Annotated in this window: 48 protein-coding genes and 3 pseudogenes (1 of these 51 running past the window's edge); 21 read left to right on the top strand and 30 right to left on the bottom strand. The window is 69.5% G+C overall.

The genetic code is table 11. The annotated features are described in order from the left end of the window. From EDC29_RS12430 to EDC29_RS17520, 3 genes and pseudogenes are all read left to right on the top strand, one after another. A partial coding sequence (locus EDC29_RS12430) for a transposase (RefSeq protein ID WP_165913513.1) occupies positions 1–209 on the top strand: 209 nt, incomplete at its 5' end. A 130-nt stretch (positions 210–339) separates the two neighbouring features. After that, positions 340–546, top strand: a pseudogene (locus EDC29_RS12435) (transposase); the annotation flags it as partial. 20 nt (positions 547–566) lie between these two features. After that, positions 567–737: pseudogene (locus EDC29_RS17520) on the top strand (IS481 family transposase); the annotation flags it as partial. A gap of 22 nt (positions 738–759) precedes the next feature. Here the strand turns inward: EDC29_RS17520 and EDC29_RS17305 are convergent. Continuing rightward, positions 760–1,068, bottom strand: coding sequence for a CU044_2847 family protein (locus EDC29_RS17305; protein WP_242466007.1), 309 nt, complete (start codon positions 1,066–1,068; stop codon positions 760–762). Between the two features lie 120 nt (positions 1,069–1,188). Between EDC29_RS17305 and EDC29_RS12445 the strand changes: the two are divergent. Beyond that, positions 1,189–1,950: pseudogene (locus tag EDC29_RS12445) on the top strand (IS5 family transposase); the annotation flags it as partial. A gap of 211 nt (positions 1,951–2,161) precedes the next feature. Here the strand turns inward: EDC29_RS12445 and EDC29_RS12450 are convergent. The 9 genes from EDC29_RS12450 to EDC29_RS12490 all read right to left on the bottom strand — a co-directional run bounded on the left by EDC29_RS12450 (position 2,162) and on the right by EDC29_RS12490 (position 12,723). Next, complete coding sequence (locus EDC29_RS12450) at positions 2,162–2,917, bottom strand: enoyl-CoA hydratase-related protein (protein WP_132230139.1); 756 nt, start codon at positions 2,915–2,917, stop codon at positions 2,162–2,164. Between the two features lie 60 nt (positions 2,918–2,977). Continuing rightward, positions 2,978–3,787, bottom strand: coding sequence for a universal stress protein (locus EDC29_RS12455; protein ID WP_005224226.1), 810 nt, complete (start codon positions 3,785–3,787; stop codon positions 2,978–2,980). Between the two features lie 23 nt (positions 3,788–3,810). Next, positions 3,811–4,644 (bottom strand): ABC transporter ATP-binding protein, encoded by an 834-nt coding sequence (locus tag EDC29_RS12460; RefSeq protein ID WP_132230141.1) that lies wholly within the window; start codon positions 4,642–4,644, stop codon positions 3,811–3,813. Between the two features lie 124 nt (positions 4,645–4,768). Next, positions 4,769–6,016 carry an ABC transporter substrate-binding protein gene (locus EDC29_RS12465; RefSeq protein ID WP_123140520.1) on the bottom strand — a complete coding sequence of 416 codons (1,248 nt, stop codon included), beginning with the start codon at positions 6,014–6,016 and terminating at the stop codon, positions 4,769–4,771. A gap of 41 nt (positions 6,017–6,057) precedes the next feature. Further along, a complete protein-coding gene (locus EDC29_RS12470; protein WP_132230143.1) occupies positions 6,058–7,131 on the bottom strand; it encodes a branched-chain amino acid ABC transporter permease in 1,074 nt (357 codons plus the stop codon). 4 nt (positions 7,132–7,135) lie between these two features. Next, positions 7,136–8,023, bottom strand: a complete 888-nt coding sequence (locus EDC29_RS12475) for a branched-chain amino acid ABC transporter permease (RefSeq protein WP_005224230.1) — start codon at positions 8,021–8,023, stop codon at positions 7,136–7,138. Positions 8,024–8,025: 2 nt separating this feature from the next. Then, positions 8,026–10,005: an AMP-dependent synthetase/ligase gene (locus EDC29_RS12480; RefSeq protein WP_132230145.1), complete on the bottom strand. Its 1,980-nt coding sequence runs from the start codon at positions 10,003–10,005 to the stop codon at positions 8,026–8,028. Beyond that, the gene (locus EDC29_RS12485) at positions 9,995–10,801 is read right to left on the bottom strand and encodes an ABC transporter ATP-binding protein (RefSeq protein WP_165913515.1); all 807 of its coding nucleotides are present in this window, start codon (positions 10,799–10,801) and stop codon (positions 9,995–9,997) included. The genes EDC29_RS12480 and EDC29_RS12485 overlap by 11 nt, the downstream gene beginning before the upstream one ends. 233 nt (positions 10,802–11,034) lie before the next feature. Beyond that, positions 11,035–12,723, bottom strand: coding sequence for an AMP-binding protein (locus tag EDC29_RS12490; RefSeq protein WP_132230147.1), 1,689 nt, complete (start codon positions 12,721–12,723; stop codon positions 11,035–11,037). 286 nt (positions 12,724–13,009) lie between these two features. Between EDC29_RS12490 and EDC29_RS12495 the strand changes: the two genes are divergently transcribed. From EDC29_RS12495 to EDC29_RS12530, 7 genes are all read left to right on the top strand, one after another. Beyond that, complete coding sequence (locus EDC29_RS12495) at positions 13,010–13,459, top strand: MerR family transcriptional regulator (RefSeq protein WP_123140516.1); 450 nt, start codon at positions 13,010–13,012, stop codon at positions 13,457–13,459. A gap of 992 nt (positions 13,460–14,451) precedes the next feature. Beyond that, on the top strand, positions 14,452–15,615 hold the full coding sequence (locus EDC29_RS12505) for an isovaleryl-CoA dehydrogenase (RefSeq protein WP_200189317.1): 1,164 nt from the start codon (positions 14,452–14,454) through the stop codon (positions 15,613–15,615). Positions 15,616–15,700: 85 nt separating this feature from the next. After that, entirely contained in the window at positions 15,701–17,308 is a 1,608-nt protein-coding gene (locus EDC29_RS12510; protein WP_132230151.1) for a carboxyl transferase domain-containing protein, read from the top strand. A gap of 25 nt (positions 17,309–17,333) precedes the next feature. After that, positions 17,334–18,134: an enoyl-CoA hydratase-related protein gene (locus EDC29_RS12515; protein WP_123140513.1), complete on the top strand. Its 801-nt coding sequence runs from the start codon at positions 17,334–17,336 to the stop codon at positions 18,132–18,134. A 30-nt stretch (positions 18,135–18,164) separates the two neighbouring features. After that, positions 18,165–20,177, top strand: coding sequence for an acetyl-CoA carboxylase biotin carboxylase subunit (locus EDC29_RS12520; RefSeq protein WP_132230153.1), 2,013 nt, complete (start codon positions 18,165–18,167; stop codon positions 20,175–20,177). A gap of 64 nt (positions 20,178–20,241) precedes the next feature. Continuing rightward, positions 20,242–20,715 (top strand): MaoC family dehydratase, encoded by a 474-nt coding sequence (locus EDC29_RS12525; RefSeq protein WP_123140511.1) that lies wholly within the window; start codon positions 20,242–20,244, stop codon positions 20,713–20,715. Further along, positions 20,712–21,602, top strand: coding sequence for a hydroxymethylglutaryl-CoA lyase (locus tag EDC29_RS12530; RefSeq protein WP_132230155.1), 891 nt, complete (start codon positions 20,712–20,714; stop codon positions 21,600–21,602). The genes EDC29_RS12525 and EDC29_RS12530 overlap by 4 nt, the downstream gene beginning before the upstream one ends. Positions 21,603–21,615: 13 nt before the next feature. Here the strand turns inward: EDC29_RS12530 and EDC29_RS12535 are convergent, their stop codons facing one another. Continuing rightward, a complete protein-coding gene (locus tag EDC29_RS12535; RefSeq protein WP_132230157.1) occupies positions 21,616–22,455 on the bottom strand; it encodes a class I SAM-dependent methyltransferase in 840 nt (279 codons plus the stop codon). A gap of 84 nt (positions 22,456–22,539) precedes the next feature. After that, on the bottom strand, positions 22,540–23,802 hold the full coding sequence (locus EDC29_RS12540) for a hypothetical protein (RefSeq protein WP_132230159.1): 1,263 nt from the start codon (positions 23,800–23,802) through the stop codon (positions 22,540–22,542). Between the two features lie 163 nt (positions 23,803–23,965). Between EDC29_RS12540 and EDC29_RS12545 the strand changes: the two genes are divergently transcribed. The 7 genes from EDC29_RS12545 to EDC29_RS12580 all read left to right on the top strand — a co-directional run bounded on the left by EDC29_RS12545 (position 23,966) and on the right by EDC29_RS12580 (position 33,470). Further along, complete coding sequence (locus EDC29_RS12545; RefSeq protein ID WP_132230161.1) at positions 23,966–25,975, top strand: acetoacetate--CoA ligase; 2,010 nt, start codon at positions 23,966–23,968, stop codon at positions 25,973–25,975. Between the two features lie 406 nt (positions 25,976–26,381). Next, positions 26,382–29,906: an ATP-binding protein gene (locus EDC29_RS12550; protein ID WP_132230163.1), complete on the top strand. Its 3,525-nt coding sequence runs from the start codon at positions 26,382–26,384 to the stop codon at positions 29,904–29,906. A 68-nt stretch (positions 29,907–29,974) separates the two neighbouring features. After that, positions 29,975–30,328: a metalloregulator ArsR/SmtB family transcription factor gene (locus EDC29_RS12555; protein ID WP_132230165.1), complete on the top strand. Its 354-nt coding sequence runs from the start codon at positions 29,975–29,977 to the stop codon at positions 30,326–30,328. 196 nt (positions 30,329–30,524) lie between these two features. After that, complete coding sequence (locus tag EDC29_RS12560) at positions 30,525–30,962, top strand: arsenate reductase ArsC (protein ID WP_132230167.1); 438 nt, start codon at positions 30,525–30,527, stop codon at positions 30,960–30,962. Between the two features lie 3 nt (positions 30,963–30,965). Next, positions 30,966–32,048 (top strand): ACR3 family arsenite efflux transporter, encoded by a 1,083-nt coding sequence (gene arsB / locus EDC29_RS12565; RefSeq protein ID WP_132230181.1) that lies wholly within the window; start codon positions 30,966–30,968, stop codon positions 32,046–32,048. Positions 32,049–32,269: 221 nt separating this feature from the next. Further along, the gene (locus EDC29_RS12575) at positions 32,270–33,223 is read left to right on the top strand and encodes a permease (protein WP_132230184.1); all 954 of its coding nucleotides are present in this window, start codon (positions 32,270–32,272) and stop codon (positions 33,221–33,223) included. Positions 33,224–33,233: 10 nt separating this feature from the next. After that, on the top strand, positions 33,234–33,470 hold the full coding sequence (locus EDC29_RS12580) for a thioredoxin family protein (RefSeq protein ID WP_132230185.1): 237 nt from the start codon (positions 33,234–33,236) through the stop codon (positions 33,468–33,470). Here EDC29_RS12580 and EDC29_RS12585 read toward each other — a convergent pair. The 16 genes from EDC29_RS12585 to EDC29_RS12660 form a co-directional block, all read right to left on the bottom strand. Then, on the bottom strand, positions 33,443–35,137 hold the full coding sequence (locus EDC29_RS12585) for a GGDEF domain-containing protein (protein WP_165913516.1): 1,695 nt from the start codon (positions 35,135–35,137) through the stop codon (positions 33,443–33,445). The two genes, EDC29_RS12580 and EDC29_RS12585, sit on opposite strands and share 28 nt — an antisense overlap. 10 nt (positions 35,138–35,147) lie before the next feature. Then, positions 35,148–36,740 (bottom strand): sensor domain-containing diguanylate cyclase, encoded by a 1,593-nt coding sequence (locus EDC29_RS12590; protein WP_132230187.1) that lies wholly within the window; start codon positions 36,738–36,740, stop codon positions 35,148–35,150. Between the two features lie 318 nt (positions 36,741–37,058). After that, the gene (locus EDC29_RS12595) at positions 37,059–37,469 is read right to left on the bottom strand and encodes a DUF1523 family protein (protein ID WP_123140500.1); all 411 of its coding nucleotides are present in this window, start codon (positions 37,467–37,469) and stop codon (positions 37,059–37,061) included. Between the two features lie 406 nt (positions 37,470–37,875). Beyond that, complete coding sequence (locus EDC29_RS12600; protein ID WP_123140532.1) at positions 37,876–38,064, bottom strand: CsbD family protein; 189 nt, start codon at positions 38,062–38,064, stop codon at positions 37,876–37,878. 76 nt (positions 38,065–38,140) lie between these two features. Continuing rightward, positions 38,141–38,659, bottom strand: coding sequence for a sll1863 family stress response protein (locus EDC29_RS12605; RefSeq protein WP_132230189.1), 519 nt, complete (start codon positions 38,657–38,659; stop codon positions 38,141–38,143). A gap of 237 nt (positions 38,660–38,896) precedes the next feature. Beyond that, positions 38,897–40,555 (bottom strand): magnesium transporter, encoded by a 1,659-nt coding sequence (gene mgtE, locus EDC29_RS12610; RefSeq protein WP_123141981.1) that lies wholly within the window; start codon positions 40,553–40,555, stop codon positions 38,897–38,899. A gap of 84 nt (positions 40,556–40,639) precedes the next feature. Then, positions 40,640–41,674 (bottom strand): sodium:calcium antiporter, encoded by a 1,035-nt coding sequence (locus EDC29_RS12615; RefSeq protein ID WP_132230191.1) that lies wholly within the window; start codon positions 41,672–41,674, stop codon positions 40,640–40,642. A gap of 26 nt (positions 41,675–41,700) precedes the next feature. Beyond that, complete coding sequence (locus EDC29_RS12620) at positions 41,701–42,678, bottom strand: YihY/virulence factor BrkB family protein (protein WP_132230193.1); 978 nt, start codon at positions 42,676–42,678, stop codon at positions 41,701–41,703. 53 nt (positions 42,679–42,731) lie between these two features. Next, positions 42,732–42,899 carry a DUF1328 domain-containing protein gene (locus EDC29_RS12625; RefSeq protein WP_123140495.1) on the bottom strand — a complete coding sequence of 56 codons (168 nt, stop codon included), beginning with the start codon at positions 42,897–42,899 and terminating at the stop codon, positions 42,732–42,734. Positions 42,900–42,969: 70 nt separating this feature from the next. Further along, on the bottom strand, positions 42,970–43,164 hold the full coding sequence (locus EDC29_RS12630; RefSeq protein WP_123140494.1) for a CsbD family protein: 195 nt from the start codon (positions 43,162–43,164) through the stop codon (positions 42,970–42,972). Between the two features lie 310 nt (positions 43,165–43,474). Continuing rightward, on the bottom strand, positions 43,475–44,923 hold the full coding sequence (locus tag EDC29_RS12635) for a sigma-54-dependent transcriptional regulator (protein WP_123140493.1): 1,449 nt from the start codon (positions 44,921–44,923) through the stop codon (positions 43,475–43,477). Positions 44,924–45,155: 232 nt separating this feature from the next. Then, positions 45,156–47,864, bottom strand: coding sequence for a hybrid sensor histidine kinase/response regulator (locus EDC29_RS12640; RefSeq protein WP_165913517.1), 2,709 nt, complete (start codon positions 47,862–47,864; stop codon positions 45,156–45,158). A gap of 376 nt (positions 47,865–48,240) precedes the next feature. Next, positions 48,241–48,852 carry a DUF502 domain-containing protein gene (locus EDC29_RS12645; RefSeq protein WP_132230197.1) on the bottom strand — a complete coding sequence of 204 codons (612 nt, stop codon included), beginning with the start codon at positions 48,850–48,852 and terminating at the stop codon, positions 48,241–48,243. 484 nt (positions 48,853–49,336) lie between these two features. Next, positions 49,337–50,023: a hypothetical protein gene (locus EDC29_RS12650; protein WP_123141975.1), complete on the bottom strand. Its 687-nt coding sequence runs from the start codon at positions 50,021–50,023 to the stop codon at positions 49,337–49,339. A 102-nt stretch (positions 50,024–50,125) separates the two neighbouring features. Beyond that, positions 50,126–50,422 carry a hypothetical protein gene (locus tag EDC29_RS12655; protein WP_132230199.1) on the bottom strand — a complete coding sequence of 99 codons (297 nt, stop codon included), beginning with the start codon at positions 50,420–50,422 and terminating at the stop codon, positions 50,126–50,128. A gap of 50 nt (positions 50,423–50,472) precedes the next feature. Beyond that, the gene (locus EDC29_RS12660; RefSeq protein WP_062271381.1) at positions 50,473–51,381 is read right to left on the bottom strand and encodes a LysR family transcriptional regulator; all 909 of its coding nucleotides are present in this window, start codon (positions 51,379–51,381) and stop codon (positions 50,473–50,475) included. Positions 51,382–51,493: 112 nt separating this feature from the next. On the opposite strand from EDC29_RS12660, the gene metE reads away from it, so the two are divergent. The 3 genes from metE to folK all read left to right on the top strand — a co-directional run bounded on the left by metE (position 51,494) and on the right by folK (position 56,019). After that, positions 51,494–53,788 (top strand): 5-methyltetrahydropteroyltriglutamate--homocysteine S-methyltransferase, encoded by a 2,295-nt coding sequence (metE, locus tag EDC29_RS12665; protein ID WP_123141972.1) that lies wholly within the window; start codon positions 51,494–51,496, stop codon positions 53,786–53,788. Positions 53,789–54,117: 329 nt separating this feature from the next. Further along, complete coding sequence (gene glyA / locus EDC29_RS12670) at positions 54,118–55,365, top strand: serine hydroxymethyltransferase (RefSeq protein ID WP_132230201.1); 1,248 nt, start codon at positions 54,118–54,120, stop codon at positions 55,363–55,365. A 111-nt stretch (positions 55,366–55,476) separates the two neighbouring features. After that, complete coding sequence (folK, locus tag EDC29_RS12675) at positions 55,477–56,019, top strand: 2-amino-4-hydroxy-6-hydroxymethyldihydropteridine diphosphokinase (protein WP_132230203.1); 543 nt, start codon at positions 55,477–55,479, stop codon at positions 56,017–56,019. A 110-nt stretch (positions 56,020–56,129) separates the two neighbouring features. Here the strand turns inward: folK and EDC29_RS12680 are convergent, their stop codons facing one another. Both EDC29_RS12680 and EDC29_RS12685 read right to left on the bottom strand, forming a co-directional pair. After that, the gene (locus tag EDC29_RS12680) at positions 56,130–57,548 is read right to left on the bottom strand and encodes a heavy metal sensor histidine kinase (RefSeq protein WP_132230205.1); all 1,419 of its coding nucleotides are present in this window, start codon (positions 57,546–57,548) and stop codon (positions 56,130–56,132) included. Further along, positions 57,545–57,671 carry the 3' portion of a heavy metal response regulator transcription factor gene (locus EDC29_RS12685; RefSeq protein ID WP_123140484.1) on the bottom strand. The gene runs 551 nt beyond the window's last position, so only the last 127 of its 678 coding nucleotides appear in the window; its start codon lies beyond the right edge, outside the window; its stop codon occupies positions 57,545–57,547. The genes EDC29_RS12680 and EDC29_RS12685 overlap by 4 nt, the downstream gene beginning before the upstream one ends.

A 57,671-nucleotide genomic window follows, 5' to 3' on the forward strand; every position in this document is an offset into this window, starting at 1 on the left:
CGCGCAACATCCAACCGCAGCTCGCGCGACGCAACACTCCACACGGCAGCGGCCTGGGAACGACCCGCTGGGTCGTCGAACGCTCGCTGGCGTGGCTGCATCAGTTCCGCCGACTGCGGGTGCACTTCGAGCGCCGGGCCGATATTCACGAGGCGTTTCTCTTCCTGGGACTCGCTCTCATTTGCTGGAATGCCTTGGAGTGGGCGTAGGGCTTTTTGATAGAGCCTCTAAAACTCCAGCATGTATACCCGCTTCGGGATCTTCTGCATCGTGCTCTCCAAGCGTTGATCGTCAGTCTACGTCAATCCTTGGGGGACGAAATTCGGGGGGAACCTCACGCGCAACATCCAACCGCAGCTCGCACGACGCAACACCCCACATGGCAGCGGCCTGGGAACGACCCGCTGGGTCGTCGAACGCTCGCTGGCGTGGCTGCATCAGTTCCGCCGACTGCGGGTGCGCTTCGAGCGCCGGGCCGATATTCACGAGGCGTTTCTCTTTCTGGGACTCGCACTCATTTGCTGGAATGCCTTGGAGTGGGCGTAGGGCTTTTTGATAGAGCCTCTAAGTATCTGCCCCAGATGCCCGATGAGGACCGGCGCCGCTATCTCTTCGCCGCCATCGACCGCGCTACCCGTTGGGTCTATGTCAAGACCCTCGACGACAAGTCAGCAGCCTCGGCCAGTGGCTTTCTCGAGCGCTTGATCGCCAAGGCCCCGTTCGCTCTCTCCAAAATCACTCTCCGACTTTCGTATTCATTCAAACATTATCCCATTCCAATAAAACCTTTAAATTCGCTTTACTGGACCCCCTAGCAATTAATGCGACAATCTCTCCTGCCTCCAAAGCAAACTCAAAATTAACCTCAACTGAAGCCTTGGTGGGCTTTGCAGAGTCAACTGCAACGCCAAGCTCTTTCATCACAATCCTCAATACATCTGTTATCTTACCAAAAGACAGCGCACCAATATCGCTAACTTCTTGACGTCCACTTTGAAGAACTTCAATGTAAACATTACCCTCCTCTAAGCTTAATAGCTGCCACCTGGTTCTTTCTCTATCTCCCATATTCAACACGCCCCCTGAAAAAATACAATAACCAACGACTCAAAACTCTATCGTTTACTACGTTTTGTACGAAAACCCTGTTTGTTACACTGACCTCGTTCTTGCAGGACAAGAGGCCAGATGATGCTCAACGGCATCTTCTAGGTGCTGTGCTTGGGTGCGGCGTGGCGCGACCTGCCTGAGCACTTCGGTCCCTGGTCGACGGTCTACCAGCGGTTTCGCGACTGGCGTGACTGACGACGGCACCTTCACCAAGGTCCTGGAGCGGTTGCACATCCGGCTACGCGAGGATGGGTTGATCGATCTGGAGACCTGGATGATCGACTCGACCTCGATCCGTGCCACGCGCGCCGCCGCTGGCGGCGGAAAAAAGGGGGGCCGCAGGAGCCGCTGAGCCATGCGCTCGGGCGCAGTCGCGGCGGCCTGACGACCAAGATCCACCTGCTCTGCGATGCCAAGGGCGTTCCCTTGAGCTTTCTGCTCTCCCCAGGCCAGCACAGCGACATTCGCCATGCCCAACCGCTCCTCGATCAGGTCCGCTTGCCCAGCGCTCATCGAGGTCGTCCGCGCACCCGTTGCCGCCAACTGCTCGCCGACAAGGGCTACGATGCCGACGACTTACGCCGCTATTGCGATCGGCGCGGTATCCGTCCGGTGATCCCGCAGCGCAAGGGCGTGCGCAAACCCAAGCCAGGCCGCCCTCGGACACTCAACAAGCCCAGCTATCGCAAACGCAACGTCATCAAGCGGCTGTTCGGCTGGCTCAAGTCCTGTCGACGAATCGCCCCCCGTTACGACAAGTTGGCGACTAGCTTCTCGGCAATGTTCACGCTTGCTTGCATCCGCAGATGCCTAATGCACTACTTTTCGTACAAAACGTAGAGCCGCCCGTCCCCTTGAGCGTTCTGCTCACCCCGAGACAACATAGCGATACCCGCTATACCTAACCGCCTATCGACCAAGTCGGTTTACCCAGCGCCTTCTTTCCTCCCAGCCCATGCAGAAACGCCGATAAAACCTCCCCCGCCCCCCCCTAATTCCACACTCATCCCACGCCAAAAATCAACACAAAATGTGAGCATACTAAAAATTACTAACCCTCCCCCCAATGACACAACCCCTGCAACACCGCACTCATCTCCAGCACTTGTTCCAGGCTCCCGACCTGCCCCAGCCGCATCAGTCGCTTGGCATAACGCAGTGCCTGCGGGGACTTGGCGGCGATTGTTGAGGCCATTTCGTGGACGCGGGCAATGAGTGCGTCGGGTTCGACGACGTCGAGGGCGAGGCCGAGGCGGTGGGCCTCGGCGGCGTCGATGACGCGGCCGGTGACGGTGAGGGCGAAGGCGGCCTGGTAGCCGATCTGGCGTTGCAGGAACCAGGCGCCGCCGTCGCCGGGGATGAGGCCGAGGTCGATGAAGGTCTCGCCGAAGCGGGCGCGGGTGGAGGCGATGCGCAGGTCGGCCATGCAGGCGAGGTCGCAGCCGGCGCCGATCGCCGGGCCGTCGACGGCGGCGATGACCGGCACCTCGCAGCGGTAGAGGGCGCGGGGGATGCGCTGGATGCCGTGGCGGTAGCGGCGTTCGAGTTCGGCGGCGTCGCCGGCGAAGTCGCCGCGGCGCGCGGCCATGTCCTTGATGTTGCCGCCGGCGCTAAAGGCCGCGCCCTCGGCGGCGATCACCAGCACCGAGACCGCCTCGCAGGCGTTGACCCAGTCGACGGTGGCGACGATGTCGTCGATCAGGGCGGTGCCGGTGAGGGCGTTGCGCACGTCGTCGCGCGCGAGGGTGAGGGTGGCGACCCGGTCGGCGAGACCGAGCCGGGCATCGGTGAGGTCGGGCGGATTCATCGCGGGCCTTCCATGACGGGGCGCCCCGACGGGCGCCGGGGCGCTTGCGGGGATTGCGGATCAGTCGCCGGCCGGTTGCATCACCAGCACCGGGGAGCGCGCGGCGAGCAGCACCTCGCGGGCGAAGCTGCCGAGACGCATGCGTTGCAGCCCGGTGCGACCGTGGGTGGTCATGGCGATCACCGCGCCCTTGATCAGCGCCGCGTACTCGACCACCGCACGGCTCACGTCGGTGCCGTGGAGCACGTCCCAGTTGGCGCTGACGCCGTAGCGCTCGGGCAGGTGGTCGGCGACGCGCCGCAGATAGACCCACTCGCCGGCGTCGGCGCCCTGGCCGAAGCTCGGCTTGAGCACCTGGATCAGCCGCAGCTCGGCGCCGATGGCGCGGGCGAAGGCGACCGCCTCGGGGAGCATGGCCTCGGACAGCGCCGAGCCGTCGAGACACACCAGCAGGCTGCGGATCGGCCCGCTCCAGGCGTCGTCGAGGTGCGGACCGGTGAGCAGGATCGGGCGGTGGGTCTGGCGCAGCAGCTCGCTGGCGACGCTGCCGAGCACCGCCTCGCCGACCACGCCGCGGGCGTGGGTCGACATCACCACCGGGTGATCCGGGCTGGTCGCGCCGATGCGCTCGATCAGCCCGTCGGTGGCGACCTCATGGACGCCGACCTCGACCTCGGCGTCGTTGAGCCCGCGCGCGACGAGCAGGCTCTCGAGCAGGGCGCGGCGCTCGGCGGTCTCGCTCTCGCGGGTGACCACCGAGAGCAGCCGCGCCCGGGCGCCGAGCTGGCCGGCCAGCGACAGCCCCGGACGCAGCGCGCCCTGGGAGACGGTGGAGGCATCCACCGGGATGGTGACGACAGCAGCGGACATGACGGACTCCTTGCCGCGTCGGCTCAGGCGAGCCAGCGCTTGCGGCGGCGATAGTGTTTGACGTTGAGATAGTCGACCCGCTCGGCACCGCCGAGATAGAACTCCTGCACGTCGGGGTTCTCGCGCAGCACCGCCGCCTCGCCGGTCATCACCACCTGCCCGTTCTCGAGCAGATAGGCGTGATCGACCACCTCCAGCGCGGCGGCGGCGTTCTGCTCGACGAGCAGCACGCCGACCCCCTGCTCGCGGTTGATCTCGCCGATGATGGCGAAGATCTCCTGCACCAGCAGCGGCGAGAGCCCGAGGCTCGGCTCGTCGAGCATGATCAGCTCGGGCTCGGTCATCAGCGCGCGCCCGATGGCGAGCATCTGCTGCTCGCCGCCGGAGAGATAGCCCGCCTTGGTGCGGGCGCGCTCGCCGAGCCGGGGGAAGTAGGTCAGCACCCGCTCGCGCAGCTCCTGGTAGCGCTTGCGACTGCCGCGCAGCGGGTAGGCGGCGAGCAGGTTGGCCTCGGGGGTGAGGTGCTCGAAGATGCGCCGCCCCTCGAGCACGTGCACCAGCCCGCTGGCGACCCGCGCCGGCGGCGCCAGCGCCAGCATGTCGGCGCCCTGGAAGCGGATCTCGCCGCGCGTGACCAGCCCGCGCTCGGGCGCGAGCAGACCGCTGACGGCCTTGAGCGTGGTGCTCTTGCCGGCGCCGTTGCCACCGAGCAGGGCGATCATCTGGCCCTTGCCGATCCGCAGCGACACCCCCTTGATCGCCAGAAACACCCGGTCGTAGACCACCTCGACGTTGCTCAGCTCGAGCAGCGGCGGCGTCACCGGCAGCGACGCGACGCGATTGGCTGCTGTCTCCATGAAGGCCCTCGCTCTCTCCTTGGTCGACCGGACGCGCCGGTCGGGTTCGGTCGGCGCCGACGACGCGCGTCGGCCCCACTCGCGCACGGTCGCGGACGGGGCGCCCGGCCCCGCCCGCGCCGACTCAGCGCCCGTCGCGGAAGCCCGCGGCGTCCTTCTCGATCTCGTCCCAGACGATGTCCTGATAGGCGCTGCGCCACTCGGTGACCGGCACCCAGGCGCCGCCGTCCCAGCGCGACACCCGGCCGAAACCGCCGCCCTGGTGGTCGGTGGCGCTGAAGCTCAGCGGCGGCATCAGCCCCTCGGCGTCGAAGTTGCTGATCTGCTCGAAGCCGCGGCGCAGCGTGTCGCCGGTGAGCGGCGCGCCGTACTCGGCGAGCGCCAGGCGCGCGGCCTCGACCGCCACCGCCATGGTCGCCACGCCGATGTTGTAGTAGCTCGAACCGACGTTCTCCTCGGGCCCACTGCCCTCGCCCTTGGCCACCACCTCGTCGAGGATCGCCTGGATCACCGGCAGCTCGCGTCCGGGGGCGACCGCCTCGTAGCGCTTGACCCCGGTCATGTGCTTGCCGAGGTGCTCGGCGTCGGCCTCGGCCAGCCACACCACCGAGAGGATGTGCTCGGGGCGGATGCCGTTGCGGATGGCCTCGCGCACCGAGACCTGCTGGCCGCTGCCGGCGCCCCAGATCAGCACCTGGTCGGGCCGGTAGCGACGCACGTCGGACCAGGTCGCCGACTGCTCGGTGCCGGGGCTGGGATAGGCGAAGGCGCGCAGCTCGAAGCCGTGACGCTCGGCCAGGGTCTCGAGCACCGGCACCGGCTCGCGGCCGAAGGGCGAGTCGATGTGCACCAGGGCGATGCGCTTGCCGGCGAGCCCGCCGAGTTCGGTGTCGATGTAGTCGGCGAGGATCGCCGCCTGCGACCAGTAGGTCGCCATCATCGGGAAGACGAAGGGGAAGGTCTCGCCGTGGCTGGCATCACCGCGACCGTGCAGCGGGGTGATCATCACCACCTCGTCCTCGAGCACGCGGTTGACCGCCGCGCGCGACACCGGGGTGCTGAGGAAGTCGACCAGCACCGCGCCCTCGCCGCGGGCGCGGTTGTAGGCCTCGATGCCGCGCTGGGGCTCGTTGGCGGTGTCGCGCACCAGCGCCTCGACGGGGTGACCGTCGAGCCCGCCGCGGGCGTTGACCAGACGCAGATAATCCTGCTGGCCCTGGTTGTACTCGTTGGTGAGGAAGGTGTAGACGGCGGTGAAGTCCTGCAGCAGCGCAAAGCGCACCGGCTCCTTGTCGGGCACGTTGGCGAGACTCGCGCCCAGGGCCAGGGCGCTACAGGCGCCGAGCAGGCCGCTCAACCATGTCTTCTTCATCGATGGGGTCCTCCTTGTCTTGTCGTTGTCGTGGGTGTCGATCAGCGCTGGGCGTGGCGGAAGGGCCAGACCAGGAAGTACTTGCGGATGTTGTCGTAGATCTTCGCCAGCCCCAGCGGCTCGAACAGGATCACCGCGATGATCAGCGCGCCGTAGACCATCAGCGGGATGTGGGCGATGAGGTTGAAGGAGACCGGGAACAGCTCCAGCCCCGCCACCCAGGCCAGCAGGTTGGTGAGCACGATCGGCAGCAGCAGGATGAAACCGGCGCCGAGATAGGCCCCGATCACGCTGCCCAGACCGCCGACCAGCACCATCGCCACCAGCTGGATGGAGACGTTGAAACCGAACTGCTCCGGGGTCACCGCCTGGTAGTAGCAGAAGGCGAGGATGGCGCCGCTGACACCGCCGAGAAAGGAGCTGGTGAAGAAGGCCAGCAGCTTGTAGCGCAGCGGGTCGACGCCGATCACGGCGGCGGCGAAGTCCTTGTCGCGCACCGCCACCAGCGCCCGCCCGACGCTGCTGCGCTTGATGTTGAGCAGCAGCAGGGTGCAGCTCAGCGTCCAGCCGAGCGCGGTGTAGTAGAGCGCGGTGTCGCCGTCGAGGGGGATGAACAGCAGTCGTACCTCGGGGGTGGCGAGGGTGGCCTGCGCCCCGCCCGAGATCGCCGGGACGTTGATGATCACCCAGGAGACCAGGTACTGCATCGCCAGGGTCGCCATCACCAGATAGAGCCCCTTGACGCGCAGCGCGGCGGCGCCGAAGACGCAACCGATCAGCGCCGCGGCCAGCCCCGCGCCGACCAGCGCCAGCTCGAAGGGCACGCCGGCGCGGGCGAGATGGATGCTGGTGTAGGCACCGATGGCCATCACCGCGGCGAAGCCGAAGTGGAGCTGCCCGGCGATCCCCATCAGCAGGGTCAGCGACAGCGCCGCCGCGGTCCAGATCAGCCAGGGCGCGAGATAGCTGTTGAGATACAGCTCGGGCAGCAACAGCGGCGCGAGCAGCGCCAGGGCGAGCAGCCCGCCGAGCAGGCGGCGGTCGGCGGCCAGCGGCCACAGCTTGCGGGTGGCGGCGTAGCGGGTGTGATGGATGCCGGATTGACGATAGAACATGGTCTCAGACCCTCTCGATCTCTTCCCGCCCGAAGATTCCGTGGGGGCGGAACAGGATGGTGAGCAGGATGATCAGCGAGGTCACCACATCACGGGTGCCGCCGCCGACCAGGGGATCGACATAGCCGGGGACGACGCTGCCGAGGATGCCGACGACCAGCCCCGCGACCAGCACCCCGTGGATGCTGTCGAGCCCGCCGAGGATGACTACCGCCACCGCCGGGAAGAGCAGCGTGGTCAGGCTCCAGTCGACGCCCTGCACCGAGCCCCACATCACCCCGGCGGCCACCGCCGCAACCCCGGCGAGCCCCCAGGAGACGGCCACCGCGCGCTCCACCGAGATCCCCACCGACCAGCTCGAGACGTGATCGTCGGAGACGGCCAGCAGCTTGGTGCCGAGGCGGGTGCGGAAGAAGAACAGCGCCAGCCCGATCATCAGCGCGCCGATCGCCCCGCCGATCAGGTACTCGCGGTTGATGAACACGTCGCCGACGATGATCGGCATCATGTCGATGCCGAGATCCAGGCTCTTCGGCGCGGCGCCGAGCAGCCCCGGACCGAGACCGCGCAGCAGGCTCTCGAGCCCGAGGGTGAGCATCACCACCATGATGATCGGCTGCCCGACCATGCGCCGCAGCAGCACCCGCTCGGTGAGCATGCCGAACAGGAACATGCCGAGCACGGCCACCAGCAGCGCCACCACCACCGGCGCGCCGAGCCAGCCGGCGACCATCCACACCAGATAGGCGGCGATCATCACCATCGCCCCCTGGGCGAGGTTGGGCACCCCGGAGGATTTGTAGATCAGCACGATGCCGAGTGCGACCAGGCCGTACATCAGCCCGGTCAGGGCGCCGTTGATGGTCAGTTCGATGAGGAATGCGATATCCATGCTCAGGCCTCCTCGGCGATGCGGTCGGCGTTCACCCGGGCGATGGCCAGGTGACGCTTGAGGGTGCCGGAGGCGCCGGTCTCGTAACCGATCCGGGCCTCATACTCGATCGAGTCGCGTCCGGCGTAGAGCGACTCGATGATCGGCGCATAGTGGGCGTCGATGACGTCGCGGCGCAGCTTGCGGGTGCGGGTGACCTCGCCGTCGTCGGGGTCGAACGCCTTGTGCAGGTTGACGAAGCTGCGGATCGCCAGCGCCGGCGGCAGCAGCGCGTTGACCCGCGCCACCTCGGCGCGCACCAGCGCATAGACCTCGGGCTTCTGCGACAGATCGGCGAAGGAGGTATAGGGCACGCCGTTGATCTGCGCCCAGTGCCCCACCGCCTCGCTGTCGATCACCACCAGCGCGGCGAGGAAGTCGCGCTCGCGCCCGAGCACGCAGGCCTCGCGGATGTAGTCGCTGAACTTCAGCCGGTTCTCGATATAGGTCGGGATGAAGCGCTCGCCGGTGTTGGTGTAGACCACCTCGGAGAGCCGTCCGAGCACCACCAGCTGACCGTCGGCCTCGAGCTGGCCGGCGTCGCCGGTGTGCATCCAGCCCGCGCGCAGGGTCTCGGCGGTGGCCTCGGGGTTGTCGAAATAGCCGTCGAAGACGTTGTCGGCGCGCATCAGGATCTCGCCCTCGTCGCTGATGCGCAGCTCCACCCCGGGGAAGGGCCGCCCGGCGGTGTGCAGGCTCACCGAGCCCGGGTCCTGGGCCACGCACAGCGCGCAGTTCTCGGTCTGGCCGTAGAACTGACGCAGGTCGAGCCCGAGCGCGCGGAAGAACAGGAACACGTCCTCGCCCATGGCGTCGCCGGCGGTATAGGGACGCGCCACCCGCCGCAGCCCGAGCTGGTCCTTGAGCGGGCCGAACATCAGCACCTCCCCCACCCCGCGCCACAGCCGCCGCCACGGCGCCGGACGTCGGCCCTCCAGGCGATCGCGTTCGAGCCGCTCGGCGAAGGGCATGAAGTGGGCATAGAGCGCGCGCTTGAGCGGGCTCGACTCCTTGATGCCGACCTGGATGCGGGTGAGCATGCTCGACCAGGCGCGCGGCGAGCCGAAGTAGAGCGTCGGGGCGATCTCGCGCAGGTCGTGGAGCGCGGTCTCCTGCTGCTCGGGGATGTGGACACAGAAGCGCAGCAGGATCGCCGCGCCGACCGAGAAGATGAAGTCCCCCACCCAGGCCATCGGCAGATAGGCCATGTGCACCTCGCCCTCGCGGAAGTAACCGGCGCGCGAGGCGTTGCGCACCGCCGCGATGATGTGGCCGTGCTTGAGCGGGATGCCCTTGGGCCGCCCGGTGGTGCCGGAGGAGTGCAGCAGCACCGCCGGGGCGTGGACGCTGGTGCGCTCCTGCAGCGCCGCGCGCAGTCCCGGCTCGGCGCTGAAGCGCGCGCGGCCCTGCGCGCTCAGCGCGGCGATCGCCCGGGCGCCCGGCGGCGGGGCCTGCTCCAGCCCGCGCGGGTCGTCGTAGAGGATGTGATCGAGCGCCCCGTAGCCGGCCGCGCGGATCGTCAAGAGCTTGTCGACCTGCTCCTGGTCCTCGACCAGGGCGCAACGGATCGACTCGGCCTCGAGCTGGCCGCGCAGCTCCTCGGGCGGGGTGTCGGGATAGGCCGGCGAGGGCAGCGCGCGCAGCGCGATGGCCGCGAGCATGCCGAAGTAGAGCGCCGGGCGGTTGTCGCCGATCACCAGCACCCGGTCGCCGGGCTCGACCCCCAGGGCCTCGAGCCCGGCGGCCAGCGCCAGCACCTCGTCGAGGTACTGGCGCCAGGTGTAGCCCTGCCAGATGCCGCGCCGACGCTCGCGCAGCGCCACCTCGTGACCGTGGTGCTCGGCGTTGTACACCAGCCAGTGGATGAGATGGTCGTGGGACTGCCAGTGCGGGTGCAGCGCGATGTCCCCGATCGCGTGCGGCTGGCGCTGTTCAGGCTGCATCCTTCACCCTCCCGATATAGGCCGCGACCACGGTGGGATCGTTGATCGCCTCGCGGGTCGGTCCCTCGGCGATCTTCTCGCCGTTGTTGAGCACCACCGCGCGGTTGCAGATGGCGGTGACCACGTCCATGTGGTGCTCGATGAGCAGCATGGTGGTGCCCATGGCGTCGCGCGCATCGAGGATGAAGCGCACCATGTACTCCTTCTCCTCCTGGTTCATCCCCGCCATCGGCTCGTCGAGCACCAGGAAACCGGGCTCGGCGCAGAGCGCGCGCGCCAGCTCGACGCGCTTCTGCATCCCCAGCGGGATGACGTCGACCGGCTCGTCGCGCACGCTCTCGAGCTGGAGCAGGTCGATCACCTCCTCGACCCGCCCCCGGTGGGCGACCTCCTCGCGCTCGGCCCACCACCAGTAGAAGGCCGCGCCGAGGATGCTCGGGCGCATGAACAGATGACGCCCGAGGAGGATGTTGTCGAGCACGCTCAGCCCGCGAAACAGCGCCACGTTCTGGAAGGTGCGCGCCACCCCCTTGCGGGCGATGCGGTGGGGCTTGAGCCCGCTGATGCGCTCGCCGCGATAGCGGATCTCGCCCTGCTGCGGCGGATAGAAGCCGGTGATGGCGTTGACCAGGGTGGTCTTGCCCGAGCCGTTGGGACCGACCAGGCCGAAGATCTCGCCCCGGTGGATGTGCAGATCGATCCCCTTGAGCGCCTGCAGGCCGCCGAACCAGCGGCTGACCGCGGCGCATTCGAGTATCACCTCGTCGGGATCATGGTCCTGTCGCGTCGTCGTCACGCCTGTGTCCTCCCTGCTCTCCTCGTTTGTCTCGGCGCCCCTGTCATGGGTGCAGGGGAGCGCGCCCGCTCGCACGGCGGGCGTCGTCGTCATGGCTCGCGGATCGGACCGGGCGCGGCCCGGTCGGGGGGAGAGACCGGCCCGCCGCCCTCCGTGGCGTGGCCGGTGCACTGGGCCGGGACGCGCCCCCGGCCCCCGCGGCGCCCTCCCGGCGCCGCCCGTCGCTCACGCGATCAGCCGGTCTCCTCGGCGCGCCCGAGCGCGGCGATGCTCTGCTCGCGCAGCATGGTCTTGAGCGCCCGCCCGGTGCTGCGCGGCAGCCGCGGATAGAGACGCACATAGCGCGGCACCTTGAAGTAGGCGATCTGGTCCTTGCAGTACTCGCGCAGCGCCTCGGGTTCGAGGCTCGCGCCCGGCTGCAGCTCGACGCAGGCGCACACCACCTCGCCGAGACGCGCGTCGGGCACCCCGACGACCACCGCCGCGCGCACCGCCGGGTGGGTCTCGAGGAAGCGCTCGACCTCCTCGGGGTGGATGTTCTCGCCGCCGCGGATGATGGTGTCCTTGACCCCGCCGACGATGCGGCAATAGCCCTCGGCGTCGAGCACAGCGAGATCGCCGGTGTGCAGCCAACCGGCCTCGTCGATCACCCGCGCGGTCAGCTCGGGGTCGTCCCAGTAGCCGCGCATCAGGCTGTAGCCGCGCACGCACAGCTCGCCGGGCTCGCCGACCGGGCGGATGCGCCCGGCGTCGTCGATCACCTTGGCCTCGAGGTGCGGGCCGATGCGCCCGACCGTCTGCAGCCGCCGCTCGACCGGGTCGTCCGGGGCGCTCATGAAGGAGACCGGCGAGGACTCGGTCATGCCGTAGGCAATGGTCACCTCGGCCATCCCCAGGCGGCGTCTCACCTGATCCATGGTCTCGGGCGGACAGGGCGCGCCGGCCATGATGCCGGTGCGCAGTCGGCCGGGGTCGAAGGTCTCGGCGCGGGGGTGCTCGAGCATCGCCTTGAACATCGCCGGCACCCCGTAGAGCGCGGTGCAGGACTCGGCGGCGACCGCCTCCAGGGTGGCGAGCGGGTCGAACCCCGGCCCCGGATAGACCATGGCGCTACCGTGCAGCAGACAGGCCATGTTGCCCATCACCATGCCGAAGCAGTGATAGAGCGGCACCGGGATGCACACCCGGTCGGCGGCGCCGAGCCCGAGCTGGCGCCCCACCATCAGGCCGTTGTTGACGATGTTGTGATGGGTCAGGGTGGCGCCGGCCGGCGGGCCGCCGGTGGCGTTGCTGAACTGGATGTTGACCGGGTCGTCGGGGTCGACCGCGGCGGCGAGCGCACGCACCCGCTCCAGGGTCTCGGGGGCGGGCTCGACGAGCAGCGTGGAGAAGGCGACGGTACCCGGCCAGGCCTCGTCGTCGAGACGGATCACCCGTTCGAGTGCGGGCAGCGCCCGGGCCGCGAGCGGCGCCTCGCCGCTCGTCGCCAGTTCCGGCAGCAGCTCGGCGAGCAGCGGCGGATAGTCGGTCTCGCGGATACGCTGCTCGACCACCAGCGCGCGCGCCCCGACCAGCGCCAGGGCGCGCTCCAGCTCGGCCGGGCGCAGCGCCGGGTTGAGGCTCACCAGGATCATCCCCAGCCGCGCGGCGGCCAGCTGCACCAGGGTCCACTCGATGCGGTTGCCGGTACACACCGCGATGCGGTCCCCGGGGACGAAGCCGAGTTCGAGCAGCCCGGCGCCGAGCCGATCGACCCGGGCATCGAGCCCACGCCAGTCGAGCCGCGCATCCCGCCCCCGATCGACCAGCGCCAGTCCATCGGGCCGGGTCTCGGCGAGTCGTCTCAGACAGTCGCCGACCGTCATCCCCTGGAGCGTCTGCGTTGCGGTCCCGTGCACATAGCTGCGCCGAAGCTGGTCCATCTGGCTCCTCCTGAGAAGGTTGTCTGACGGCGTGGCGGGCGTCTCGGCCTCGATGCGGATCCTGCCGCTGGGATAGAATCTATTTGCCGTTTACGTCCACGTCAACTATTTTCTCGCACAACCGTCGGGGTTGAGCCGGGCCCTCCGGTCCTTTGTTCGAGGTCCCCGGAGATTGCGTAAAATAGATCGCTTACCGGCCAGCGCGCCCGCCCCAGTCAGCGCCCGGAGCGGGCTCAAGACGTCGACGTCAATCAAGCCCCACATCCACCGCAGGAGTCATCGGCGCATGAGCACACCCACCAATCCGCACCCGGAACAGGAACCCGGCGGCACCACCTTCACTATCGGCGAGCTGGCGCGCGAGTTCGACATCACCACCCGCACCATCCGCTTCTACGAGGATCAGGGCCTGCTCTCGCCGACCCGCTCGGGCACGCGCCGGCTCTATCGCCGCCGCGACCGCGCCCGGCTCAAGCTGATCCTGCGCGGCAAGCGTCTCGGCTTCACCCTCGCCGAGATGCGCGAGGCCTTCGACCTCTACGACGAGGCCCACGGCGAGGCGCAACAGCTGCGCTACTACCTCTCGGTGCTCGAAGAGAAGCGCCAGCACCTGCTCCAGCAACGCGAGGACCTGGAGGAGACCATGCGCGAACTCGAACAGTCCTACGCCCACTGCCAACAACTGCTCGAACAGCAGGAACGCGAACGCGGCGACGCGCAGCGGATGGCGTCGTAGGGGTAGCGGCCAGGGCTCAGCGGCCAGCGGCCAGGGCTCAGCGGCCAGCTGTCAGCCGCCAGCCGCCAGCCGCCAGTCAGCGGGATCCGGACACATCGCAGGACATCGGGCGTCGATCGAACCGCGAGCACGTAGCAGCGGCGCTGGTGGCCGAGGCATGGCTTCCAGCGACCAGCGACCAGCCTCCAGTCAGCGGGATCCGGACACCTCGCAGACCGTCGGGCGTCGCTCGAACCGCGAGCACGTAGCGGCGGCGCTAGTGGCCGAGGCATGGCTTCCAGCGACCAGCGACCAGCTTCCAGTCAGCGGGATCCGGACACCTCGCAAACCGTCAGGCGTCGCTCGAACCGCGAGCACGTAGCAGCGGCGCTGGTGGCCGAGGCATGGCTTCCAGCGACCAGCCTCCAGTCAGCGGGATCCGGACACCTCGCAGGACATCGGGCGTCGCTCGAACCGCGAGCACGTAGCGGCGGCGCTGGTGGCCGAGGCATGGCTTCCAGCCTTCAGCCACCAGCCGTCAGAACAGCGAGACCCAGCTGCCTCGCAGACCATCAAACATCTCTCGAACCGCGAGCACGTAGCAGCGGCGCTGGTGGCTAGCGGCTGGTGGCTGGCGACTGGCGGCTCCGGTGAAATCATGGCGGCCTGATCCCACCGAACCCCGCCCCTCCCCGCAAACCACGCCCAGTCGCGACTGCCGACTGCCCACTGCCCACTGCCCACTGCCCACTGGCAGCTGGCGACTGGCAGCTGGCGACTGGTAGCTGGTAGCTGGTAGCTGGTAGCTGGTAGCTGGTAGCTGGCGACTGGTAGCTGGCCGCTTCCCCTATTGACGTTTACGTCAACGTTATTTAGCATCCAGTTCAACCGCAGGGATGCGCCCGGACCGCGTCTGGACGCGAGCGAGGACGCGCGCCCCGCGCCGCCACGCCGCAGGCCGGTCGAGGACCGCGCCCCGGCGCCCCGATCCGTCAACGGAGGACACGCGCATGATGCAGTTCCCGACCCTGGACTTCGACCTCGGCGAGGAGGTCGAGATGTTGCGCAGCGCGGTGGCCGAGTTCGCCGCCGCCGAGATCGCCCCGCGCGCCGCCGCCATCGATCACGACAACGCCTTCCCCGCCGACCTCTGGCGCAAGTTCGGCGACCTCGGGCTGCTCGGTCTCACCGTCGACGAGGACGACGGCGGCACCGGCATGGGCTATCTCGCCCATATCGTCACCATGGAGGAGCTCTCGCGCGCCTCGGCCGCGGTCGCCCTCTCCTACGGCGCCCACTCCAACCTCTGCGTCAACCAGATCCGGCGCAACGGCACCCCCGAGCAGAAGGCCCGCTATCTGCCCAAGCTGATCAGCGGCGAGCACGTCGGCGCCCTGGCGATGTCCGAGCCCGGCGCCGGCTCCGACGTGGTCGGCATGCGGCTGCGCGCGCGCCGCGAGGGCGATCGCTACATCCTCAACGGCAACAAGATGTGGATCACCAACGGCCCCGACGCCGACACCCTGGTGGTCTACGCCAAGACCGACCCCGAGGCCGGCTCGCGCGGCATCACCACCTTCATCGTCGAGCGCGACATGCCCGGTTTCTCCACCGCGCAGAAGCTCGACAAGCTCGGCATGCGCGGCTCCAACACCTGCGAGCTGGTGTTCGAGGACTGCGAGGTGCCGGTCGAGAACGTGCTCGGCAGCGAGGGCGGCGGGGTGCGGGTGCTGATGTCCGGGCTCGACTACGAGCGCGCGGTGCTCGCCGGCGGGCCGCTGGGGATCATGGCCGCCTGTCTCGACGTGGTGCTGCCCTATGTCCACGAGCGCGAGCAGTTCGGCCAGCCGATCGGCGAGTTCCAGCTGATCCAGGCCAAGCTCGCCGACATGTACACCAACCTCAACGCCTGTCGCGCCTACGTCTATGCCGTGGGCCGCGCCTGCGACCTTGGCCGCACCACGCGCAAGGACGCCGCCGGCGCCATCCTCTACAGCGCCGAGCGCGCCACCGCGATGGCGCTCGACGCAATCCAGTGTCTCGGCGGCAACGGCTACATCAACGAGTACCCCACCGGGCGGTTGCTGCGCGACGCCAAGCTCTACGAGATCGGCGCCGGCACCTCGGAGATCCGGCGCATGCTGATCGGCCGCGAGCTGTTCAGGGAGACGGCCTGAGGCCGAGGGAGGACGGCGGGGGACGAGGAGGACAGCCCGACCACGCCGTCGGACACGCGCGAAGCATCAGGGTCAGGGACAACCGATGAATGTCATCAAGAGCAAGATCGATCCGCGTTCGGAGACCTTCCGCGCCAACCGCGAGGCGATGGACGCGCTGGTCGCCGACCTGCGCGCGCGCGTCGCCGCGGTCGCCGCCGGCGGCAGCGAGCGGGCGCGGGCGCGCCATCTCGAACGCGGCAAGCTGCTGCCGCGCGAGCGCATCGAGGTGCTGGTCGACCCGGGCTCACCCTTCCTCGAACTCTCGCAGCTCGCCGCGCTCGGGCTCTACGACGACGCCGTGCCCTCGGCCGGGATCATCACCGGGATCGGTCGGGTGTGCGGGCGCGAGTGCATGATCGTGGCCAACGACGCCACGGTGAAGGGCGGCACCTATTACCCGCTGACCCTGAAGAAACACCTGCGCGCCCAGGAGATCGCCCAACACAACCGCCTGCCCTGCATCTATCTGGTCGACTCCGGCGGCGCCAACCTGCCCAACCAGGACGAGGTCTTCCCCGATCGCGACCACTTCGGGCGGATCTTCTACAACCAGGCGGTGATGTCCGCGCAGGGCATCGCCCAGATCGCGGTGGTGATGGGCTCGTGCACCGCCGGCGGCGCCTATGTGCCGGCGATGGCCGAGGAGAGCATCATCGTCAAGGAACAGGGCACCATCTTCCTCGCCGGTCCGCCGCTGGTGAAGGCGGCCACCGGCGAGACGGTCAGCGCCGAGGCGCTCGGCGGCGCCGAGGTGCACTCGCGCACCTCCGGGGTGACCGATCACTTCGCCCTCCACGACGCCCACGCCCTGGGGCTGGCGCGCCGCGCCGTGTCCCGGCTCAACCACACCAAGCCGATGCCGCTGGAGATCCGCCCCAGCCGCCCGCCGCGTCACGACCCGGCCGAGCTCGGCGGCATCGTCCCGCCCGACAACCGCACCGCCTACGACGTCCGCGAGGTGATCGCGCGCATCGTCGACGACTCCGAGTTCGACGAGTTCAAGGCGCTCTACGGCACCACCCTGGTGTGCGGCTTCGCCCACCTCAACGGCTATCCGGTCGGCATCGTCGCCAACAACGGGGTGCTGTTCTCGGAGTCGGCGCTCAAGGGCACCCACTTCATCGAACTCTGCAGCCAGCGCGGCATCCCGCTGATCTTCCTGCAGAACATCACCGGCTTCATGGTCGGGCGCAAGTACGAGTCAGGCGGCATCGCCAAGGCCGGGGCGAAGATGGTCACCGCCGTGGCCTGCGCCCGGGTGCCCAAGTTCACCGTGATCATCGGCGGCAGCTTCGGCGCCGGCAACTACGGCATGTGCGGACGCGCCTACTCGCCGCGACTGCTGTGGATGTGGCCCAACGCGCGCATCTCGGTGATGGGCGGCGAGCAGGCGGCCAACGTCATGGCGCAGGTGCGCCGCGACACCCTGGAGACGCGCGGCGAGTCCTGGTCGGCGCACGACGAGGCGGCGTTCAAGCAGCCGATCCTCGAGCAGTACGAGCGCCAGGGCCACCCCTACTACGCCACCGCGCGGCTGTGGGACGACGGCGTGATCGACCCCGCCGACACCCGCACGGTGCTCGCGCTCGGGCTCTCGGCGAGCCTCAACGCGCCGATCGAGGAGACCCGCTTCGGCCTGTTCCGCATGTGAGCATTCACCCACAGGAGCCACCCCGATGCCACAGACCCGACTCAGCCTGCGCATCGAGGCCGGCGTGGCCCAGCTGCGCCTCGCCCGCCCCGAGCGTCACAACGCCTTCGACGACGCCCTGATCGCCGAGCTGACCGAGACCCTGCAGGGCCTCGATCGCGACCAGCGGGTGCGCTGCGTGGTGCTCGGCGGCGAGGGCGCGAGCTTCTCGGCCGGTGCCGACATCGACTGGATGCGGCGCATGGCCGACTACGACGAGCCCGCCAACCAGGCCGACGCCCGCGCCCTCGGCGCGCTGCTCTCGACCCTCCACCGACTCGCCAAGCCGACCCTCGCCCGGGTGCAGGGCGCCGCGATCGGCGGCGGGCTGGGGCTGGTGGCCGCCTGCGACCTGGCCTTCGCCACCGCCGACGCCGCCTTCGCCCTCACCGAGGTGCGCCTCGGGCTGATCCCGGCGGTGATCGCGCCCTATGTGATCGCCGCCATCGGGCCACGTCAGGCCAGCCGCTACATGCTCACCGCCGAGCGCTTCGACGCCGCCGAGGCCGAGCGCATCGGCCTGCTCCACGGCATCAGCCCGGACCTCGCCGCGCTCGATGCGCGCATCGCCGAGATCACCGCCGCGCTCGCCGCCAACGGCCCCGAGGCGATGGCCGCGGCCAAGACGCTGATCCGGCGCGTGCACGGCCAGCCGATCGGTCCCGAGCTGGTCGAGGAGACGGCGCGCCGCATCGCCCGCATCCGTGTCGGCGCCGAGGCGCAGGAGGGCCTCGGCGCTTTCCTCGACAAGCGCGCGCCGCGCTGGCGCACGACGCCCGCCGGCTGAGGCCCCGTCCAACCACGCAGGGAATCGCACATGTTCGACAAGATCCTGATCGCCAATCGCGGCGAGATCGCCTGCCGCATCGCCCGCACCTGCCGCGCGCTCGGGGTGCGCACCGTCGCCGTCTACTCCACCGCCGACGCCGACGCCCGCCACGTCGCACTGTGCGACGAGGCCTGGCCGATCGGCGCGGCACCGGCGCGCGAGAGCTATCTCGACGGCGCGCGCATCATCGAGGCGGCACGCCGCGCCGGCGCCGAGGCGATCCACCCCGGCTACGGCTTCCTCGCCGAGAACGCCGCCTTCGCCCGCGCCTGCGCCGAGGCCGGGCTGGTGTTCATCGGCCCGCCGCCGGCGGCGATCGAGGCGATGGGCTCGAAGCAGGCGGCCAAGGCGATCATGATCGAGGCCGGGGTGCCGGTGGTGCCCGGCTACCACGGCGACGACCAGTCGTCCGAGCGCCTGGCGGCGGCGGCCGCGGAGATCGGCTATCCGGTGCTGATCAAGGCCTCGGCCGGTGGCGGCGGCAAGGGCATGCGCCGGGTCGACGACCCGGCCGACCTCGCCGAGGCGCTGGGCGCCGCCCGGCGCGAGGCGCGCTCGGCCTTCGGCGACGATCGGGTGCTGATCGAGAAGTACCTGCTCACGCCGCGTCACGTCGAGGTCCAGGTGTTCGCCGACAGCCACGGCGAGGTGGTGCACCTGTTCGAGCGCGACTGCTCGATCCAGCGCCGTCACCAGAAGGTGATCGAGGAGGCCCCGGCCCCCGGACTCGACGCGCGCGCGCGCCAGCACCTCGGCGAGACGGCGATCGCCGCGGCGCGCGCCATCGACTATGTCGGGGCCGGCACCGTGGAGTTCATCATGGACGCCGAGGGCCGCTGCTACTTCATGGAGATGAACACCCGGTTGCAGGTCGAGCACCCGGTCACCGAGGCGATCACCGGCACCGACCTGGTCGCCTGGCAACTGGCCGTCGCCGCCGGCGAGCCGCTGCCGCGGCGCCAGTCGGAGCTGGCGATCGCGGGTCACGCCTTCGAGGTGCGGGTCTATGCCGAGGACCCGGCGCGCGACTTCATGCCCGCCACCGGCACCCTGCGCCACCTGCTCACGCCGCCGCCCGACGCGCATGTGCGCATCGACAGCGGGGTGCGCGCCGGCGACACCATCTCGGTGCACTACGACCCCATGATCGCCAAGCTGATCGTCCACGACCGCGACCGCGAGCGCGCGCTGGCGCGGCTGCGCCAGGCGCTCGAGGGCTTCGTGGTGGTCGGGGTCAGCACCAACCTCGGGCTGCTCGGACGGCTCGCCGCGCACCCGGCCTTCGCCGCCGCGCAGCTCGACACCGGCTTCATCGAGCAACACCGCGACACCCTGCTCGCCGCGCCGACGGCCCCCGACTGTCGCATGCTCGCCGCCGCCACCCTGCACCAGCTGCTCGGCGTCGAGCGCGAGGCGCGCGCGCGCGCGGCCGACTCCAGCGACCCCCACTCGCCCTGGCACGCGACCTCCGGCTGGCGGCTCAACACCGACTGTCACCGCACCCTGCACTTCATCGACCCGCTGCGCGCCGAGACCCTGACCGTGGTCGCCCACTATCGCGACGACGGCTTCCGGCTCGAGACCCCGCGCGAGACCCTCGCGGTCGACGGCCAGCTCGGCGCCGAGGGTCACATCCGGCTGCGCGTCGACGGGGTCCAGAGCGAGGCGCGGGTGCTGCAGGACGGCGCCGAGCTGACCGTGGCGATGGCCGGTGAGACCCGCACCCTGGTGATCCACAACCCGCTCGCCGCCGGCATGGACGACGCCCACGAGGAGAATCGTCTGGTCGCGCCGATGCCGGGCATCGTCGTCGCCGTCCACGTCCGCCCCGGCGAGCGCGTCGACGAGGGCGACGCGCTGCTGGTGCTCGAGGCGATGAAGATGGAGACGGTGATCCGCGCCGGTGCCGCCGGCGTGGTCGAGACGGTGCACTATGGCGAGGGCGATCAGGTCGCCGAGGGCAGCGAGCTGGTGGTGATCGGCGAGCCGGTGACCGACTGAGCCGAGTCCGGCGACAGCGGCGTGCGTCACCGCGCGCGCCATCAACCCGAGGGAGTCAGTATCGATGGAACAACACGCAACCTATTACCTGGAGGACCTGCCCCCGGGCACCCGCTTTCGCAACGATGCGGCGGTGATCCTGGAGGAGGCCGAGATCATCCGCTTCGGTCGCGAGTTCGACCCCCAGCCCTATCACACCGACCCGGCGGCGGCGCGTCACACCTTCTTCGACGGGCTGGTGGCCAGCGGCTGGCACACCATCGCGGTGATGACCGGGTTGGCGATCCGCTCGCCGATGCGCCTGGCCGAGGGCCAGATCGGTCTCGGCGCCGAGGGCATCCGCTTCATCAAGGCGGTGCGACCGGGCGACGCCATCCGTCTGGAGATCGAGGTGCTGGAGAACACCCCGTCGCGCTCGCGTCCCGGCTGGGGGGTGATCCGGGTGCGCTGGCGCGCCTTCAACCAGCACGACGAGGCGGTGCTCGAGGTCTGCCCGAGCATCCTGGTGCGCGCCCGCGGCACGGAGGCGGCGGCATGAGCCGGGTGCGCGTGGTCGAGGTCGGCCCGCGCGACGGGCTGCAGAACGAGCCCACGGCGGTCGCGACCGCGGTCAAGCTGGAGCTGATCGCGCGGCTCGCCGCCGCCGGGCTGCGCTGGATCGAGCCGACCGCCTTCGTCTCGCCGCGCTGGGTGCCGCAGATGGCCGATCATGCCGAGCTGCTGGCCGCGCTCGAACAGACGCCGGGCATGCACTACCCGGTGCTGGTGCCCAACCTCCAGGGACTGGAGCGCGCGCTCGAGGTCGGGGCGCGCGAGATCGCGGTGTTCACCGCCGCCTCCGAGTCCTTCACCCGGCGCAACATCAACTGCGGCATCGACGAGAGCCTGGCGCGCTTCGCCCCGGTGATCGAACGCGCCGGCACCCTCGACATCCCGGTGCGCGGCTATGTCTCCTGCGCCCTCGGCTGTCCCTACGAGGGCGCGATCGCGCCGGCGGCGGTGGCGCGGGTGGCCGAGCGGCTGGCCGCGCTCGGCTGTGCCGAGATCTCGCTCGGCGACACCATCGGCACCGGCACCCCGGGACAGGCGCGGGCGATGGTCGAGACGGTGGCCGAGCGGGTGCCGATGGCACGGCTCGCGGCGCACTTCCACGACACCTACGGTCAGGCGCTGGCCAACCTCCACGCGGTGATCGAGGCCGGGATACGCACCGTCGACGCCTCGGTCGCCGGGCTCGGCGGCTGTCCCTACGCGCGCGGCGCCTCGGGCAACGTCGCCACCGAGGAGGTGGTCTACATGCTCCACGGGCTCGGCTTCGACACCGGGGTCGATCTCCCCGCGCTGGTCGAGACCGCGCGCTGGATCGGCGAGCGGCTCGGGCGCCCGCCCTCGCGCCTGGCGCGCGCCCTCGCCCCCGCCGACTGAGGCCGCGCGCGGCTCAGCGCCGCACGAACCCGGCCTGGAGGATACGGATGCGGTCGGCGGCGAGGTTCTCCATCAGGTTGCTCGCCATGATGCCGAAGCCCTCGCCGAAGATCAGCGCCGGTCCCAGCACGGCGCCGCCGTCACGCCGCTCGCGCGCGCTGTGCTTCTGGCGCCAACGCAGTCCGTCGGCGGTGATGTCGTCGACGAACGCGGCGCGGAAGCCGTGGCCGGTGAAGCGCTCGATCAGCGCCTCGCGCTCGAGCAGATGGCTGTGGCGCGGGCTGTCGGCCCAGGGCACCGGGAAGCGCAGCGCGTCCTCGGCGTCGCCGGCGACCACCTCGTGGACCAGGATGCGGCCACCGGGGCACAGCACCCGCTGCGCCTCGAGCAGCACCCGCATCATGTCGGGGACGTTGAGCAGCACGTGCTGTGCCCAGATCAGATCGAAGGCGCCCTCGGTAAACGGCAGGCGCTGGGCGTCGCCGCAGACGAAGTCGCCCGACGCGGCCATGCCGGTGGCGCGGGTGAGCCAGTCGGCGACCCCGACGAAGCCGGCGGTGAGGTCGATCCCGGTCACCTGCAGACCGTACTCGGCCATCAGCAACCGGGCACTGCCGCCGGTGCCGCAACCGAGATCGAGCACCCGCGCGCCGGGCTCGACCCCGGCGCGCTCGAGCAGCCGGCGGCTGGCCTCGCGCCCGCCGACGTGGAGCTGGTCGATGGCGGCGATGTCGTCGCAGTCGAGCCGGTCGGGGTCGAGCGCCTCCTCGCACAGCGCCGCGCGCAACCGCTGTTGCAGATCCTCCGGCGCATAGCGCGCCGCGAGCGAACGGGCATAGGTCGATTGGGACATGAATCCTGCTCCTCCATGAACACCCCGGCCAGGGCCGGGGCGGATGCCTCCCCCGGCCCCGCGCGGGCGGGGTCGGGGCCACACTCAGAACTCGGTCCGTAGATTGAGACTCAGCGCGTCGACGCTGTCCACCCCCGGGATCAGGTCCGAGGTCGCGGCATAGCCGTAGGTGCCCCAGATCCGGGTCGAGCGGGTGACCTGGTAGCTCAGCTGGACGTCGCCGAAGACCACGTCCTCGGCCTGGTCGAGATCACGGGTCAGACCGTCGTAGCGCACCCAGCCCCCGGCCAACTGCAGCCGCCACTTGTCGGTCGGGCTGTAGCTGCCGCGCAGCGCCAGCAGATAGCGGTCGAAGTCCTGGTCGATGCCGCCGAGTTCGCGATCGCCCTTGCCCACGCCGGTCAGATCGAGCGCCGGGATGCGGGTGGCCGAGGCGTTGTGACGCGGGCTGTTGTGGATGAGGCTGGAGAAGCTGTCGAAGCCGGGCTCGATCAGCGAACCGCCGAGGTTGAAGAAGCCCTGGGCCTCGAACAGCAGCTCGGGCGTGGCCTGATAGCCGCCGCGCAGGAAGCCGGCGAAGGTGTTGTTGGTGAAGATCGCATCGCCGCCGCCGAGATAGTGCGCACCGGTGGTGATCTCGACCGGGCCGAGCCTGCCCTGTGCCCAGGGCGAGACCAGGGTGCCGCTGCGCGGGGTGTAGAAATAGCCGGGCTGGTAGCTGCCGTCGAAGGCGCGCTCGTCGTCGCCGATGTAGTGGCCGAGCAGCGCCCCCCAGGACCAGCCGGCGGTCTTGCCGACGAACCCGGAGAAGACCAGATAGCCGTCGTCGAGCCGGTCGTCGTAGGTGGTGTTCTGGCGCTGGTCGCCGCCGATGACGAAGGTGATGTCCTCGCCCACCGGACCGAGCAGCATGATGCGGTCACGGCGATCGTCGGAGACGGTCATGTCGAAGTTCCAGTTGGCGATCTGGCGGCCGACGCGCAGCGTCCAGTCGTCGAAGGGCAACTCGACATAGCCGTAGTCGAAGGTGACGGTGCGGTGGGTGCGCCCGATGGTGAAGGGCTCCTCGTCCTCGACCGCCCTGGCGGACTCGTCGCCGCGCCAGGTGTCGTTGGTGAGGTTGACCCCGGCATGGAGGCTCACCCGGTCGTCGAGGGTGAGGCTGCCGCGCAGCCGCAGCCGCTGCTCGAAGCCGCTCTGGGTATCGCCGACGCCGGGGTCGCGGTTGAAGGTGCGGACGTCGAAGTCACCGCTGAAGTCGTATTCGACGGCACGCTCGATGGCCTGTGCGGCGGGCGCGGCCAATAGGCCGAGCAGCGCGGCGAGTCTGGCGGGTCTGATGCCCATTCGGATGCCTCCTGCAATCTCTCTCGTTGTGCTTATCGTGGTCCGTGGCTGTGTCCACGGACGGCGCACACGCTAAATTACGTTTACGCGAACGTCAACTATTGATCTTGTTAACGTAAACGTTAATACTCGCGAACGATGATCCTACAGGGAGGTCGAGGCAATGACGACGGAACGGGCGGAGATCCTCTGGCAACCGGATGCGCATGCGCTCAACGACAGCGTGATGGCACGCTATCGCGACTGGCTCGCGCGCGAGGGCTACGGCAGCTTCAGCGACTATGGGGCACTGCACCAGTGGTCGATCACCCAGACCGAGGCGTTCTGGGAGAGCCTGTGGCGTTTCAGCGGGGTGATCGCCTCGCGCGGCTACACCCGGGTGCTGGCCGACCCCGGGCTGCCGCCGCGCGGCTGGTTCGAGGGCGCACGGCTCAATTTCGCCGAGAACCTGCTGCGTCACGCCCTGCGCCACCCCGATAGCCAGGAGTGCGTGACCGAGGTCGGCGAATCGCGCGCGACCGTGCGGCTCGGGCGCGGCGCCCTGCTCGCCCAGGTCGGCGCCCTGCAGGGCTGGCTGCGCGCCCAGGGCGTCGGCGTCGGCGACCGCGTCGCCGGGGTGGTCGCCAACACCCACGAGGCGCTGGTGGCGATGCTCGCCACCACCGGGCTGGGGGCGATCTGGAGTTCGGCCTCGCCGGACTTCGGCACCGCCGCGATCCTCGATCGCTTCGGCCAGATCCGCCCCAAGGTGCTGCTGACGGTCACCGGCTACCGCTATCAGGGCCGCGACCACGACCGCGGCGCGCAGAACCGCGCCCTCGCCGCAGCGCTGCCGGGGCTGGAGCGGGTGCTCTCGATCGCCCTGCTGCCCGCGAGCGCGCACCCTGACGATCCGGTCTTCGTCCCCTGGGAGCAGGCCCTGGCCGCACACGTCGGCGCCCTCCCCGAGTTCGTCCAGCTGCCGCCCGACCACCCGGTCTATATCCTCTACTCCTCCGGCACCACCGGGGTGCCCAAGTGCATCGTCCACGGCGCCGCGGGGATGCTGCTCAACCACAGCAAGGAGCTGCTGCTGCACGCCGACCTCGGCCCCGGCGACAGCCTCTGCTACTTCACCACCACCGGCTGGATGATGTGGAACTGGATGGCCTCGGCGCTGCTCACCGGGGCGCGGCTGGTGCTCTACGACGGCTCGCCGGCGCAGCCCTCGCTCGAGCGGCTGTGGGCACTGCTGGCGCAGGAGCGGGTGAGCCACTTCGGCACCAGCGCCAAGTATCTCGGCAACTGTCGAAAACAGGGGCTGACCCCGGGCGCCGAGCACGATCTCGCGGCGCTGCGCGTGCTCTTCTCCACCGGCTCACCGTTGCTCGCCGAGGACTACGACTGGGTCTACGAGAGGGTCGGGCGCGGACTGATGCTCAGCTCGATCTCCGGCGGCACCGATATCTGCGGCTGCTTCGTCGGCGGCAGCCCGCTGGTGGCGGTACGTCGCGGCGAGATCCCCTGTCGGCTGCTCGGCGTCGACGTGCGCGCCTTCGACCCCGAGGGGCGCGACACCGAGGGCGCACGCGGCGAGCTGGTCTGTCTCGGCCCGCTGCCGTGCATGCCGGTGGGGTTCTGGGACGACGCCGACAGCAGCCGCTATCGCGACGCCTATTTCAGCCGCTTTCCCGGGGTCTGGGCGCACGGTGATTTCGTCGAGTTCACCGCGCACGGCGGCGCCATCATCCATGGCCGCGCCGACGCCACGCTCAACCCCGGCGGGGTGCGCATCGGCACCGCCGAGCTCTATCGCCAGGTCGAGACCCTGCCCGAGATCGCCGACAGCCTGGTGGTCGGCGCGCCCCTGCCCGACGGCGACGTCGAGGTGCTGCTGCTGGTGGTAATGGCCGAGGGTCACGCGCTCGATGCTGCGATGATCCAGACCATCCGCCAGCGCATCCGCGCCAACGCCAGTCCGCGCCACGTCCCGGCGCGCATCCTCGCCGTCTCCCAGGTGCCCTACACCCGCAGCGGCAAGAAGGTGGAGCTGGCGGTCGCGCGCATGCTCCGGGGAGAGACGGGCGGCGACAACGCCCACGCCCTGGCCAACCCCGAGGCGCTCGCCGAGATCGCCGCAGTGCTCGCCGAGCCGGCGCCGCAGCGGCGCGACACCCCCGCCGCAGCGCTCTGAGGCGGGTCGCGCCAGCGGCACCGCCATACCCCGTGGCGGTGCCGCCTGACGCCCGAGACCGGCGCCCTCCCCCGGCCCAGCACGCCACCACCGAGCATGGCAGCGCCAGCACAAACGCCTTGTGTCCCACCGATCCGGCCATAGTCTCTCACTGGTGACCGTCGGGAGAGAGGGATGTCACCGCCGGCGAGAGCCACGAGACCCCAGAGGCAACAGGGCTCTGGCGCGGACGGATTCTCGACACCCCGATACGCGGCGCGACGAGGCGAGGTCTGCGCAGACAACGCAGCTCCCCGGGCTCGCCGCCGCGCACCCGCCAGGAAACACTCCCCGCCCGCCGTCACCGCGGCCGCAAGACCGGCACACCGGTGCGATCCAGACCTCGGCACTGCAAGGGATACAGCGCATGCCACAGACCAAGCCGGACCATCTGGATCCTCTCGCCCGCCTGGCCTTCATCCTGGTCATGGCCCTGGGAGGGGCGGTCATCCTCGGCTGGCACCTGAAGCTGGCGCCGCTCATCCAGCTCCAGCCCCATCTGGTACCGATGCAGTACAACACCGCGTTGGGGCTCGCGCTGTCCGGCGCAGGGCTGTGGGCACTCCTCGAGGGGCGCCGGCGCACGGCCTCGGGGCTGGCCCTGGCGATCGCACTGATCGGCGCACTGACCCTGCTCCAGGACACCCTGCAGCTCGATCTCGGCATCGATCAGCTGCTGATGGAGCACGACATCACGGTAGCGACCCCGGTCCCCGGCAGGATGGCGCCCAACACCGCCCTGTCCCTGGTGCTCTGCGGCGCCATCATCCTGCTGCTCACCGGTGCCAAGCCGTGGCGCTGGCGACTCGCCGGGGTTCTCGCCGGGGTCCTTGCCGGACTGGGCGCGGTCGCGTTGCTCGGTTACGCCCTCGACATCCCTGCAGCCTACGGCCACGACCACTTCACCGTGATGGCACCGCATACCGCCATCGCCCTGGTGGTGATGGGCGGTGGCTGCATGGCCCTGGTACAAGGCCGACGCGCCCGCGATCAGGGCTGGATCATCGTCGTCATCGCCATCCTGCTCTCGACCTTCACCCTGATCCTCTGGCTGGCGCTGCAGGTGCGTTACCCGATCGAGACCAGCGACCGCGCCGCCACCCTGATGCTGATCTTCGGGCTGGCCATGGCCCTGGCGGTCGCGGGAACGATGAGCCAGTCGATCCGGGCGAAGCGAATCGCCGCCTCGCTGGCCCGCCATATCGCGCGACGTCGCCGGACCGAGGAGACGCTGCGCCGCTTCGAGCTGCTCGCCCGCCACAGCCGCGACATCATCCTGTTCATCCGCCGCGAGGACGGTCGGCTGCTGGAGGTCAACGATGCTGCGGTCGCGAGCTACGGCTACTCCCGCGCGGAGCTGCTGGGCATGACCGTCCATGATCTGCGCGCCTCCAGCACTCAGGCCATCCTACCGGCGCAGATGGCCGAGGCCCACGCCCAGGGGTTGCTGTTCGAGACCGAGCACCGGCGTCGTGACGGCAGCACCTTCCCCGTCGAGGTCAGCTCCCAGGGGGCGCGGGTCGGCGCGATCGACACCCTGATCAGCGTGATCCGCGACATCACCGAGCGCACCCGACTACAAGCAGCGTTGCGCGAACACCAGACCGGGCTGGAACGACTGGTCGAGGCGCGCACCCGCGAGCTGACCCTGGCCAAGGAACAGGCCGAGGCGGCCACCCGCACCAAGTCGGCCTTCCTCGCCAACATGAGCCACGAGATCCGCACCCCGCTGAATGCGGTGCTCGGTCTCGCCTATCTGCTGGAGAGTCGGGATCTGCCCGACGAGGCGCACGATCTGGCACGCAAGATCCACCACTCCGGCCAGAGTCTGCTGACCATCCTCAACGACGTCCTCGACGTCTCCAAGATCGAGTCGGGCAAGATCGAGATCGAGCAGGTGCCCTTCCGACTGGTGACGGTGATCGACAACCTCGCCACCCTGATGGCCGCCACCGCCCGGGAGCGGGGCAAGACGCTCGAGCTCGTCATCGCCCCACCGCACTGCTGTGACTGGCCATTGCGTGGCGATCCGCTGCGTCTGGGGCAGGTGCTGATCAACCTTACCAACAACGCCATCAAGTTCACCGACAGTGGCGTGATCGAGGTCCGCATCGACCCCATCGAGACCGACGCACAGCACATCTGGCTGCGCTTTGCGGTCAAGGACACCGGCATCGGCATCGACGCCGCGACCCAGGCACGGCTGTTCCAGCCCTTCACCCAGGCCGATGTCTCCACCACCCGTCGCTTCGGCGGCTCCGGCCTGGGGCTGATGATCTCGCGCCGAATGGTCGAGCTGATGGACGGCCGCGTAGGGCTCGAGAGCAGACCCGGGGCGGGCAGCACCTTCTGGTTCGAACTCCCCTTCGAGCGTCTCGTCGAACAGGGCTCGGACGCCCCGGCGGCGGCACCAGTGAGGGTGCTGGTGGTCGCCGACGATGCCCGCGTGCGCGACGGCCTGCTGGCCACGGTCACCGCCCTGGGCTGGTCGGGGCACGCGGTGAGCTGCGGCGAGACGGCACTGCGACGGATCGTCGAGGAACCCTCGCTCCAGGGTCCGCAGGCGGTCGTGCTGATCAACCGGCCGGTCGCCGCGGATCATGACCCGAGCACCGCGCGAGCGATCCGCGAGGCGCTGCCCGAGACGCGCCGACCGCTGCTGTTCGTCCTCACCCCACACCCGCTCGAGCAGGCGCGCACGGCCCCCGATGCGCACCTGGTCGACGCCATGCTCGTCAAGCCGCTCGCCCCCTCGCCGTTTCGCGAGGCGGTCGCACGGGTCCGGGGCAGACACTGCGGCCTGACCGAGACGCCCCTGCACACGCCTCGCCCACGGCGACTCGCCGGGCTGCACCTGCTGATCGTCGACGACAGCGAGATCAATCGCGAGGTGGCCTCGCGCATCTTCCTCGACGAGGGCGCACGGGTCAGCGTGGCGAGCGACGGCGAGGAGGCGCTCGACCATCTGATGACACGACCGGAGACGATCGACGCGGTCCTGATGGACGTGCAGATGCCGCGCATGGACGGACACGAGGCGACGCGCCGGATCCGTCGCATCCCGGCGCTCGCCGGCGTTCCGGTGATCGCGCTCACCGCCGGGGCCATGGCCGCACAGCAGGTCTCGGCCCGGGAGGCGGGGATGGATGCCTTCATCTCCAAGCCCTTCGACGTCGAGGAGGCGGTCTGCATCATCCGGCGCACGGTGCAGGCAACGGGCGAGCGGCGACAGACGCCCGAGACACCGGGCGGCGGGCACGCGTCGAACACCATGCCGCCCCCACAAGACCTCCCCGGGCTCGCTCTCGACCACAGCCTGGCGGCGTGGAAGGATGCCGGGACCTATCGACGCTATCTGGACAAGTTCGCCCGCGAGCACGGCGATACCGCACGGCGGATCGCCGAGGCCGACCCGGAGACCGCACTGCGGCTGGCCCATCGTCTCCACGGCGTCGCCGGAAACCTCGGACTCACCGAGGTCGCCGCCTGCGCCGGCAAGATCGAGCGGCTGACCGGCGACCGACACGCGCAGGCGGCGCTCGCCGCGGCGACCACGGCCTTGCAGGCCGCGCTCGCGACCGCGCTCGACTCCATCGCCCGCTATGTCCCCCAGGAACCGTCCGCGCGCTCATCCCGGCCGTCACCGGAGCGCGACAAGACGGCCCCCGCCCCGGCGACCCTCGCGCCACTCCTGCGCACCGCGCTCGCGGCCTTCGCCGACCTCGACATCATCGCCGCCAAGCCCGCCGTGACCGAACTCGCGGGCTCTCTGCCGAGCGAGGACATCGCCCCGCTGCAGACCGCGATCGAGGAGTTCGACGCCAGTGGCGGCGAGACGGCCGCGCGGGCGCTGGCGGCGCGACTGGGACTCGACCTCGAGGCGCGCGCCTGAGCCACCATCCGGCGAAAGCGGGTAAAATATGGCTTTACAAATATACCGAAAACCATATATTAAAGCCCATGAACCTCAAGCCGACGGATCTCTTCGCCGCCCTGGCCAACGACACCCGACTGCGTTGCCTGGTGCTGTTGCGCGAACAGGGCGAGCTGTGCGTCTGCGAGCTGACCCACGCCACCGGCTCGGCGCAGCCACACGTCTCGCGCCACCTCGCCCAGCTGCGCGAGCTGGGGCTGGTCGCCGACCGGCGCGCCGGGCTCTGGGTCTACTACCGCGTCCACCCGGCGCTGCCCGACTGGGCGTGCCGGGTGCTCGACGAGACCGCCGCGGCGGTGCACGGACAGGCCCCCTTCAGCAGTGACGCCGCCAACCTGGCGAGCATGCCGGGGCGTCCCTCGGCACCGCGCTGCGCCTGACAGGCACCGACAGGCATCGAATCGCCACCGATAGCCACCTCAGTTATCGCAGTCGGGGACGGGCGAGGTTCGCGCCGTAATATACAAAAAACCAAATATATGGTTTTCCATAGATCAAGAAACCGCGATCGCACGCCCCAACCGCCATGACACCCGCCCGACACCGGACATCAAGGATCAGATCGAGGATCCCTGCATGAACGCCACCGCCAAGACCGTGCTCGTGCTCTGTACCGGCAACGCCTGCCGCTCGCAGATGGCCGAGGTGCTGCTCAATCACGATCTCGCCGGTCGGGTGTGCGCGCGCTCCGCCGGCACCCGGCCACAGCCCCGGGTCGCCGAGGGGGCCATCGCCGCGCTCGCCGAGGCCGGGCTGCCGACCGCGGGGCTCCATCCCAAGGCGGTCGACACCCTGCTCGACCTGCCCTTCGATCTGGTGGTCAGCGTCTGCGACAACGCCCGCGAGCAGTGCCCGATCTTCCCGCGCCCGGTTCCCCGACTCCACCTCCCCTTCCACGACCCCCACGGCGAGCCGCTGGACGCCTTCATCGCCGTCCGCGACCAGATCCGCGCGCGCCTGGTACCGGCGGTGGCCGAGGCGCTGGGGCTCACCATCACGCCAGCATCGGAGTAAGTCATGTCGGTACCGTGCGAGGTCTCCACCACACAGGCGAGCGGCGCGCCGATGAGCCTCTTCGAGCGCGGTCTGACCCTCTGGGTCGGGCTCTGCATCCTCATCGGCATCGGGCTCGGACAATGGGCGCCCGCGCCCTTCCAGTTTCTCGGCGGACTGGAGGTCGCCCGGGTCAACATCCCGGTGGGTCTGCTGATCTGGGTGATGATCATCCCGATGTTGATGAAGATCGACTTCGGCGCACTCCACCAGGTGCGCGCGCACTGGCGCGGCATCGGCGTCACCCTGTTCGTCAACTGGGCGGTCAAGCCCTTCTCCATGGCGCTGCTCGCCTGGCTGTTCATCCGTGGGCTGTTCGCGCCCTGGCTGCCGGCCGAGCAGCTCGACGCCTATGTCGCCGGGCTCATCCTGCTCGCCGCCGCGCCCTGCACCGCGATGGTCTTCGTGTGGAGCCGGCTGACCGGGGGCGATCCCTACTTCACCCTCTCGCAGGTGGCGCTCAACGACGCCATCATGGTGTTCGCCTTCGCCCCCATCGTCGGGCTGCTGCTGGGACTGTCGTCGATCCTGGTGCCCTGGGAGACGCTGCTGACCTCGGTGGCGCTCTATATCGTGGTGCCGGTGATCATCGCCCAGTGGTGGCGGCGCCGACTGCTGCGCCACGGCAGCGCGCGTTTCGAGGCCACTCTCGAGACCCTCGGCCACGCCTCGATCTTCGCGCTGCTCGCCACCCTGGTGCTGCTGTTCGCCTTCCAGGGACAGGCGATCATCGACGCACCGCTGATCATCCTGCTGCTGGCGGTGCCGATCCTCATCCAGGTCTTCTTCAACTCGGCGCTGGCCTACTGGCTCAATCGCGCCGTCGGCGAGCGTCACAGCGTCGCCTGTCCCTCGGCGCTGATCGGCGCCTCCAACTTCTTCGAGCTGGCCGTCGCCGCGGCCATCGCGCTGTTCGGCTTCGAGTCCGGCGCCGCGCTCGCGACCGTGGTCGGGGTGCTGATCGAGGTGCCGGTGATGCTGCTGGTGGTGCGGGTGGTCAACCGCACCCGGGGGTGGTACGAGCGCGGGGCACGGGTGCGGTCGTGACGCCAGCCGCCAGCCGCCAGCCGCCAGCCGCCAGCCGCCAGCCGCCAGCCGCCAGCCGCCAGCCGCCAGCGACCAGCTTATAGCCTGCGGTGGCGGGACTGGCGCGCATGACCGACGACGACGGACAAGCGGGTCCTGGTGGTTCCTTTCTTCACATTCAGAGACAGGCATGAACATCTCTCCCCATATCCATCCCCACAGCTCACCGCGAGCAGGCACCCATGTTTGAGCAACTCGGTGATCTGGTCGCCTTCGGCCTGCTCGGGCTGGAACCGACCTCGCGCAGCGGCGCGGCGGTGCAGTTCTTCGTCATGGACGTGGCCAAGATCTTCGTCCTGCTGGTGTTGGTGATCTATGTCATGGGGCTGTTGCGCGCCATGTTGTCCCCGGAGCGGGTGCGCGCCTTCGTGCGTGGCCGACCGGACTGGCAGGCGCGCGGCATGGCCGTCACCCTGGGCGCGGTGACGCCCTTCTGCTCGTGCTCGTCGGTGCCGCTGTTCATCGGCTTCGTCGAGGCCGGCATCCCGCTCGGGGTGACCTTCTCCTTTCTCATCGCCAGCCCGATGATCAACGAGGTCGCCGCCGTCATCCTGGTCGGTGTCCTGGGCTGGAAGCTCGCGTCGCTCTATGTGCTCGCCGGGCTGCTCGTGGCCTGGTTCGGCGGACTCGCCATGCAGGCCTTCCGGCCCGAACGCTGGGTCGAGGACTATGTGTGGAAGATCCGCATGGGCGAGACGGCCATGGCCGAGCCCGATACCAGCCTGCGCGGGCGTCACCGCTACGCGCTCGGCGAGGTACGCGAGATCGTCGGGCGGATCTGGCGCTGGGTGCTGCTCGGCATCGGTGTCGGCGCCCTCTTCCACGGCTTCGTCCCCGCCGCCTGGGTGACCGAGCACCTGGGCGGGGACGACTGGTTCAGCGTGCCGGCGGCGGTGCTGCTGGGCATCCCGCTCTATGCCAACGCCACCGGCGTCATCCCGGTGGCCGAGGCGATGCTGACCAAGGGCGTGGCGATCGGCACCACCCTGGCGCTGATGATGAGTGTTGCGGCGCTGTCGCTGCCGGAGCTGCTGATCCTGCGCAAGGTCATCCGTTGGCCAGCCCTGGCGCTGTTCGCCACGGTGCTGGCCGTCGCCTTCACCCTGGTCGGGTGGGGCTTCAATCTGATCGCATGAGGAGACACACATGAAGACGTTCAAGGTGCTGGGCGGCGGCTGCCGCAACTGCGAGGTCACGGCCGAGGCGATCACGCGCGCCGCGGCCGAGGCGGGCGTCGAGATCGCGCTGGAGAAGGTCACCGACATGGCCGAGATCCTCGGCTACGGCGTCATGTCGACGCCCGGCGTGGTGCTCGACGGCGAGGTGGTACACAGCGGCGGCGTACCGCGGGCCGATCAGGTGCGCGCCTGGGTCTCGGGCTGACCGGCCCGGGGCGGCGCGCCGGCGAACATCACTCGATCCTTGCCCGCCGACTTGGCCCGGTACATGGCCGCGTCGGCGAGCTGGAACAGCTCGGTGAGATGGCCGGCGTCGTGCGGATAGAGCGCCACGCCGATGCTCGCCGAGACCCGTTGCCCCTCCCAGTCGCCCGCGGCGATCCGCCGGCGGATGTCCTCGAGGATCGCGCGCGCCGTCTCGGGGTCGGGCAGTTCGCTCAGCAGCAGCCCGAACTCATCGCCGCCGATGCGCCCGGCAAGATCGCCCGAGGTGGTGCGCAACTGCCCCACCAGCACCTCGGCGACGAAGCGCAGTACCGCGTCGCCGGCCAGGTGGCCCTGGGTATCGTTGATCGCCTTGAAGCCGTCGAGATCGATCACGCAGAGCGCGAAACAGCGCCGGTGGCGCGCGGCGCGCTCGATCTCGAGCGTGGCGCGCTCCTCGAAGGCGATGCGGTTGGCCATCCCGGTGAGCGCGTCGGTACGCGCCATCCGCTCGAGCTGAAGCAACTGCGCGCGCCGGTTGTCGTAGAGCGCGACCATCGCCTGCACCGCAGCGGCGAGCACCCCAAGCAACAACAGCCCAAGTAGCCCGATGACCACCGTCGGCGTCATCGCCGCGCGCTCATAGAGCGCACGCGGGACGAAGGCCAGGGTGTACCACTGCAACGGCAGGACCGCCTCGCTCATCGTCGCCCCGCCACCGCAGGGCGCCGAGTGCACCGGATAGTCGACGCGCAGCGGCTCGACGCGGTGAAAGGCGAAGAACCCGGCGGCGGTACGCACCTCGCCCCGATCGACCCGCGCCATCTCTTGCCACACCCGAGGGAAGCGCACCTGCATCCGTTGGCGCGCGCGCTCGGGCAGCATGAACCCCCAGCGCATCTCTGCCTCCGGCGCGAGCAGCCAATACCCCTCGCAGTTGACCAGCATCGGCTGCGTGGGGTTGCCCCGGCCGACATCCTCGAGCCGCTCCAGCAGCCGCCCGGCGAGATAGTGGATGACGACCAGCCCGCGATTGCGCCCGGCGGCGTCGATCACCGGGGTCGCCAGGCGCAGGATCGGCACGAAGGGGCGCGCGATCCGGCCCTCGGCGACGTCGAGGTCCAACGCCGAGACATAGATCTCGTTGGCGTTCAGCGCGAGTGCGGCCGTATCGAACCAGGTCTCCGCGCCGCGTCCGGCGATGATGATCCGCGGCGTGCCCTCGGCGTCGAGTTCGACCCGCACCCGCTCGCGACCGCGCGCGTCGAGCAGACGGATCTGTTGATACAGCCCGGAGTAGCGCAGCCGCGCGGCGTATTCGCGCGCGATGCGATCGAGCAGCGCCTCGTCGCCGCCCTCGAGATAGCGCTGCAGCTCGTTCTGGCGCGAGAGTGTCAGCACATCGGAGACCACATAGTCGAGCTTGTTCTCGAGCAACCGCTCCTGCTCCTCCACGCTGGCGATCGCCGTGGCGTCGAGCTCGCGAGACAGGCTATCGACCTGCCACTGCCACACCAGCACCAACAGCACGACCAGCACCCCGGCGAGCAGCGCGTAGGTCAACAGGAACAGCCACCGCGCCGAGAGCGGCGCGCGTTCGCCGTCGCCGTCGGCGCGGTCGGTGGCGGACTCCGACGTCCGCGGGCTGTGCTGCGCGAATGTCCGCATCGATTCCCCCTCAGCGCGCCGGCGCGCCCTGGTCATGCTCGCCGGCGAGCACGATGCGATTCTTGCCGCGCTCCTTGGCGCGATACATGGCGACATCGGCCGCGCGCAGCAACCCGACCCGGCTGGTGGCATGGTCCGGATAGAGCGCGACGCCGATGCTCGCCGTCACGCCCCAGTCGCCGGCGGCGATGCGACGACAGAGATCGGCAAGGATCGTCTGCACCTGTTCGACCTCCTCGGGGAGTTCGCACAGCAACAGCCCGAACTCATCGCCGCCGAAGCGGCTGGCGAGATCATCGGAGCCGGTGCGCAGATGACGCACGAGGACGGCGGCGACGAAACGCAGCACCTCGTCGCCGACCAGATGCCCCTGGCTGTCGTTGACCGCCTTGAAGCCGTCGAGGTCGAGCAGGCAGAGGGCGAAGCGGCGGTGGTGGCGCGCCGCGCGCGCGATCTCGAGATCGGTGCGCTCCTCGAAGGCGGTGCGATTGGCCAGCCCGGTGAGGGCGTCGGTGCGCGCCTGGCGCTGCAGAAGGTCGATGCGCGCGCGTCGATCGACGCGCAACGCCACGGTCGCGCGCACCGCCAAGGCCAGGACCAGCAGCAACAGCACGCCCAGCCCGGCGATCACCAGCGTCGGCGTCAGCGCCGCGCGCACATAGCGCTCGCGCGCGATGAAAGCGGCCACGTGCCAGCGCAGCAGGTTCGGCGAGACCGCATCGTCGCGTCGCGCGCACAGCGCCGAGTAGACCGGATAGCTGCTCTGCAGCGGCACCACGTCACGATAGATGAAGGTGCCGTCGGCGGTGCGGATCAACCCGAGCGGGTGATGCTGCATCCGCGCCCAGGCCTCCGGGTAGCGCACCTGCATCCGCTGCTCGGCGCGCCCCTCGACCATGAAACCCCAGGCCATCCCGCGCTGCGGGGCCAGCAGCCAGTAACCGGCGCAGTTGATGAGCATCGGGCGGATGGGACCGGCGCGCCCGAAGTCCTCGAGACGCTCGAGCAGATGACCGGCGCGATAACTGATGACGATCATCCCGCGACCGCGCCCGGCGCTGTCGAACACCGGGGTCCCCACCCGCAGCAGCGGCAGGAAGGGCAACAGCACCTCGCCGTTCTCGATGCTGAGATCGAGCGGCGAGACATAGAGCTCGCCGGGCTCGAGCCCCAGCGTCGCCTCGACATAGTAACGATCGGCCTTGTCCTGCAGTTCCTCCTCGGAGATGGTCAGGATCTCGCCGGCGAGCGACTCGACACGCACCACCTCGTGCCCGGTCTCGTCGATCAGCCGGATCTTCTGATAGCGCCGGGCATAGTGGATGCGGTTGGTCAGTTCGGCGGCGATCAGCGGCAGCCAGTCGCGGTCGCCGGTGTCGAGATAGCGCTGCACGATGTGCTGGCGCGCCAGCGTCAGCGTATCGATCGCGACATGGTCGAGCTTGTTCTCGATCAGCCGCACCAGTTCGTCGACCCCGGCCCGCGCCGTCTCATCGAGCTCGCGGTGCATCTGGCGCACGCTCCACCCCCACACCAGCACCAGCAGCGCCACCAGCCCCAGGGCCAGCGGCAGATACAGCCGCCAGAACCCGCGCCCGCTCATCCGTTCCCCGGAGGCGCGGCGAGAGGCGAGACGACAAGACGATCCCTGCTGACAGACATGCTTGCGACTCCCCTGGCGCCCCGTACCCCGGTCCCGCCGAAACGGCGGTGATCGGCAGTTGATGATGGGGCCGGTTTCGCCGCAGCCAACGCGCGCCGAGGGATGGTCCCGGCGCGCGGGAGACGGGAGATCGCGTCCGACCCCGAGGCCGGGCGCGCGGCACGACGGAAGAGGCCGACGCCAGACGAACAGCGGGCGGACGGCGCCGCGTGGCGCCGTCCGCCCGGGGTCCGATCACCGGACCCGGCATCGACCGCGTTACTGCGACCCGGTCACCTCGGAGGGATCGGAGGGCGCCTCGATGCAGCGCTGCGGCGCGTCGATCGAGGTGGCGTTCGGGAACATGTCCAGCCACGAGATACGCAGGCTGTAGCCGTGTACCGTGACCGGCACCTCGGGACACTCCCGGGTGATGCGGCTGGCGACCGACTGCAGATCGGCGGAGTCGAACTTGAAATAGGGCGGCGTGAAGCCGGCGTCCTCGTTGCGGAAGATCAGCGTCTCGGCCGAATCGGCATAGACGGTCTCGATACGGTACTGGACGTCGCGCCCATCGCCGGTCACGCCGGTGATCTGGACCTCCCAGGAGTCCGGCCCCCAGCGCAGCCAGAGCAGGAAGACCACGATGGCGAGGACGACGGCGCCGCCGATCTTGAGCTTGTTCTTCATGACTCTCTACCCCCTTGTGTCTTGACGCGGATGCGAGACCGCGAATCATCACGGCAAAGCCGTGGACTCGCGGCGTCCGTATAGACTTTGCAATCGCGATGCCAGCCAAAAAAGAGCTCTATCAATCTGATATTCAAAGCATTACCGATCATCGAGCACGTGCGCGAATGACCCACGGGGCAATTGCCCCGACCGCTCCCACGGGCAACGGTGGTTATCCACCTGCCCCGGCCGCCCGACCCTGTCCACACGCGCGACGACGGATCTGGCGCAGTGGCACGACGCGCAGCGGGCGACGTGATGGAGCGACCGGAGACACAAAAAAAGCGAGCCCGTCGAACGGGCTCGCCCGGCATGTCCGCGATGGCGGCACGCCCCGGGCCATCCCTGGCCCGGGCGACGACGATCAGTGCAGCTCGTCGACCTGCTTGATCGCCTCCTCCTTGGTGACGCCGTACTTCTCCTGCAGGCTACCGACGAGCTTGTCGCGTTCGCCATCGATCAGCGCCAGGTCATCGTCGGTCAACTTGCCCCAGCGCACCTTCAGCTCGCCCTTGGCCTGTTCCCAATTGCCACGGATCTGTTCCCAGTTCATGGTCTTCTCCCGACCGGTCACGACCGGTCTCTGGCTGGTGGATGTTCGGTGAGTTCGTCGCTGCTTGCGCGGATGGTCATTCCTCCTCGAAGGACTCGACGGCCTCGTGCCAGGCCTCGCCCAGCGCCTCGTAGGCCTCGGCGAAGCCCTCCTTGATCTCGTCCCAGGCGCTGTCGGAGCTGCTCTCCATGTCCTCGTACCACTCGGCGACCTGGGCGCGACGCTCGCGCAACGCCGTCATGCTCGCCTGCGTCTTCTCGCGGGCGGCCTCGCTCATGTCGTCCCAGTTCTCGTCGAGACGCGCCTGCAAGGCGTCGATGCGCTCGTCGGCGGCCTCCAGCGCCTCCTTGGTCGCCTTCACCGCCGCCTCGCGCTGATCGGCGCCATAGGCCTTGAGCGAGGCGAGCAGATCCTTGGTGTCCTGCTTGATCTCCTCGGCCGGCGGCATCCCGGCCTCGTGCATCATGCCCTTGTCCTCGGACATCTCGGACTCCTGCATCATGCCCTTCTCATCGGACATCTCCGCCTGGGTCATCGCGCTGAGCGAGAACAGGGTGAAGAAGAGTGCGGCGCTGGTGGCGAGAATCGGTTTCATGTCGTGCTCCTCCATGGTGGTCGTGACCGGAAAATGGTGGCGGTTCACGTGGAGATGGCCGCGAGGCTCGCGGGGCATCATCCCTCGGTGGAGAAGTTGCAAAGCCGATGCCAACCCTTCCGGAGCGCGCCATGACGGGGCGCAAGGGCTGACCCCATGCGCGGGTGCCCCGACCGATCGGGGGATAGCCCCCGCCGACGGGGGCATATGCCCCGCCGTCGACGCGGAGCCGAGCGGCTAGAGCAACACCACAGTCGCCAGCCCCAGGAAGGCGAAGAAGCCGACGATATCGGTGACCGTGGTCAGCACCACGCTCCCGGCCAGGGCGGGATCGATGCCGAAACGGCGCATCAGCAGCGGGATGGCGACCCCGGAGAGCGCCGCGCAGAGCAGGTTGAGCAGGATCGCCACGGCGATGATGCCGCCGATCGCCCAGTCGCCGAACCAGAGGATCGCCAGGGCGGCGACCACCAGCGCCCAGAGCAGGCCGTTCAGCAGACCGATCCCGGCCTCCTTCAACAGCAGGATGCGGGTGTTGCCGCCACCGAGTTGCCCCGTCGCCAACCCGCGGATGACCAGGGTCAGCGTCTGGCTGCCGGCGATACCGCCCATGCTGGCGACGATCGGCATCAGTACCGCGAGCGCCACCACCTGTTGCAGGGTGCCCTCGAACAGACCGATGACCCAGGCGGCGAGAAAGGCGGTGATCAGGTTGATGCCGAGCCACACCGCCCGTCGTCGGCTGCTCGCCAGCACCGGGGCGAACATGTCCGTCTCCTCGTCCAGCCCGGCCATGCCCATGATCGCGTGCGCGGCCTGCTCGCGGATGACGTCGACCACGTCATCGACGGTGATGCGCCCGAGCAGGCGTCCGTCGGCATCCACCACCGGCGCCGAGCTGAGGTCTTCCTCCTCGAAGCGGCGCGCCACCGCGTCGCTCGGCTGGTCGGCGGGCACCGGCTCGAAGTCGGTCTCCATCAGCTCCGAGACCAGCGTCTCGGGGCGCGCGGTCAGCACCCGGCGCGTGCGCAGCACGCCCTGATAGTGCTGCTTGCGGTCGATGACGAAGAACTTGTCGGTGTTCGGCGGCAGGTCCTCGCGCAGTCGCAGATAACGCAGCAGGGTACCGACCCGGATGTTGGCGCGCACCGCGATCTGGTCCATGTTCATCAGGCCGCCGGCGCTGTCCTCGGGGTAGGAGAGCATCGACTGCAGGCGCTCGCGCTCGCGCCGGTCCATCGCCTCGAGGATCTGCCGACCGGTGGCCATCGGCAGATCCTGGATGAGGTCGACCAGATCATCTGGCTCGAGGCCGCGCGCGGCCTCGACCAGATGATCCAGATCCATCTCCGCGGCGAGACGGCGGCGCACCTCCTCCTGCAGGTGGCGCAGGACCTTGGCGGTGCGCTCACCGTCGATCATGTCCCAGGCGGCGGCGCGCTCGGTCGCCGGCAGCGACTCCAGCAACCCGGCGATGCGCGCCGGGTGGAGCTTGCGAAACAGCCGCGCGATGCGCTTGAGCTTGCCCTCCTCCAGCGCCTCCAGGACCAGACGCAACTGGGTCTCCGGCTCGTCCTCGGGCGGGCCGTCGAGGTGTCGCGAGTCGGGGTCGGACTCCGCGGCGGCCTCGATCTCGAGGTCGCGGGCGAGTCGGGCGCGCAGCGTGGCCGAGAGGTGCGCGCGCACCTTGTCCTCGGTGCGCGCCTCGACCTGATGCCAGGCGGCCACCCGCTGCGCCGGGGTGAGCGTCTCGAGCAGGCTGGCGATCTTGGCCGGGTGCATCTTCTTGAGCAGGCGGCGCGCGCGCTTGCCCTGACCCTGCGCGAGCAACTCACGCAGATGGTCGATCTCGGTGGCGATCAGGTCGTTCGGATCGGGTTGCAGGTCTCGCTTCAAGGGCTTGTTCCATTGCGGCTATCGGGATGGAGGGTCATCGGTCCCCCGCACGAGGGCGGCCGCCCGAGGAGACGGGCGATGGGTTCAGCCGAGGACGATGACGCCGAGACCGATACCGTAGAAGATCAGCACCAACCAGCTCTCGAAGCCGATGTTGCCGATGCCGCTGCGCTCGCGCCGGATCAGTCCGAGCAGCAGCGTGGCGGTCAGCAGAATCGTCTGACTGATGATGAACAGTGGCTGATCCCCGACGGCATGGTAGAGCGATCCCGGCCGATAGGCGATATCGGAGAACGCGAGAAACAGCACATCGAAGGTATTGCCGCCGATGATGCCGCCGACGGCGAGCGTCAGCGCACCGTGGCGCACGGCGGCGATCGCGGTGACCAGCTCCGGGAGCGAGGTCACCACGGCGGTGAAGAGGACCCCGACCAGGGTCTCCGAGAGCCCGGTCACCCGCACCAGCGCCATCCCCGCAACGCCGACGAGATAGCCCGCGGCACCGACCAGGATCACCGCCGCGACGAAGCCCGCCCACAACCGGCGTTGCCCCGCCCCATCATCGTCGGACGTCTCCGGGACGTCCTCGCGGGTCTCGCCGGTCTGCACCGGATACCAGGCCGGCTGCCCCCGGGCGACGGCGGCCAGGCGCACCCCGAGTGCGTAGAGCGCCAGCAGCAGGAACGAGGCCGGATGGACCCCGAAGAGCGTCACCGGCGGCGCCGTTGCGGCCATCAACGGCACCGCGAGCAGCGCGCAGAGCAGCGCACCGTTGATGAGATTGGGCACCGAGGCGGCGGCGTGCTCGAGATTGGCGCGACGATAGAGGATGTCGGCGACGACGAGAAAGGCCGTCTGCGCCGCGATGCCGCCGACGGCGTTGCTGACCGCAAGCTCGGCCTTGCCCGCCGAGGCGACGGTGAGCGAGACGATGATCCCGGGCAGCGAGGTGCTGGCGCCGAGCAGCACCGCGCCGAACACCGCCTCGCCGAGCCCGGTCAGATCGGCGAGACGGTCGGCGAGCCGCGCCATGCGCGTCCCGACCACGGCGATCACCGCCGCGCTCGCGACCAGCACGACGACGATCAGCGCCAGTGACCAGTGCTCAGCCGAGGGCATCGTCTTCGCGCCTCAACACGCGCCACTCAGTCCGCAGAGGGCGCATCGTCGGGCAGGTGATCGGCCACATAGGCCCCCCGCTCGCCGCGCGGACGCGGCTCGCCCCGGGTGGTGTCGCGCGCGGTCTGGCGCTCGATCTCGGCGTTGAGCTCGGCGCCGAGGATGGTGATCAGCGCCGAGAGATAGAGCCACATCAGCAGCACGATGACCGCGCCGATCGAGCCATAGGTCGCGTTGTAGGTACCGAAGCGCGAGACATAGACCGAGAACAGGGCCGAGGCGACCAGCCACAGCACCACGGCGAGCGACGAGCCGACCGAGACCCAGCGCCAGCGCGCCTGGCGGCGTGACGGGCCATAGCGATAGAGGACCGCGAGCAGGGTCAGCGCCAACGCGGCCAGCACCGGCCAGCGCACCAGATTGACGAGCACCTGCGCCAGCGCACCCAGGCCGACATAACGCATCGCGACCGGCACCGCCACGATCAGCGCCAGCACCACGGCGACCAGCAGCACCAGCGAGAAGGTCACGACGAAGGCGGTGAGATTCAGCCGCAGGAAGCCTCGACGCTCGCGCTCGTCGTAGACGATGTTCAGCGCCGCGATCAGCGACCGCGTCGCCCGCGTGGCGCTCCACACCGACAGCAGGATCGCGCCCGCCAGCCCGGCGCCGAGGCTCTGCCCCGAGCCCGAGGCGACCTCGCGCATCTGCTGCGAGAGCAGTTGATAGACCTCTGCGGGCAGCACGGCGCTGAGCGCGGAGAACTGCCCCTCGACCTGCGCGGGGTCGGCGACCAGCCCGAACAGGGCGATCAGCGCGGCGATGCCCGGGAACACCGCCAGCAGGCTGTAGAACGCGACCCCGGCGGCGACCAGCGAGACGTTGTCGGCGCCCGCCGCCCGCCAAGCCCGCTTGGCGATCCGGACCCAGCCGCCCGGCGGGATCTCGTTGGGCGCATCGGCCAAGCGACCGATCGCCTGACCGGCGCGATCATCGACATCCATCACATCCCTCCCCTTGGCCTGGCCGCGCGCGCGGCGCGGCGGCCTCACCCCGGTCACAGCGTCGGCGGCCGACGTCCGAACACGAACAACACCACCGCAAAGACGAGTCCGACGACGAAGAGTATCCAGGCGATACTGGACGCGGTGCCGGCGATACCGGTCAGCCCGAGTGCGCCGGCGATCAACGCCACGATCAGGAAGACGAGCGCGAGTCTGATCATCACAACCTCCTCAGTGACATGAATCCGGTCGACGGGCGCGCGGCGCACGCCGCGCCGCCCGAGGAGGCGATCATCCCTTCTCGTATTCCTCGACCTGACGCTCGGCCTCCTCCTTGGCAAGGCCGTAACGCTCCTGGATCTTGCCGACGAGCTTGTCGCGCTCGCCCTCGATGGCGAGCAGATCGTCATCGGTGAGATCGGCCCAGCGCGCCTTGACGTGCCCCTTCATCTCCGTCCACTTCCCCTTGACCTCGTTCCAGTTCATGCAAGACCTCCAGGTTTCGCGTGATGGCGCGCCCGATCGGCGCGCCTCCAGGCGACCGGGACGCGCTGTCCACGCCCGGCGACGCCTGCTGGTCATCAAGCTTGCAGCCTGCATGCCAGCTTTCGACATCGGCGCCCCGCGCCCGTCATGACCGGGCGCGACGCCACGGACGCACGCCGGCGGCGGCGGGAGATCGCGCGACATTGGGGGATATGGCCAGCCATCTCGGTGGCTGCGGTGGAAAGGCCCCGTCGCCGGGCAAGAGACGCGCGGAGGCGGCGGGGGACGCATCCGACGACGCGGGAGCGGCTCAGCCGCTCCCCTCGGCGCCGGCGGTGTTCGCGGAGACGGCGCCGCGCGGCTCGCCGTCCCTGAGACCGTACTTCTGGATGCGATAGCGCAGGGTCTCGCGGGTGGTGCCGAGGGCACGCGCGGCGGCGGTGACGTTATAGCCGCTGCGCTCCAGCGCGGTGCGGATGATGTAGCTGTCCATCTCGTCGAGCGCCATGCTGCCATCGAGCGGGATGGTCAGCAGGTCGCCGTCGACGCCGGGCGCGGGCGCCTCCTCGGGACCGGGCACCAGACCGCTGCCGAGCTGCATCCACTCGATCGGGAAGCACTCGCCACGGGCCAGCAGCACCGCGCGCTCGACGACGTTGCGCAGCTCGCGCACGTTGCCCGGCCAGCTGTAGGCGCGCATCCGCTCATAGACCGCCTCCGGGATCTCGCGCACGCGGTTGCCCGAGCGCGCGTTGTACTCGTCGACCAGCGTCGGCACCAGCTCGTGGAGATCGTCGAGGCGCTCGCGCAGCGGCGGCAGGTCGAGCCGGAAGACGCTGAGCCGATGGTAGAGATCGCTGCGGAAGTCGCCATCGCGCACCCGTTGCTCCAGGTTGCGGTTGCTCGCGGCGATCACCTGCACGTCGACGTCGATCGCCTTCTCCGCGCCCAGCCGGCGGACGCGATGGTCCTCCAGCACGGTCAGCAGCTTGGTCTGCAGGTCGAGATCCATCTCGGCGATCTCGTCGAGAAACAGCGTGCCCTCGTTGGCCTGCTCCAGATAACCGCGATGGCGCCCCTTGGCGCCGGTGAAGGCGCCGGACTCATGGCCGAACAGCTCGGACTCCAGCAGCTCGCGCGGCAGCGCGGCACAGTTGACCTCGATCATCGGACCGTCGGCGCGGGGACCGGCGTGGTGGAGGATGCGGGCGACCAGCCCCTTGCCGACACCGGTCTCGCCACCGATGACCAGGGCGCTGAAGGGCACCTCGGCGAGGCGCGCGATCATCTCGCGCGTCGCGCGGGTGATCTCGCTGCGGCCGATATAGGACTCGACGCCGTAGCGCCGCCGCCGGTCGCGGCTCTCGCGACTGAGACGGCGCTGCGCCATGGCCGCGCGGCGCGCCCCGGAGACCACCAGCTCAAGCCGGTTCAGCGCGCAGGGCTTCTCGAGGAAGTCGTAGGCCCCCAGGCGCAGCGCCCTGACCGAGTCGGAGACACCGCCGTAGCCGGTCAGCAGGATCCACTCGCCGGCGATCTTCGCCTCACGCACCTCGTCGAGCAGGTCGAGCACGTTGCCGTCGGGCAGGCTCATGTCGGCAAGGGTCACCTGCGGCTCGAGACACTCCTCGAGCAGTCGCCGCCGCGCCTCGCCGAGCGTCGTCGCATGTTCGACGTCCCAGCCCTTGGTGGTGAAGTGCCGGGCCAGCTCCTCGCCGAAGGCCGCGTCGTCCTCGATGATCAGCAGCGAATTCCCCATCAGTGTCAGGTCTCCTCGTCAGCGTCGGGATGGAGGCGCGAACACCCTCGGGCATCAAGCCGCACCAGTCTCGATGGCGTGCCACGGCGCGGGCACGGGGGCATCCTCGACAGCGGCCGCGCCCCGTCCACGCATCCCCGGCGCCGCGACCGGCGCGCCAGTGGAGGATCTGGAGACGATCGGTGGCGAATGCACGCCTCGGCAGCGGGGGAATGCGACCGTCTCCCCGGGGCTACTCCAGCAACCGCTTGAGGTCGGCGACGCCGACCGGCTTGAGCAGGTGCGCGTCGAACAGCGCCGCCTCCTCGCCGAGGCTCGACACGCCGTAGCCCGACACCGCCACCAGCCGGAAGGCCCGGCGCTCGGGGCGCTCGGCGAGGCGGCGCGCGACCTCGATGCCGTCGATATCGGGCAGGCCGATGTCCAGCAGGATCAGGTCCGGACGCACCCGGGAGACCGCCTCCAGCGCCTCGGCCCCGCTCGCGCCGCCGCTGACCTCGTGGCCGAGCGCGCGCAGCAGCTCGCTCGCCGCCTCGACCACATCGGGGCTGTCATCGACGATCAACACCCGTCTGCCCTCGCCCGGCGCATCGTCCCCCGCCGCAGCGCCGGGCCCCACGTCGGTCTCGGGCGCGGGGCCGGCATCGAGCGGAAAGGTCAGCGTGACACGGGTACCCTGGCCGGCCCCGTCGCTGTGCAGATCGATGCTGCCGCCGTGCAGCCCGACCAGGTTCTTCACCAGGGTCAGCCCCAACCCGAGGCCGCCCTCCACCCGCGCCAGCGAACGCGGCCCCTGCGTGAAGGGCTCGAACAAGGTGGGGATCGACTCGGGGGGGATGCCCCGCCCGTCGTCCGCGACCGTGACCCTGGCCACCCCGGCGTCCGCGACCAGACCGACGGCGATGCGCCCGGCTCGATCGGTGTACTTGACGGCGTTGTGCAGCACATTGCTCAGCACCTGGACGAGCCGCGTCGCGTCGCCGCGCACCACCACCGCCCCCGGCGGCAGGTCGAGCGCGAGCGTATGCTCACGCGCGCGCGCCTCGTGCTCGACCACCTCCAGCGCCTCGCGCACCAATCGCCCCAGGTCCTGGCGCGCCATCTTCAGCTCGATCGCGCCGCGGGTGATGCGGGCGACATCGAGCAGGTCGTGCACCAGTCGCTCCAGATGATGGGTCTGACGGTCGATCACCCCGAGCGCCCAGTCGAGCGTGGTCTGATCGGTCTCGCCCAGCGCCAGACGGTCCAGCGCGTTGCGCACCGGCGCCAACGGGTTGCGCAGCTCGTGACCGAGCATCGACAGGAACTCGTCCTTGCGCCGGTCGGCCTCGGTGAGCTGCTCGGCCTGGCGGCGCAGGCTCGTCTGCAGCGCCTGCTGGCCGCTGACGTCGAGCGCCAGCGAGAGCACCGAGACCAGCCGACCGTCGGCGTCGCGCAGCACCGAGTTGTGCCACTCGCACCAGATGGTCTCGCCATCCTTGCGGCGGTTGAGGTGGAGCGCCTGATTGTGCTCGACCAGCCCGCCGACCAGTGCGCCGACCATGTCCGCGAAGGGCTCGCGCGCCTCGTCGGGGAACAGCCCCAGCCCACGCAGCGACCCGCGCAGCGCCTCGGCCTCGCTCCAGCCGAACACCCGTTCCGCCGCCGTCGACCAGCGCAGCAGGGTGGTATCGGCCGCCCACTCCAGCGAGGCGACCGGGGACTTGTCGACATGCAGCTTGAGCCGCTCCAGGGTCTCGCGGTAACGCCGCTCGGCCCGCGTGGCGCGGGTGACGTCGGCGAGGATGCCGACACAGCCCCCGACCTCGCCGGTCTCGTCGCGCAGGGGCGCGGCCGAGGCGATGAGATGCCTGACCTCACCGTCGGCGAAGTGGATCTCCTCGTGGAAGTCGTGCACCGGCTCGCCCTCACGCGCCGCGACCTGCATCGGCAGCTCGGCGGTGGTCAGCTCGCGCCCGGCGTGGAAGACGCGAAACGGCAGCGCGGTGGCATCGGGCCCGGACAGCGAGGGGTTGCTGTGCACGGGCAGGCGCAGGATCTCGGCGCCGGCGCGGTTCATGTCCATGTTGCGGCACTCGAGATCGCGACCGATATAGATCCCCACCGGGGCGGCCTCGAAGACCGCGCGCAGCTCGCCGGCGCGCGCCCGGTTCTCGGCATTGAGTCGGGCGATCTCCTCGGCGTTGCGACGCCGCTCGGTGATGTCGATGACCAGCACGAAGAAGCCGTCGACGGTGCCGTTGTCGCGTCGGTCCGGGATGTACTCGATCTGGCAGCAACGGGTGCCCGCGCCCTGATAGGGCAGCCAGGCGTCGAAGCGACAGACCGAGCCCGCCAGCGCCTGCTCCATGTGGGGACGGACCAGCGCGAAGGCCTCCTCGCCAAGGACATCGACCACCGGTCTGCCGCGGATCTCTGCCGGATCGAGCCCGAACCAGCGGGCATAGGCGGCATTGTTGAAGCGATAGCACAGCGACGCGTCGACCCGCGAGATCAACACCGGCAGCGCATCGGCGAGACGGCACAGGGTATGGTCGCGATCGGCCGGCGCCGCCTCGGCGCACTTGCGCGCGGTGATGTCGGTCCAGGTGATGATGGCCCCGTCGATCTGGCCCGCGCTCGAACGATAGGGCCGTATCCGGCGCAGAGACCAGTGCCCGCCGTCGCCCGGGACCTCGCGCGGCACCACCGGCGTGCCCGCCAGCACCAACGCGGCCTCGTCGACCAGCCCGGCATCCTCCAGGCGCCAGCCGAGGTCCGCCAGCGGGCAACCGGGCTCGACCCCGCCGGGTCGCAGCAGCGTCTCCGTCGCCGGGGTCCAGCGGCGCACGCGCAACCGCGGATCGACAAAGAGCACCGGCATCTCGGTGCCGACCAGGAGGGCGTCGAGCACCTCGTTGGCCGTCTCCAGCTCGCGCACCCGGTCCATGAGCCAGGTCAACTCATCGTTGAGCACCTGTCGCCCTGCCCCGGCGGTCTTCAGTTCATCATCGGTGGAGCACCGCTCCCTGGTCATCGACGTCGCCCCCTCGTTGGAGACCCAGAGGTCTGCAGTGGAGGCACCATCTCTGCCCGGGTTGCTGCGTACAACATGGCGCCACGCCGAGCCCGGCCTCCTCCTATGCGTTCAGGATAACCCCGAGCGGCGTGCCGGGCTCATTCGGAACACCGATCGCCCGCGCAATACAATCCGGTTGATTAAGACAGAGGCGGGAGGCCTGAGGAGGGCTCGGCGCGCCTGAGCCCAGCCGCAGTAACGGCCCAGCGGCCGACCAGACGCTCAGCGGCACGCCGTCGCGGCAAGCTGGCCAGACGCATCATCTCCCCAGACCGGCATCACCGCCCAGTGAACCACCCGTGAGCACCGCGCGCATGGCGCGATCGGCGCCGACATCGAGCTGGCCGATCCGGTCGCGCTCCAGATAGACGGTGAAACCGCCCAACTGATAGCTCATCGGCAGGAACACGGCCACCCGGTCGTCACCGTCATCGGCGCCGGGCAGGACGACGCGCTCCTGCATCACGAAACCGACCAGCAGCATCCCCTGGATATCGACCGCCACGGGCCGACCCAACCCCTCGTCGCCATCCTTGGCAAAGAATCGCGACACGTCCTTGATGCCCTGGAAGAGGCTCTTCACCAGCGGGATGCGATCGAGCACGCGCTCGGCCAACCTGAGCAGCCAGCGCACCAGGAAGAGGTTGGCGATCAACCCGGCGACGACCGTCAACGCCACGCCGGCGACCAGCCCCATGCCGGGCAGATACCAGCCAGCGGGCATCAGCACACGCACCAGATCCCCCATGAACAGCTCCACCGAGCGCCCGAGCCAGACCAGGAAGGCGATGGTGATGACCAGGGGCGCGAGCAACGCCACCCCCTGCAGGAACCAGTTGCGCAGTCTCTCGAACAGGTTTTTCCGACTCATCTCGACGCTCGCTCCTCCGGGCTCAGTGAATCCGTCATCGGCATGTCTCCTTCGGCATCGTGCGCCGTGATCCGGGCCAGCGGTCCCGGCGCATCCAAGCGGGCGGCCCCCCGCGTCCTCCACACGCAAGCACTGCCGATGCCAGACCGCACCACGGCGACGACCGCGCGCGGCGACGGGCGAGACGGCGAGCGCGCGGCCCGATCACGGCGACCCCGAGCGGGGCATTACAACCGCCCCGGGTTGAATTGCACCGCACGGCGCTGTCGGGCGACACCCGCGCGGCGCCCGTCACCGCCCGGCACGGCGACATGGGCGCACGAGGCGATGGCGCGACGCCTGCTTCGCAGGAGTCGCCGCGCGGATGATGCGGCGCACGATCGACGGGGTCGAGCGCGACAACGGGGTGTTGCATCTGGCGCTCAAGGCACAGGCGCTGCGCGCGGTCGCCTCGCTGGACGACTGAACCGGTCGGCGCGACCGACTACGCCGGCGACGGCGCCAGCGGCAGCTCCAGGGTCGCCGTGTCCTCGGCCAGGTGGAGGGTGCCGCCGCTGTCGCGCGCGGCACGCTCGGCCGCCTGCGCCATCAAGCGCAGATCGGCGCGCTCGACGGGGAGTTCCGCCGCCCGCCCACCCTCGGCGCGCAGCCGCAGCACGAGCCGCCCGGCCACCACCCGACACTCGAGGAGCGGCCGGTGGTCGCGGGCACCAATGCAATCGGTGCCGATACCGATGAGCCGCAGACAGTGGACCAGCGCCGCCTCGAGGCTGTCGCGCTCGACCTCCACCACCACGCCGACGTCCTCGGCGAGCGGAACGACCCGTCCACCATGGACCCGTATCACCCCGGCGCCCAGGGCCGCGGCATCGAGCCGCTGCGGCGGGCCGTCGCCGAAGCGCGTCGAGCGCACCGAGTCGCTGAGTCCGTCGGAGAGCGTCGCGGCGGCGCCGAGCAGGCGCTGGAGGCGCTCGCGGTGCGCCCGATCCTCGACGAGTTCGAGTTGCAGGGTCTCGGCGACCAGCTTGATCACGCTCAAGGGGGTGCGCATCTTGTGGGCCTGTTGTCGCGCCTGCTCGGCGAGCAGGGAACGGCGTTCCAGATCGGCGAGACGCTCACGCTCGGACTCGAGCGAGGCCCCCGCGGGGGTGTTGGTCTGTGTTGATGACATAACGATCATCGGCATTGGTGGCGCATCACGGTGGTCGGGCCGGATCGGGGCGCCGCACGGCGCCCTGCCCGCGCGGTGCTCGACGGGCTCCGGCCACTTGGCTCATACAAGGTCTTCTGGATTTTTTCTGCAAGGAGCGGGCCGATCCTGGCCGACCCAAGGTGCGCGCGGAACAACGTGGCGGATCGAGCAGGACCAGCCAAGGAATCCGCCGCCGATCGACTCCAGATCGCCGAGCCCATCCCCGGTTCGCCCCTCCTGGATCGGACGCAGCCGCGTCTTGTGATGGAACGCGGGAATGACCGCGCTCTTGATCAGGAAGGTGACGCCTTGCAGGTCCGGCTGAATCACCGCGGCGGTCGACGGCAGGCGCATCGGCCCACGCAGCGTGCTCGCCAAGGCTCGGTCGGCGGCGGCGTCGATCCTTGGGACGAAAGCCGGGCGGGGCCTCAGCGTCGCCCCCCTTGGTCGCGATGTTTGCGCGCAAGCTCGACGAATGCGCTCAGGTAGCGGGTGTCGGCATCGGCCGCGCGAATACCGAGAAAGATCTGCTTGGCGATCCCCTCCATGCCGAGCCGTACCGCGGTCAGCTCGAGCTTGGGCGCGTACTCATCCACCAGCCAGCGCGGCAGGGCCGCGACACCACGTCCACTGGCGACCATCTGCAGCATGATGTCGGTGGTCTCGATCGGCTTTTGGCGCTTGGGCCGGATGCCGGCCGGCAGCAGGAACCGGGTGTAGATGTCGAGCCGGTCGATGGCGATGGGATAGGTGATCAGGGTCTCGCGGGCGAGCTGCGCGGGCTGCACGAAGGGGGCCGTGCGCAGGGCGTGCTGCGGCCCCACCACCAGCACCTGCTCGTAGTCGAGGACCGGCTCGAAGTGCAATCCCGTCTCGTAGAGCGGATCGGGCGTCACCAGCAGATCGATCTCATGCGCGAAGAGCGCGCCGATGCCGCCGAACTGGAATTCCTGCTTGACGTCCACGTCCACGTCCGGCCAGGCGGCCAGGTAGGGCGAGACCACCTTGAGCAGCCACTGGTAGCAGGGGTGGCACTCGATGCCGATGCGAAGCGTCCCGCGCTCGCCCAGGGCGAACTGACGCAGGCGTGCCTCCGCATGGGTGAGCTGCGGCAGCAGACGATCGGCCACCGAGAGCAGATACTCCCCGGCCTGCGTCGGACGCAAGCGGCGCCCCTCCCGGGTCCAGAGCGCCACGCCGAGCTGGTTCTCCAGCTTGCGCACCGCATGGCTCAGGGCCGACTGGGTCAGGTTGAGCTGCTCGGCGGCGGCGGTCAGCGAGCCCTGCTGATCGACGGCGCGAACGATGGCCAGATGGGAGCGCTCGAGTTGTGTCATCGGGGCAATCCATGAGTGATATGCATGCTTAGATGAGAAAATACCATTTTATTTCATGTTTCATGCTGGTGAGAATGGCCACATCCCTTCTCCATCGACCAGGACATTCGACATGGCCATCACTCACAATCTCGGTTTTCCCCGCATCGGCGCCAAGCGTCAGTTGAAGTTCGCGCTCGAGTCCTATTGGAAGGGCCAGTCCTCGATCGAGGACCTCAAGGCCGTCGGCAGCCAGCTCCGCGCGCAGCACTGGGAGGAGCAGACCGGACTGGACCTGGTGCCGGTCGGCGATTTCGCCTTCTACGACCAGATGCTCGACATGAGCTTCACGCTGGGCAATCTGCCCGAGCGCGTGCGCGGTCTCGCCGGCGATGCACTCGACACCTATTTCCGCGTGGCGCGCGGCCGCTCGGCCCCGGCGGTCGAGGAGCAGGCCGGCTGCACCTGCGGCGTCGCCGCCGGTGAGATGACCAAGTGGTTCGACACCAACTATCACTACATCGTCCCCGAGCTGACCGCCGACACCCGGTTCGAGCTCGACGCCTCGCGTCTGCTCGAGCAGTTGGCCGAGGCCAAGGCGCAGGGCGTGCGGGCCAAGCCGGTGGTGATCGGCCCGGTGACCTATCTCGCACTCGGCAAGACCAAGGACGGCTCGGATCCGCTGGCGCTGCTCGAGCGCCTGCTGCCGGTCTACGCCGAGCTGCTGAACACGCTGGCCGAGCACGGCGCCGACTGGGTGCAGATCGATGAGCCCATCCTGGTCACCGAACTCGACGAGCCCTGGCGTCATGCCTTCGAGATCGCCTATCACGAACTCAAGAGCGCGCCGGTCAAGCTGTTGCTGGCGACCTATTTCGGCGAACTCCAGGAACAGCGCTATCTGGCCGCCAACCTGCCGGTGGCGGGCCTGCACATCGATGTCGTGCGCGGACGCGAGGACCTGGTGCCGCTGCTGAACCTGCTGCCGTCCAGCAAGATCCTGTCGCTCGGGGTGATCGACGGACGCAACATCTGGAAGACCGATCTGAACGCGGTGCTCGAGTGGCTGGAGCCGATCCAGGCGCAGCTCGGCGAGCGTCTGTGGATCGCGCCCTCCTGCTCGCTGCTGCACGTGCCGGTGGACCTCGACAGCGAGCAGAGGCTCGATCCCGAGATCAAGTCCTGGCTCGCCTTCGCCAAGCAAAAGCTCGACGAGCTGCGCATCCTGGCCGGCGCGCTGAACCAGGGGCGTCATACGGTCCAGGGCGAGCTGGCCGCCAACCGCGCCGCCATCGCGGCGCGTCGCAGCTCGCCGCGCGTCAACAACCCCGCGGTCAAGGCCGCGCTCGCCAAGATCGACGCCCGGCTCGGAGAGCGCAACAGCCCCTATGCCGAGCGCGCCGCCAAGCAGGCCGAGCGGCTCCAGCTCCCCAAGTTCCCCACCACCACCATCGGCTCCTTCCCGCAGACCGCCGAGATCCGTCAGACCCGCCGCCAGTTCAAGGCCGGTGACATCGAGGAGGCGGCCTACGTCGAGGCGATGCGCGGCGAGATCGCCCGCTGCGTGCGCGAGCAGGAAGCACTGGGGCTGGATGTCTTCGTCCACGGCGAGCCCGAGCGCAACGACATGGTCGAGTACTTCGGCGAGCAGCTCGACGGCTACGCCTTCAGCCAGTTCGGCTGGGTGCAGTCCTACGGCTCGCGCTGCGTCAAGCCGCCGATCCTCTTCGGCGACATCAGCCGTCCCAAGGCGATGACGGTCGACTGGATCACCTACGCCCAGTCGCTGACCGACAAGCCGATGAAGGGCATGCTCACCGGTCCGGTGACCATCCTCAACTGGTCCTTCGTGCGCGACGACCAGCCGCGCTCGGTCACCTGCCGCCAGCTGGCCCTGGCCATCCGCGAGGAGGTGCTGGACCTGGAGCGGGCCGGGGTGCGCGTGATCCAGATCGACGAGGCGGCGCTGCGCGAGGGCCTGCCGCTGCGCAAGTCGCAATGGGATGACTATCTCGGCTGGGCGATCGAGTCCTTCCGCATCACCGCCAACGGCGTCGCGGACGAGACCCAGATCCACACCCACATGTGCTACTCGGAGTTCAACGACATCATCGCCGCGATCGCCGACATGGACGCCGACGCCATCACCATCGAGACCTCGCGCTCGGACATGGAGCTGCTCGACGTCTTCGACGACTTCAAGTACCCGAACGAGATCGGTCCCGGCGTCTACGACATCCACTCGCCCAACATCCCGGCCGAGGAACAGATGGTCGAGCTGATGCGCAAGGCCGCCGAGCGCATCCCGGCCGAGCGTCTCTGGGTGAACCCCGACTGCGGTCTCAAGACCCGCCAGTGGAACGAGGTCATCCCGGCCCTGACCAACATGGTCTCGGCGGCCAAGACCCTGCGGGCGAGCTTGGGCTGATCGTCTTTTTGAACCGCAAAGGCGCGAAGGACGCAAAGAATTGGTAAGGATTTGAAGGAGCATGTCGCCCGGTTCGGGTCTTCAGCTCGGGTGACGGCGCCCATCGACGCGACTCATCCAATCCCTTTGCGCTCTTTGCCCCTTTGCGGTTCCAACTCTTTTCTTCGAACCGCAAAGGCGCGAAGGACGCAAAGAATGAGGAAGGGTTTGAAGGCGCATGTCGTCCGGTTCGAGTCTTCCGCTCGGGTGACGGCGCCCATCGACGCGACTCATCCAATCCCTTTGCGCTCTTTGCCCCTTTGCGGTTCCAACCCTCCCCGAGAACGAACATGTTTGATCGCACCCAATACCGACTCGACCGCATCGACCCGGAGGTCTCCGCCGTCATCGAGCAGGAGAACCGGCGCCAGGAGGATCACATCGAGCTGATCGCCTCGGAGAACTACACCTCTCCGGCGGTGATGGCCGCTCAGGGTTCGCAGCTCACCAACAAGTACGCCGAGGGCTATCCGGGCAAGCGCTATTACGGCGGCTGCGAGCATGTCGACGTCGTCGAGCAGCTCGCGATCGATCGGGTCAAGACCCTGTTCGGCGCCGAGGCGGCCAACGTGCAGCCCAACTCCGGCTCCCAGGCCAACCAGGGCGTGTTCTTCGCGGTGCTCAAGCCCGGCGACACCATCATGGGCATGAGCCTGGCCGAAGGCGGGCACCTGACCCACGGCATGGCGCTCAACATGAGCGGCAAGTGGTTCCGGGTGGTGAGCTACGGTCTCAACGCCGAGGAGGACATCGACTACGAGGCGCTTGAGCGCCAGGCGCGCGAGCACACACCCAAGCTCATCATCGCCGGCGCCTCGGCCTTCGCCCTGCGCATCGACTTCGCGCGCATCGCCCGCGTGGCCCGCGAGATCGGCGCCTATTTCATGGTCGACATGGCCCACTACGCGGGGCTGATCGCCGCCGGCGTCTATCCGAACCCGGTGCCGCACGCCGACTTCGTCACCACCACCACGCACAAGAGCCTGCGCGGCCCGCGCGGCGGCGTCATACTGATGCGCGAGGCGCACGCCAAGGCCATCAACTCGGCCATCTTCCCCGGCATCCAGGGCGGCCCGCTGATGCACGTCATCGCCGGCAAGGCGGTCGCCTTCAAGGAGGCGATGACGCCCGAGTTCAAGACCTATCAGCAGCAGGTCGTGACCAACGCCGCCGTACTCGCCGAGACCCTGATCGCGCGCGGTCTGCGCATCGTCTCCGGGCGCACCGAGAGCCATCTGATGCTCGTCGACCTGCGCGCCAAGGGCCTCACCGGCAAGGAGGCCGAGCGGCTGCTCGGCGAGGCGCACATCACGGTCAACAAGAACGCCATCCCCAACGATCCCGAGAAGCCCTTCGTCACCTCGGGCATCCGCATCGGCACCCCGGCCATGACCACGCGCGGATTCGGCGCGGAAGAGGCCAGGCTCGTCGGCAACCTGATCGCCGACGTGCTCGATGCGCCGCAGGACGCCGCGGTCATCGCCCAGGTACGCGAGCGGGTGTCGGGACTGACCGAGCGGTTCCCGGTCTATCGCTAGCGACCCATCGAGCCGGCGGAGACTGAGTGTCCGCCGGCCTCGAACCCGCCTCGATGCGCTTGACGATCCACTGGACCGACCGTCCCCGCCCCACCTCCAAGGCTGTTCATCATGGCAACCGTCTATCTGAGTCTCGGCACCAATCTGGGCGACCGACTCGGCAACCTCGAGCGTGCGGTCGCGCACCTCGCCGAGGTGCTGGATACGCGGGTCCTCTCGCCGGTCTATGAAACCGCCCCCTGGGGGCTGACCGATCAGCGCGATTTCTACAACCTCTGCGTGCGCGGCGAAACCAGACTCGACGCGCCAACGCTGCTGGTCCGGCTCAAGGCCCTGGAACGCAGGCTCGGCCGGGTCGAGGGCACCCCGTGGGGACCGCGGTTGATCGACATCGACCTGCTCTTCTACGACGATCTCGTCCTCGACGAGCCCGCGCTCAAGGTGCCCCATCCGCGCATCCGCGGTCGCGCCTTTGTGCTGATCCCGCTGCTCGATCTGGTCGACGACCTGTGCCATCCGGCGCTCGATTGCTCGATTCGCGCGCTCGCAGCCGAGGTCGATGCCACGACGGTGCGCCGTTTGGATCCAACCCTTGCGGACGAGTTGATCGAGGCGGATGCGGGGCGTGCGCATTGCGCGTGCCCTCGGTCGTGAGGCCGCGCATGTCGCCCGAGCGATCGACGCGGCCTGACGATCAAAGATGGGGGCCACGATCCGGCGGCGTCCGCAGCGGGTGGGCACGCCCGCGTCCAGGGCGCGGCGGCTCAGGTGCCCGCGGACGTCTCACGATCGGCACGCCCGAGGCGCAACTCGAAGCGGGTCAGCCCGCCCTGTGAGGATGCGCGCGCGGTGCCGCCGTGCGCCTGCGCGATGGACCTGACGATGGCCAGCCCCAGGCCGCCGCCCTCGCTGTGGCGGGTGCGCGCCGGATCGGCGCGATAGAAGCGGTCGAACAGGCGCGAGAGCTGCTCCGGGGGGATGTCCGGACCGGGATTCTCCACCCTGACACAGACCGCGTCGCGCTCGTGCCCCAGCTCGATCCGCACCGACCGGCCCGCCTCGGTATGGCGAATGGCATTGGTCAGCAGATTGCTGAGCGCGCGGCGCAACATCGAGGGGTCGCCGCACGTCTGCGCCTCGCCGGCCAGCTCCAGACCGACCCCGCGCTCCTCCGCCCAGGCCTCGAAGTACTCGAACAGCGCGCGCGCCTCATCGGCCAGATCGACGACCGTCGTCCCCGGCCGCAGCAGCCCGTGGTCGGCCTGGGCGAGGAACAGCATGTCGTTGATCATGCGCGCGAGCCGCTCGTATTCCTCCAGGCTCGAATAGAGGATCTCGCGATACTGCTCGGGCTCGCGCACGGCGCCGAGCGCCACCTGGGTCTGCAGCGTCAGGTTGGAGAGGGGCGTGCGCAGCTCGTGGGCGACGTCCGCGGAAAAGTCCGACAGGCGCCGGAAGCTCTCTTCGAGACGCGCCAGCATGTTATTGAAGTCATCCACCAGGACCTTGATCTCGACCGGCACGCCGGCCTCGGGCAGACGCGCGTCGAGACGGCTCGCGTCGAGCGTGGCGACGTGCGAGGTCACGCGCCGCAGCGGACGCAGACCCATGCGCACCGCTCCCCAGCCGAGCCCGGCGGCGGCGACGGCGGTGAGCGCGACGGAGAGTCCCAGGACATGGCGCAGACTCGCCATGAAACGCTGGTGATGGCCGATATCGATGCCCATGGCCACCCATGCCGACTCGCCTCCCCGCGGCCCCAGCGGCAGCTCGACGAGCACCCCGCGAAAGCCGTACGGACCGCGCCGCCACTGGAGCCAGCGCGGCGGGTCGCCCGCCGCGCGCGACGGCGGCGCGGCCTCGCCCGGCTCGAAGGTGTTGCTCGGCAACAGGCCGGCGCGGCGCTCGAAGATCAGCTCACCCTCTGCCGTGCGCACCCACAACACCATGTCGGGGTGGCCGATGACGATGTCCTCGAGCCGTTTCTTCAGGGCGGACCTCGTCTCCGTGGTGCCCAGCAGACGCTGCACCAGCGCGAGCTTGCCCGAGAGATCCTCGCGATCGAGGGCGCGGAAGTGCGCCGCGACCGCCCGCTCCAGCGTCCACCCGAGCCCGACCAGCAGCGCCGTGGTCGAGAGCGCGAACAGCAGGCTCAGCCGGACGGTCAGCGACGGGGTCCTCACGCCGGCACGTCCAGGACGTAGCCCATGCCGCGGACGGTCTGGATGAGACGCGGCTCGAAGTCGTTGTCGATCTTCAGGCGCAGTCGGCGCACCGCCACGTCGACGACGTTGGTGTCGCTGTCG

The sequence above is a fragment of the Marichromatium gracile genome (assembly GCF_004343155.1).
In the GTDB taxonomy this organism is placed as follows: Bacteria; Pseudomonadota; Gammaproteobacteria; order Chromatiales; family Chromatiaceae; genus Marichromatium; species Marichromatium gracile.

Bases quoted from the DNA above. Each gene is read 5' to 3' on its own strand.
- EDC29_RS12520 (WP_132230153.1), top strand. From the start codon at position 18,165: ATGTTCGACAAGATCCTGATCGCCAATCGCGGCGAGATCGCCTGCCGC.
- arsB (WP_132230181.1), top strand. From the start codon at position 30,966: ATGTCGGTACCGTGCGAGGTCTCCACCACACAGGCGAGCGGCGCGCCG.
- EDC29_RS17305 (WP_242466007.1), bottom strand. From the start codon at position 1,068: ATGGGAGATAGAGAAAGAACCAGGTGGCAGCTATTAAGCTTAGAGGAG.
- EDC29_RS12580 (WP_132230185.1), top strand. From the start codon at position 33,234: ATGAAGACGTTCAAGGTGCTGGGCGGCGGCTGCCGCAACTGCGAGGTC.
- EDC29_RS12510 (WP_132230151.1), top strand. From the start codon at position 15,701: ATGAATGTCATCAAGAGCAAGATCGATCCGCGTTCGGAGACCTTCCGC.
- EDC29_RS12620 (WP_132230193.1), bottom strand. From the start codon at position 42,678: ATGGATGTCGATGATCGCGCCGGTCAGGCGATCGGTCGCTTGGCCGAT.
- EDC29_RS12625 (WP_123140495.1), bottom strand. From the start codon at position 42,899: ATGATCAGACTCGCGCTCGTCTTCCTGATCGTGGCGTTGATCGCCGGC.
- EDC29_RS12530 (WP_132230155.1), top strand. From the start codon at position 20,712: ATGAGCCGGGTGCGCGTGGTCGAGGTCGGCCCGCGCGACGGGCTGCAG.
- EDC29_RS12480 (WP_132230145.1), bottom strand. From the start codon at position 10,005: ATGCAGCCTGAACAGCGCCAGCCGCACGCGATCGGGGACATCGCGCTG.
- EDC29_RS12505 (WP_200189317.1), top strand. From the start codon at position 14,452: ATGCAGTTCCCGACCCTGGACTTCGACCTCGGCGAGGAGGTCGAGATG.
- EDC29_RS12550 (WP_132230163.1), top strand. From the start codon at position 26,382: ATGCCACAGACCAAGCCGGACCATCTGGATCCTCTCGCCCGCCTGGCC.
- EDC29_RS12615 (WP_132230191.1), bottom strand. From the start codon at position 41,674: ATGCCCTCGGCTGAGCACTGGTCACTGGCGCTGATCGTCGTCGTGCTG.
- EDC29_RS12515 (WP_123140513.1), top strand. From the start codon at position 17,334: ATGCCACAGACCCGACTCAGCCTGCGCATCGAGGCCGGCGTGGCCCAG.
- EDC29_RS12450 (WP_132230139.1), bottom strand. From the start codon at position 2,917: ATGAATCCGCCCGACCTCACCGATGCCCGGCTCGGTCTCGCCGACCGG.
- EDC29_RS12635 (WP_123140493.1), bottom strand. From the start codon at position 44,923: ATGGGGAATTCGCTGCTGATCATCGAGGACGACGCGGCCTTCGGCGAG.
- EDC29_RS12535 (WP_132230157.1), bottom strand. From the start codon at position 22,455: ATGTCCCAATCGACCTATGCCCGTTCGCTCGCGGCGCGCTATGCGCCG.
- EDC29_RS12475 (WP_005224230.1), bottom strand. From the start codon at position 8,023: ATGGATATCGCATTCCTCATCGAACTGACCATCAACGGCGCCCTGACC.
- EDC29_RS12545 (WP_132230161.1), top strand. From the start codon at position 23,966: ATGACGACGGAACGGGCGGAGATCCTCTGGCAACCGGATGCGCATGCG.
- EDC29_RS12540 (WP_132230159.1), bottom strand. From the start codon at position 23,802: ATGGGCATCAGACCCGCCAGACTCGCCGCGCTGCTCGGCCTATTGGCC.
- EDC29_RS12650 (WP_123141975.1), bottom strand. From the start codon at position 50,023: ATGTCATCAACACAGACCAACACCCCCGCGGGGGCCTCGCTCGAGTCC.
- folK (WP_132230203.1), top strand. From the start codon at position 55,477: ATGGCAACCGTCTATCTGAGTCTCGGCACCAATCTGGGCGACCGACTC.
- metE (WP_123141972.1), top strand. From the start codon at position 51,494: ATGGCCATCACTCACAATCTCGGTTTTCCCCGCATCGGCGCCAAGCGT.
- EDC29_RS12590 (WP_132230187.1), bottom strand. From the start codon at position 36,740: ATGAGCGGGCGCGGGTTCTGGCGGCTGTATCTGCCGCTGGCCCTGGGG.
- glyA (WP_132230201.1), top strand. From the start codon at position 54,118: ATGTTTGATCGCACCCAATACCGACTCGACCGCATCGACCCGGAGGTC.
- EDC29_RS12465 (WP_123140520.1), bottom strand. From the start codon at position 6,016: ATGAAGAAGACATGGTTGAGCGGCCTGCTCGGCGCCTGTAGCGCCCTG.
- EDC29_RS12660 (WP_062271381.1), bottom strand. From the start codon at position 51,381: ATGACACAACTCGAGCGCTCCCATCTGGCCATCGTTCGCGCCGTCGAT.
- EDC29_RS12595 (WP_123140500.1), bottom strand. From the start codon at position 37,469: ATGAAGAACAAGCTCAAGATCGGCGGCGCCGTCGTCCTCGCCATCGTG.
- EDC29_RS12460 (WP_132230141.1), bottom strand. From the start codon at position 4,644: ATGGAGACAGCAGCCAATCGCGTCGCGTCGCTGCCGGTGACGCCGCCG.
- EDC29_RS12605 (WP_132230189.1), bottom strand. From the start codon at position 38,659: ATGAAACCGATTCTCGCCACCAGCGCCGCACTCTTCTTCACCCTGTTC.
- EDC29_RS12560 (WP_132230167.1), top strand. From the start codon at position 30,525: ATGAACGCCACCGCCAAGACCGTGCTCGTGCTCTGTACCGGCAACGCC.
- EDC29_RS12470 (WP_132230143.1), bottom strand. From the start codon at position 7,131: ATGTTCTATCGTCAATCCGGCATCCATCACACCCGCTACGCCGCCACC.
- EDC29_RS12600 (WP_123140532.1), bottom strand. From the start codon at position 38,064: ATGAACTGGGAACAGATCCGTGGCAATTGGGAACAGGCCAAGGGCGAG.
- EDC29_RS12490 (WP_132230147.1), bottom strand. From the start codon at position 12,723: ATGGACCAGCTTCGGCGCAGCTATGTGCACGGGACCGCAACGCAGACG.
- EDC29_RS12555 (WP_132230165.1), top strand. From the start codon at position 29,975: ATGAACCTCAAGCCGACGGATCTCTTCGCCGCCCTGGCCAACGACACC.
- EDC29_RS12585 (WP_165913516.1), bottom strand. From the start codon at position 35,137: ATGCGGACATTCGCGCAGCACAGCCCGCGGACGTCGGAGTCCGCCACC.
- EDC29_RS12645 (WP_132230197.1), bottom strand. From the start codon at position 48,852: ATGAGTCGGAAAAACCTGTTCGAGAGACTGCGCAACTGGTTCCTGCAG.
- EDC29_RS12575 (WP_132230184.1), top strand. From the start codon at position 32,270: ATGTTTGAGCAACTCGGTGATCTGGTCGCCTTCGGCCTGCTCGGGCTG.
- EDC29_RS12630 (WP_123140494.1), bottom strand. From the start codon at position 43,164: ATGAACTGGAACGAGGTCAAGGGGAAGTGGACGGAGATGAAGGGGCAC.
- EDC29_RS12495 (WP_123140516.1), top strand. From the start codon at position 13,010: ATGAGCACACCCACCAATCCGCACCCGGAACAGGAACCCGGCGGCACC.
- EDC29_RS12455 (WP_005224226.1), bottom strand. From the start codon at position 3,787: ATGTCCGCTGCTGTCGTCACCATCCCGGTGGATGCCTCCACCGTCTCC.
- EDC29_RS12525 (WP_123140511.1), top strand. From the start codon at position 20,242: ATGGAACAACACGCAACCTATTACCTGGAGGACCTGCCCCCGGGCACC.